General features: G+C 34.8%; 47 protein-coding genes and 3 pseudogenes. 22 read left to right on the top strand and 28 right to left on the bottom strand.

The annotated features are described in order from the left end of the window. Window positions 1-147: 147 nt before the first annotated feature. From H6F32_RS08130 to H6F32_RS08100, 7 genes are all read right to left on the bottom strand, one after another. Window positions 148-3,042, bottom strand: coding sequence for a glycerol-3-phosphate acyltransferase (locus tag H6F32_RS08130; protein ID WP_190368873.1), 2,895 nt, complete (start codon window positions 3,040-3,042; stop codon window positions 148-150). Between the two features lie 1,657 nt (window positions 3,043-4,699). Further along, complete coding sequence (locus H6F32_RS08125) at window positions 4,700-5,320, bottom strand: hypothetical protein (RefSeq protein WP_190368828.1); 621 nt, start codon at window positions 5,318-5,320, stop codon at window positions 4,700-4,702. A gap of 592 nt (window positions 5,321-5,912) precedes the next feature. Next, window positions 5,913-6,308 carry an aspartate 1-decarboxylase gene (gene panD, locus H6F32_RS08120; protein WP_190368827.1) on the bottom strand — a complete coding sequence of 132 codons (396 nt, stop codon included), beginning with the start codon at window positions 6,306-6,308 and terminating at the stop codon, window positions 5,913-5,915. Window positions 6,309-6,563: 255 nt separating this feature from the next. Continuing rightward, complete coding sequence (locus tag H6F32_RS08115; RefSeq protein WP_190368826.1) at window positions 6,564-7,082, bottom strand: inorganic diphosphatase; 519 nt, start codon at window positions 7,080-7,082, stop codon at window positions 6,564-6,566. 250 nt (window positions 7,083-7,332) lie between these two features. Then, the gene (locus tag H6F32_RS08110) at window positions 7,333-8,304 is read right to left on the bottom strand and encodes a DUF362 domain-containing protein (protein WP_190368825.1); all 972 of its coding nucleotides are present in this window, start codon (window positions 8,302-8,304) and stop codon (window positions 7,333-7,335) included. 109 nt (window positions 8,305-8,413) lie between these two features. Beyond that, window positions 8,414-9,160 carry a flagellar motor protein gene (locus H6F32_RS08105; RefSeq protein WP_190368824.1) on the bottom strand — a complete coding sequence of 249 codons (747 nt, stop codon included), beginning with the start codon at window positions 9,158-9,160 and terminating at the stop codon, window positions 8,414-8,416. Window positions 9,161-9,189: 29 nt separating this feature from the next. Beyond that, window positions 9,190-10,710, bottom strand: a complete 1,521-nt coding sequence (locus H6F32_RS08100; RefSeq protein ID WP_190368823.1) for a hypothetical protein — start codon at window positions 10,708-10,710, stop codon at window positions 9,190-9,192. Between the two features lie 196 nt (window positions 10,711-10,906). Between H6F32_RS08100 and H6F32_RS08095 the strand changes: the two genes are divergently transcribed. Continuing rightward, the gene (locus H6F32_RS08095) at window positions 10,907-11,905 is read left to right on the top strand and encodes a serine/threonine-protein kinase (protein WP_190368822.1); all 999 of its coding nucleotides are present in this window, start codon (window positions 10,907-10,909) and stop codon (window positions 11,903-11,905) included. A gap of 201 nt (window positions 11,906-12,106) precedes the next feature. Here the strand turns inward: H6F32_RS08095 and H6F32_RS08090 are convergent, their stop codons facing one another. Both H6F32_RS08090 and H6F32_RS08085 read right to left on the bottom strand, forming a co-directional pair. Next, window positions 12,107-13,648 carry a hydantoinase B/oxoprolinase family protein gene (locus H6F32_RS08090; protein ID WP_190368821.1) on the bottom strand — a complete coding sequence of 514 codons (1,542 nt, stop codon included), beginning with the start codon at window positions 13,646-13,648 and terminating at the stop codon, window positions 12,107-12,109. Between the two features lie 606 nt (window positions 13,649-14,254). Beyond that, a complete protein-coding gene (locus H6F32_RS08085; RefSeq protein WP_190368820.1) occupies window positions 14,255-15,043 on the bottom strand; it encodes a Nif3-like dinuclear metal center hexameric protein in 789 nt (262 codons plus the stop codon). 164 nt (window positions 15,044-15,207) lie between these two features. On the opposite strand from H6F32_RS08085, the gene rpsB reads away from it, so the two are divergent. From rpsB to H6F32_RS08055, 6 genes are all read left to right on the top strand, one after another. Further along, window positions 15,208-15,990: a 30S ribosomal protein S2 gene (gene rpsB, locus H6F32_RS08080; protein WP_190368819.1), complete on the top strand. Its 783-nt coding sequence runs from the start codon at window positions 15,208-15,210 to the stop codon at window positions 15,988-15,990. Window positions 15,991-16,144: 154 nt separating this feature from the next. Continuing rightward, on the top strand, window positions 16,145-17,074 hold the full coding sequence (gene tsf, locus H6F32_RS08075; RefSeq protein ID WP_190368818.1) for a translation elongation factor Ts: 930 nt from the start codon (window positions 16,145-16,147) through the stop codon (window positions 17,072-17,074). 357 nt (window positions 17,075-17,431) lie between these two features. Then, window positions 17,432-18,241 (top strand): hypothetical protein, encoded by an 810-nt coding sequence (locus H6F32_RS08070; protein WP_190368817.1) that lies wholly within the window; start codon window positions 17,432-17,434, stop codon window positions 18,239-18,241. Between the two features lie 65 nt (window positions 18,242-18,306). Then, window positions 18,307-20,772, top strand: a complete 2,466-nt coding sequence (gene recG, locus H6F32_RS08065) for an ATP-dependent DNA helicase RecG (RefSeq protein WP_190368816.1) — start codon at window positions 18,307-18,309, stop codon at window positions 20,770-20,772. A 224-nt stretch (window positions 20,773-20,996) separates the two neighbouring features. Next, window positions 20,997-22,235, top strand: coding sequence for a DNA cytosine methyltransferase (locus H6F32_RS08060; protein ID WP_190368815.1), 1,239 nt, complete (start codon window positions 20,997-20,999; stop codon window positions 22,233-22,235). Next, window positions 22,208-23,182: a Bpu10I family restriction endonuclease gene (locus H6F32_RS08055; protein WP_190368814.1), complete on the top strand. Its 975-nt coding sequence runs from the start codon at window positions 22,208-22,210 to the stop codon at window positions 23,180-23,182. Before H6F32_RS08060 ends, H6F32_RS08055 begins: the two co-directional genes overlap by 28 nt. 92 nt (window positions 23,183-23,274) lie before the next feature. On the opposite strand, the gene H6F32_RS08050 is transcribed toward H6F32_RS08055, so the two are convergent. Further along, window positions 23,275-24,174 carry a rhodanese-related sulfurtransferase gene (locus H6F32_RS08050; protein WP_190368813.1) on the bottom strand — a complete coding sequence of 300 codons (900 nt, stop codon included), beginning with the start codon at window positions 24,172-24,174 and terminating at the stop codon, window positions 23,275-23,277. A gap of 180 nt (window positions 24,175-24,354) precedes the next feature. Between H6F32_RS08050 and H6F32_RS08045 the strand changes: the two genes are divergently transcribed. Together H6F32_RS08045 and H6F32_RS08040 are read left to right on the top strand one after the other, a co-directional pair. After that, entirely contained in the window at window positions 24,355-25,236 is an 882-nt protein-coding gene (locus H6F32_RS08045; RefSeq protein WP_190368812.1) for an ROK family protein, read from the top strand. A 441-nt stretch (window positions 25,237-25,677) separates the two neighbouring features. Next, window positions 25,678-26,517: a ParA family protein gene (locus H6F32_RS08040; RefSeq protein ID WP_190368811.1), complete on the top strand. Its 840-nt coding sequence runs from the start codon at window positions 25,678-25,680 to the stop codon at window positions 26,515-26,517. 218 nt (window positions 26,518-26,735) lie between these two features. Here the strand turns inward: H6F32_RS08040 and rpmB are convergent, their stop codons facing one another. Then, window positions 26,736-26,972, bottom strand: a complete 237-nt coding sequence (gene rpmB, locus H6F32_RS08035) for a 50S ribosomal protein L28 (RefSeq protein ID WP_190368810.1) — start codon at window positions 26,970-26,972, stop codon at window positions 26,736-26,738. A 488-nt stretch (window positions 26,973-27,460) separates the two neighbouring features. Here rpmB and H6F32_RS08030 point away from each other — a divergent pair, with 488 nt between their 5' ends. Beyond that, a complete protein-coding gene (locus H6F32_RS08030; RefSeq protein ID WP_190368809.1) occupies window positions 27,461-28,846 on the top strand; it encodes an aldehyde dehydrogenase in 1,386 nt (461 codons plus the stop codon). Between the two features lie 132 nt (window positions 28,847-28,978). Here the strand turns inward: H6F32_RS08030 and rpmF are convergent, their stop codons facing one another. Then, the gene (gene rpmF, locus H6F32_RS08025) at window positions 28,979-29,155 is read right to left on the bottom strand and encodes a 50S ribosomal protein L32 (protein WP_190368808.1); all 177 of its coding nucleotides are present in this window, start codon (window positions 29,153-29,155) and stop codon (window positions 28,979-28,981) included. Window positions 29,156-29,696: 541 nt separating this feature from the next. Between rpmF and H6F32_RS08020 the strand changes: the two genes are divergently transcribed. After that, a complete protein-coding gene (locus H6F32_RS08020; protein ID WP_190368807.1) occupies window positions 29,697-29,954 on the top strand; it encodes a DUF3493 domain-containing protein in 258 nt (85 codons plus the stop codon). A 242-nt stretch (window positions 29,955-30,196) separates the two neighbouring features. Here H6F32_RS08020 and H6F32_RS08015 read toward each other — a convergent pair whose 3' ends face one another. Next, complete coding sequence (locus H6F32_RS08015; protein WP_190368806.1) at window positions 30,197-30,637, bottom strand: hypothetical protein; 441 nt, start codon at window positions 30,635-30,637, stop codon at window positions 30,197-30,199. Between the two features lie 198 nt (window positions 30,638-30,835). On the opposite strand from H6F32_RS08015, the gene H6F32_RS08010 reads away from it, so the two are divergent. Further along, a complete protein-coding gene (locus H6F32_RS08010; RefSeq protein ID WP_190368805.1) occupies window positions 30,836-31,018 on the top strand; it encodes a chlorophyll a/b-binding protein in 183 nt (60 codons plus the stop codon). A gap of 523 nt (window positions 31,019-31,541) precedes the next feature. Here the strand turns inward: H6F32_RS08010 and H6F32_RS08005 are convergent. After that, on the bottom strand, window positions 31,542-31,901 hold the full coding sequence (locus H6F32_RS08005) for a hypothetical protein (protein ID WP_199294516.1): 360 nt from the start codon (window positions 31,899-31,901) through the stop codon (window positions 31,542-31,544). 880 nt (window positions 31,902-32,781) lie between these two features. Here H6F32_RS08005 and H6F32_RS08000 point away from each other — a divergent pair. The 5 genes from H6F32_RS08000 to H6F32_RS07980 all read left to right on the top strand — a co-directional run bounded on the left by H6F32_RS08000 (window position 32,782) and on the right by H6F32_RS07980 (window position 37,092). Next, entirely contained in the window at window positions 32,782-32,979 is a 198-nt protein-coding gene (locus H6F32_RS08000; RefSeq protein ID WP_190368804.1) for a hypothetical protein, read from the top strand. 55 nt (window positions 32,980-33,034) lie between these two features. Beyond that, a complete protein-coding gene (locus H6F32_RS07995; RefSeq protein WP_190368803.1) occupies window positions 33,035-33,400 on the top strand; it encodes a DUF6709 family protein in 366 nt (121 codons plus the stop codon). Window positions 33,401-33,939: 539 nt separating this feature from the next. Then, window positions 33,940-34,317, top strand: a complete 378-nt coding sequence (locus H6F32_RS07990) for a GxxExxY protein (protein ID WP_190368802.1) — start codon at window positions 33,940-33,942, stop codon at window positions 34,315-34,317. Between the two features lie 243 nt (window positions 34,318-34,560). Next, window positions 34,561-35,808, top strand: a complete 1,248-nt coding sequence (locus H6F32_RS07985) for a VWA domain-containing protein (RefSeq protein WP_190368801.1) — start codon at window positions 34,561-34,563, stop codon at window positions 35,806-35,808. A 6-nt stretch (window positions 35,809-35,814) separates the two neighbouring features. Then, on the top strand, window positions 35,815-37,092 hold the full coding sequence (locus tag H6F32_RS07980; RefSeq protein ID WP_190368800.1) for a VWA domain-containing protein: 1,278 nt from the start codon (window positions 35,815-35,817) through the stop codon (window positions 37,090-37,092). A gap of 86 nt (window positions 37,093-37,178) precedes the next feature. Here the strand turns inward: H6F32_RS07980 and H6F32_RS07975 are convergent, their stop codons facing one another. From H6F32_RS07975 to H6F32_RS07940, 8 genes and pseudogenes are all read right to left on the bottom strand, one after another. After that, window positions 37,179-38,441: an aspartate aminotransferase family protein gene (locus tag H6F32_RS07975; RefSeq protein WP_190368799.1), complete on the bottom strand. Its 1,263-nt coding sequence runs from the start codon at window positions 38,439-38,441 to the stop codon at window positions 37,179-37,181. 137 nt (window positions 38,442-38,578) lie between these two features. Beyond that, window positions 38,579-39,305, bottom strand: a pseudogene (locus H6F32_RS07970) (Uma2 family endonuclease). Between the two features lie 362 nt (window positions 39,306-39,667). After that, window positions 39,668-40,990, bottom strand: coding sequence for a CO2 hydration protein (locus H6F32_RS07965; RefSeq protein WP_190368798.1), 1,323 nt, complete (start codon window positions 40,988-40,990; stop codon window positions 39,668-39,670). 177 nt (window positions 40,991-41,167) lie between these two features. After that, a complete protein-coding gene (locus H6F32_RS07960; RefSeq protein ID WP_190368797.1) occupies window positions 41,168-42,673 on the bottom strand; it encodes an NADH-quinone oxidoreductase subunit M in 1,506 nt (501 codons plus the stop codon). A gap of 121 nt (window positions 42,674-42,794) precedes the next feature. After that, window positions 42,795-43,505: a carbonic anhydrase gene (locus H6F32_RS07955; protein WP_190368796.1), complete on the bottom strand. Its 711-nt coding sequence runs from the start codon at window positions 43,503-43,505 to the stop codon at window positions 42,795-42,797. Window positions 43,506-43,588: 83 nt separating this feature from the next. After that, window positions 43,589-45,448 (bottom strand): NAD(P)H-quinone oxidoreductase subunit F, encoded by a 1,860-nt coding sequence (locus H6F32_RS07950; protein WP_190368795.1) that lies wholly within the window; start codon window positions 45,446-45,448, stop codon window positions 43,589-43,591. 421 nt (window positions 45,449-45,869) lie between these two features. Continuing rightward, window positions 45,870-46,049, bottom strand: a complete 180-nt coding sequence (locus H6F32_RS07945; protein ID WP_190368794.1) for a hypothetical protein — start codon at window positions 46,047-46,049, stop codon at window positions 45,870-45,872. A gap of 65 nt (window positions 46,050-46,114) precedes the next feature. After that, a pseudogene (locus H6F32_RS07940) lies at window positions 46,115-46,300 on the bottom strand (Txe/YoeB family addiction module toxin); the annotation flags it as partial. 156 nt (window positions 46,301-46,456) lie between these two features. Here H6F32_RS07940 and H6F32_RS07935 point away from each other — a divergent pair. The 3 genes from H6F32_RS07935 (at window position 46,457) to H6F32_RS07925 (ending at window position 49,346) form a co-directional block, all read left to right on the top strand. Continuing rightward, window positions 46,457-46,828: a Fur family transcriptional regulator gene (locus H6F32_RS07935; protein WP_190368793.1), complete on the top strand. Its 372-nt coding sequence runs from the start codon at window positions 46,457-46,459 to the stop codon at window positions 46,826-46,828. A gap of 284 nt (window positions 46,829-47,112) precedes the next feature. Next, window positions 47,113-49,059 (top strand): protein phosphatase 2C domain-containing protein, encoded by a 1,947-nt coding sequence (locus tag H6F32_RS07930; protein WP_190368792.1) that lies wholly within the window; start codon window positions 47,113-47,115, stop codon window positions 49,057-49,059. A 65-nt stretch (window positions 49,060-49,124) separates the two neighbouring features. Then, window positions 49,125-49,346: a ferredoxin-thioredoxin reductase variable chain gene (locus H6F32_RS07925; RefSeq protein WP_190368870.1), complete on the top strand. Its 222-nt coding sequence runs from the start codon at window positions 49,125-49,127 to the stop codon at window positions 49,344-49,346. Window positions 49,347-49,356: 10 nt separating this feature from the next. On the opposite strand, the gene H6F32_RS07920 is transcribed toward H6F32_RS07925, so the two are convergent. Continuing rightward, complete coding sequence (locus H6F32_RS07920; RefSeq protein WP_190368791.1) at window positions 49,357-49,572, bottom strand: hypothetical protein; 216 nt, start codon at window positions 49,570-49,572, stop codon at window positions 49,357-49,359. 628 nt (window positions 49,573-50,200) lie between these two features. Between H6F32_RS07920 and H6F32_RS07915 the strand changes: the two genes are divergently transcribed. Next, window positions 50,201-51,364 (top strand): 2-isopropylmalate synthase, encoded by a 1,164-nt coding sequence (locus H6F32_RS07915; protein WP_190368790.1) that lies wholly within the window; start codon window positions 50,201-50,203, stop codon window positions 51,362-51,364. A gap of 142 nt (window positions 51,365-51,506) precedes the next feature. On the opposite strand, the gene H6F32_RS07910 is transcribed toward H6F32_RS07915, so the two are convergent. The 4 genes from H6F32_RS07910 to H6F32_RS07895 form a co-directional block, all read right to left on the bottom strand. After that, entirely contained in the window at window positions 51,507-52,310 is an 804-nt protein-coding gene (locus tag H6F32_RS07910; protein ID WP_190368789.1) for a DNA adenine methylase, read from the bottom strand. A gap of 316 nt (window positions 52,311-52,626) precedes the next feature. Next, complete coding sequence (gene grxD, locus H6F32_RS07905) at window positions 52,627-52,950, bottom strand: Grx4 family monothiol glutaredoxin (RefSeq protein WP_190368788.1); 324 nt, start codon at window positions 52,948-52,950, stop codon at window positions 52,627-52,629. A 41-nt stretch (window positions 52,951-52,991) separates the two neighbouring features. Further along, window positions 52,992-53,243, bottom strand: a complete 252-nt coding sequence (locus H6F32_RS07900; protein ID WP_190368869.1) for a BolA family protein — start codon at window positions 53,241-53,243, stop codon at window positions 52,992-52,994. Between the two features lie 87 nt (window positions 53,244-53,330). Further along, complete coding sequence (locus tag H6F32_RS07895; RefSeq protein ID WP_190368787.1) at window positions 53,331-53,885, bottom strand: hypothetical protein; 555 nt, start codon at window positions 53,883-53,885, stop codon at window positions 53,331-53,333. 280 nt (window positions 53,886-54,165) lie between these two features. Between H6F32_RS07895 and H6F32_RS07890 the strand changes: the two genes are divergently transcribed. Next, window positions 54,166-56,265, top strand: a complete 2,100-nt coding sequence (locus H6F32_RS07890; RefSeq protein ID WP_395939585.1) for a S8 family serine peptidase — start codon at window positions 54,166-54,168, stop codon at window positions 56,263-56,265. 41 nt (window positions 56,266-56,306) lie between these two features. Here H6F32_RS07890 and H6F32_RS07885 read toward each other — a convergent pair. Beyond that, window positions 56,307-57,671: pseudogene (locus H6F32_RS07885) on the bottom strand (hypothetical protein); the annotation flags it as partial.

Below are 57,671 nucleotides of genomic sequence, written 5' to 3'. Positions count from 1 at the left end.
TAGTAGGAGTCAGCTATCAGCTAAAACTATTGGCTATTCAATACTGTTTGCTTAAGGATTTTAGTAGTAGGTTGGCTTGAAGAAAGTGAAACCCAACACTTAACAAACTGTTGTAAGTGTTGGGTTTTGTTCCTTAACCCAACCTTACTAATTAAGTTTAGCCAGTTCTACAATACCTAAAGAACCATCAATAGTAACCTGCTGTCCATCTTCCAGGATATAGGTAGCATCCTTAATATCCATAACGGCAGGAATACCATATTCCCTAGCGATAATTGCTCCATGAGAAAGTTTACCACCAGATTCGGCAATTATTCCTCCGGCTTGTACTAGCATTGGTGCCCAACCAGAATCGGTGTAGGGAACCACTAAAATGGTATTTTTATCTATATTCGTGGCTGCTTGCAGATTTCGCAAGATTTTTACTCTTCCTTGTATTTTACCTTGACTGGCAGGAATACCCCTTAAAACACTTTCAGAAGGGTTAATGGTGGGGATAACAGGCGATGGAGGGTTATTACCATACACAATGGTAGGAATAACTTTAATTTGACTATCTTGGAGATATTGCGATCGCCGATGTTCAATTTTATCTAAAATATTATCTAATAACTGTTCTCGACTGGCAAAATCTAAGCGATGTTCCTGAACCACAAGATCACGAATTTCTTCTATTTCTAAAAAGAAGATATCATTAGTTTGGGTGAAAATACCCGACTTTAACCAGATATTTTCTAAAGCTAAAAATGTCCATCTCAACTCTGCTAATAACCGCGAATACACCTCCGTTACTCTCCCTTTAAGATCCACTCTGCGTTGGATCATACTACGTTTTTCGCCTACATCATTCAGACTCTTAATTTCATTATTTTGAATAATTTGTATAAACAATTGTTGGACCATTTCCGGTTTTTCTTTCCAAGTTGGTACTGCAATATCTGTACCTACCTGACTTAAATAACCATAGTCTTCAATTAATTCATTAAATTCAGTAATAATTTTTCTCCCTTCAGGAATTTCTGCTAAATGAGAAAAGATATTTTCTGGTTCAATTTCGTAATTATGAGTATTTAATATTTCTTTAGTTTCCAATGCTAAAATTTGCAATGAACGCAAAGAAGCCATTTCTGGGGTAACACTATGATCTATAGCTTCCTGTGAAATACCTAAAATCATTTGTCGAATAGCAGCACTTAAGGGGGCAAGTATGCTATAGTAAGTTCCTTTTTTGAGTAATTCCAGAATAATATCAACTCTAGTTAATAACTGTTCTGCCGATAATTCTTCTATGACAATGTTAGATAATTTCGTCAGTTCTGGAATGAAAACTTGACGATAATCCCATTTAAAATCCTTTTCTAGATCTAGTTCTCGTTTGAGTAATTTTGTCAAGCCTGGTAAATTAGATAAGGTAGAATTTAGAGGAGGTTTACTAATACTTCCACCTCTTGTTAAAAATTCTAAACTTTCCGGAGGTAGCCCCATTGCTAAAAATATTTCTCCCAATAAGGTAGCATTAAAATAGGCTTGGGAATAATGCAAAGTTGCCATATTCCCAAAATTTAAACTACTGGTTTTTTCTCCCAAGACTAAACTAAAAAATTCCGCCCATACTCCACAGGTCAGTGGACAATTGATAGACCAGGTAAGAGGATGTATAATTCCAGGAATGACTTCGGCTGCGATTTTTCTTGTCCAAATTGGTAATAAAGTAGTAATTGGTCTAGTTTGTAATACCCAGAAAACTTGGCCATCATAACTCCATTCTACATCTTGGGGAATCCCACGATAACGTTTTTCTAAACCGCGAGCAATGTAAGCCACTTGTTTAATTAATGCTGGTGGAATTTTACCGTTACCTGTAAATTCACTACAAGATAGTTTTTTATCCCCCACTACCACCACACGATATTCTTCAGGAGTCATTTTACCAGATACTACTTGTGTAGCACTGCCATTCATCGCTTCTATAATTGTTGCTTCTCCCTGTTGAGAAATGGGATCTCGACTAAACGCTACACCAGAATATATGCTTTGAACTTGTTGTTGAATAAGTACAGACATAGATGCTTCTTTTACATGGCGATCATTACGGTATTTCACAGCTACTGGATGATGGTATGACTCTCTTACTTGAGCGATCGCTTCTCTTAATTCTTCTGCATTGGTAACATTGAGAATACTTTGATATTGTCCAGCGGCAGAGGCTGTCTCTGTATCTTCACCAATAGCAGAGGATCTTACCACTAACGGCGATAATGGTGATGGTTGTAAATATTCTATTAAAGCTCTAGGATCTTCATGGGGAGGTAATACCCATCCTTTAGGTACAGAATAACCCCAACGTTTAATTTGTGATAAATTAGCTGCTTTTGTACCTACTATTTCTGGATCTAATTCATCATTTAAGCTCATTATCACACTTTCACCTGCTAAATACTCCATCACAGGTTGAGTTCCTGATGCTGCTGTTTGTACTGGGAGGTTCAAGTCATCGGGAATCTGTTGATAAATCCAGGCGATTAATCCTGATAAAATGGTAGCAGCGATAATTCTGGCTGGTTCTTGAGAATAGAGAATAGATACCACTACGGGAAAAACTGCTAGTACGGCCAGTTTAATAGTTTCCTTAGAACGAGTGATAATTAGTCCTAACACTGCAAACAAAGTTACTAACGCACCTACTAAGGGATCATAGGCCAAAATACCCCACACTACATTGGTTATACCTGCGCCTTTAGTGGTAATATATCTTCCTAATACTAAACAAATGAGTGCCACAATTTGCAAGGCCGGCTGTGAGGGAATTAAATACTGTGATAAACTAACCGCAGCAATACCTTTTAATGCTTCTGAAATTACAGATAATGTTCCTATGAGTTGTCCACCATGATAAAATGCCGCAGAAACGCTGATATTTCCTGTACCAACATCCTTGAGATTTTTACCACTGAGGATATAAGTGATCCAGCTAATTAGCGGTAATGCACCCAAAAGTGGACAAACAATTACAATAACCAAGATACCCCAAATATTTTCCATAATACTTTGCATTATTTATTTGTTTCTTGATGTAAGTTTTAAATTTTCAATTTAATATAACAGTAGTCAGTAGTCAGTAGTCAGCTATCAGTTTTTAGTAAAAGGTTAAAAACACAGATAAGCTGTTGTGCTTTTAATTTGGATAATACAAGTATGTTCCTTGCTCTAATTTTAGGTTTTTTGGTGATATACTTTAGTTGCACATCAGCTTGTGTGTAAATTTATCCTCTGTTTAAGTCTAATCTGTCATTAATTGGCCATGATAGAATTTAACAAAATTATGACTTGATGAAAATTTCACCTACCCACAGATGAAAGCTAATTACTGATGGTTAAATGCTGGTAACACAGCACATTCCATCTACATAAGGTACACCATGAACACAGCAAGATGCCTGTGTTACAAGGGTTTTATCATTAACATCTGTACCTCATAATAACGGAAACTGCTGTAATTTTTATGACACCAACTACCTATCAGTGATTACCTATCACCAATAACCCATCACCAGATAAACTTAGATTGTACATCTTCAGATTATCTGGTGATGATTTGTTAATATTGTTATCCTAGTGCGTAGGCAGAACTGAGCGCCCACAAAATCAGTATAGTTATTGATCCTAAGACTAATATAGTGGATATGGTAACTAGTTTAGGTGAATCGGCACCAGCAAATTTCATAATGCCACGATTTAAGTCGGACATAGTTTTCTAAGCCTCCTTTATTACATACAAATATTTCAATTACAAATCTGTCCGTCTTGATTTTAGTCCTTATGTTGGCTAATAATGTGAAATTACTATTATGATTTTAAGAGTCATTGGTCAGGAGTCAGGAGTCAAGAGTCAGTAAGGGTTTAGCACCGATCATAAGTGTCAACTTAACGTAAAACATTAAGGATGTTCCATGAAACGTCTGTACTGTGAATAAGAACGCGGTTTTGCGTAAAATTTATCAAAACTATCATACCACAATCCATATAAAAATGATTAGTAATACCTAGGGTTTGATAGGGAATTGGTATTGGTTGATTTAGGTTTACGATCGCTCTTTAGTTTTGGTAATCCTCTCATTTACAGCACATTCTATTTACATGAGGTACATTATGAACACAGCAAGATGCTTGTGTTACAAGGGTTTTATCATTAACATCTGTACCTCATAATCACGGAAACTGCGGTATGTTAAAGATGATCACATTGGTTATTTATTAGCCCCAAACCAAAATACCCGCAATTTTGGTGATGGCATTGTCATTAATCAATATTCTATGGGCAGTGATACCATTGAAAAACAGCGCAATGTTTATACAGGGAGAATCTTAGAGAATGTTGTAAAAGTATAGGGTGAATATAATTGGCTATTAAGCTAATGTGCAGCACTCACTGTATAATTAAAAAACCTGAAGTTACAGTAGCACAAGCATCTTGCTTGTATTAATTATTCAAGTTAAAGGCACAAGAGCTTATACAGACAAAGTCCACACTTCGACAGGCTCAGTGACCACCTGCGTGGACTAAGGAAAAACCAAGGATTTTTAACCTGCTTAGGCAGGTTTTGCCTGTGTAGACGCGATTTCTAATGGCCGATTTTTGTGTTAATTTAGACTTTCCAAGCATCCTCTTAATCCAAAACTTTTAAAACAACCTCTAATTTTAACTTTTTTCCCTTATCCATAAAGCTAAACCTCCACCTTTACCTCTAGCAGCAATCATATTTTCTGTAACTAAGAAAAAGCTAAAAAAAGGTAATTTACCAATAGGATTTTCATGGAAATCTTGATTTTCCCCAGTGGAACTAATGGACTTAGTAAAAATAGTTTTAGTAAATAAACTTAACTGCATTTGCAAAAAATCAAAAGCCAGAATATTCTTTTTATCTAAATATTTAGTTAAACCACTTAATTGTAGTAACATTGAGCCTAACTGCACTTGATTAGTAATTGTGCCTTTTAACATTGTATCGTTTTCTAAACTAGAAGAAAAAGTAATATGAATAGGGACAAATTTAGGCACATATCGTCCTTGTCCTAAAATTATGCCTCCTTTTGCCCTAGCTTTTTTAGTACCAGTAGCAAAACATAAACGCCATTTACCATTTAATAAGGAAAAATTGTATTTAACTTTTTGTTTTTTAGCATAATTTTCTGCTTGCAATAAAGCATCAACTATAATTACTGCTGGAGGAAGTGGTTGATTTTCTCGATAACAGATAGCAGTTTGAGTTAAAGGGATCAGAAAATCAGGTTGGGAGGTAGATGATAAATTAGTTGTCATAGAACCACAATTAATTAGCTATGGAATTAGTTATGGTTAATTCTATCAGATTACCCACTGCTGATTTTCACATTGTGCATCAATATAAGAGATATGATATAAAATAAGTAATATGCCCGCAAGTGCGGACATAAATAAGGGCTTCTGTCACTTTTTTGGCTACAATCATGTATGGAACATGATGCTTTTATTGTTAATGATAACTATAGAAAAATCAAGGATTTTGCATAGACAAAATAGACATAATTCCAGGAATTATATCTTTCAATTTCTGCCACTGGTTGATCATCTTGTGTAAGCATGATCTTCCCCCTTACGCGATCGCTCTCCCCATATCCACCAAAACCTGTTTTTTCTTAGTTCTTTACTAAATCTTTACAAATTTCATGGAAGTCATGATTGAAAGATTTAGCGTGTTCTTCTGTGATTGTATAACCCACATTCTGCACTTCATTGTGTAGTATGAATACAAGTGTAATAAGTAGTAGATCGAAAGTTTTGAGGGATAGAGTACCAAAACAAAGGATTTTCAGTTTAAGAAATTAAAATTTTCAAATACAAAAACTCCTTTAACTCCTGTACAGGGGAATGTCTAGGTTTTATACAGCAGCTTAGTAAGCATATCATTATAATTTCGGACTTCTAGTAACTGATTTTGTTCATTCACAATTACAACAGTGGGAGAGTAATATTTTAACTCATCCATGGTAAATTGCCCGTAAGTCATGATAATCAAGCGATCGCCAATTATACCTAAACGAGCCGCCGCACCATTCAACTCAATTTTCCCTGAGTTAGCTGGAGCAGCGATCGCATAAGTAATAAAACGCTCACCATTGGCAATGTTCACCACTTGTACTTGCTCATAAGGTAGTATACCAGCTTTTTCCAAAAGAATCTCATCAATACTGATACTACCCACATAGTTAATATTAGCGCCCGTGAGGGTACAATTATGAATTTTTGCTGATAAGAGAGTGCGCTCCATTGGGGTTTCACTTTTTTTTTGCAACCAGGGAAAGTTTTGAGTTTTATCAGCAAATTATAACTGAATTTTACTCAGTGTGTATAGGAGTTCAGGAAGAAGAAAAATTTTCCTTTTCTTGGTGCTTGCAGTGCATCAAACTAGCTAGTTGTAGGGTGCGTCAGACGGCATAAATTTGGCAAATAAACAAATTATTGATATCTGACGCACCCTACCGATGTGCCACTTGCGTCAATCCTGACACTTAATGATTGATAACTAACCTTTTTGAGCAGCAGCTTGGATACACTTAGCTACTAAAGGTGCTACAAATTCCACATCTTGCCAACCGAGGATTTCTGTTACTTTTTTCTCCAAATTTTTATAACTACGGAAAAATTCAGCAATTTCATCTAAACGGTGAGGAGCAATATCTTTCAGAGATTTTACATCAGCATAGCGGGGATCTTTAGCGGGAACACAAAGAATTTTTTCATCACGATCTCCACCATCAATCATTTCCAAGAACCCAATAGGTCTAGCGGCAATCACACAACCGGGGAAAGTTGGCTCATCCATTAATACCATACCATCTAAAGGATCGCCATCATCTGCCAGGGTATTGGGGATAAAACCGTAGTCATAAGGGTATTTAACAGAAGAATATAATACACGATCTAACGCAAAAGCCTGTAAATCCTTATCATACTCATATTTATTTTTGCTGCCACCAGCAATTTCAATTAGTACATTAACTACACCCTGTTTAGGTTGGGCTGCAATTAGAGATAGATCCACAACAAAACTCCTATTTTAATTATTAAACTTTGTAGCCTATATTTCAGCTACCCTGTAGAATTTTAGGACAATTGTGGATTTATGGCTATAGTAGTTAGGTGACAAGTCACAGGAGAGAGGAGACAGGTTAAAATTTATCAATTATAAAAAAACGCCCTCTAACGAGAGCGATGTGGTTAAATAATCGGAGCGTATTTACAAACTACTTTTTTCTTCGCAAAATTACTGTAACAACAGTTGCAACAGCTAATTAACTCTGACCATAAACACCTTTCTTTTCCTTAATCAACCTGATGTAAAGATCCCTAAAAGTAGATTTAATAACACGAGGTAAAGCAAAATCTATAGGCATTAACTGATCAGGTAGTTTCCAATCCGCTATTTGTAATAACTCTGGTGTTAAACTAGGAAATTCTATTTCATCTAAATCTGGACAAATTCCCAATCTTTGAGAAGCGGTAATTGTGGGTACTTGTGAGGGAGCAACTTGGAGAATTTCTAACATAGCCCGATCTAAGGCAAACACATTACTAGAAGCCCCTAAAACTTGCAATAATCTTGGTTCTCCACCACTAGGACCATTACCTTCATGACCAATAATGCCATCAACAATGGTTAAACTAGGATTAATTGCTCTAGCAGTTTCTACCAACATTTCGCCAAATCTCTGGGCATCTTTCCCGGCTTCCAAATGCCACCAGGCTTTCATTTTTCCTGGAACACAACCAAATAAATTTTTCACACCTAAAGTGATAGTTAATTGGGCATGAGATTTAACTTTTGGTAAGTTAATAATCACATCTGCGGACATAGCTTCTTTTGATAAAAGTAGATGATTAAAATTATCACTAATAGTTTGATAACGTTTACCACTAAATTCCACAATGGGAATATTTAACTCTTGTAAAATTGGTAATAAACCATTAGCAATTGCCACACCTTTAGCACTCCCAAAAGCGGGACTATCTCCTAAAAATGGATTACCACCCACAGCAATTACCATTTCTGCCACAGCGCGAACTAATTCGGGGCGTGTGGTACATTCTTTTGTAGGCCGTGAACCAGTGAGTAAATTAGGTTTAAGAAGGACTCGGTTTCCTGGTTTCACGAAAGCACCCATTCCTCCTAAAGGTTCTAATAGTGTTTCTAAGGATTCTTTTAAAGCGTCTTGGGCGTAGGATTTAGCTCGGATTAAACTAACAGATGGTTTTTGAGTCTGCATAATAAATATGATAATGGCGTTATTATAGAATAATATAAACGAGATTTAGGGAAAATCAAAGTGGTCAAGAACAAGATCCCCGACTTCTTGAAGAAGTCGGGGATCTCAATCAAGGATTATTGTCAGGGGTTACATAATCTCCAACTTGTGCAAAACGTATTTCTATTCGTCTCCGTTTCCAATTAGCATTTCTATCTATAGCGGCAAATCCTTGATCATCAGGTAATAGTAATTGTGCTGCTGAATAGGCTCTAAATTGTAGTTGTTTAAAACGTCCTGATTGTTTATTTTTTTGAGCTTTCTGGAGTTCTTTAACTACTGCTAACGCTCTCATTAAACCTAAATCAGCGTTAGAACTAGGACATAAAATAGATACTTGCTTATTTCCTGTAGATACATTTTCTAATTCTTTATCTAAATTACTACTATTGCGATTGTTACATTTTAGAGAACCTACTGCTTGGCCATCAGTATGTCCAATTATTTCAATAACATCCACTTGTTTATCATTTTTTTCCAGTTCAGCAATATTTTTTTGAATCAATTGCAAAATTATCCCATCTTGACCATTTTTACTGATATCATCTTGTAAATTATCTGGTAAAACAGCACTACCAGAGGGAAAGCTATATTTATTCGATGGTAGAGAAATAATTGTGGGTTTACTATTATTATTGTTGTTGTTTTTCTCCGGTTTTGATAGGTGTTTATCCTGGGGAGATGCTGATGATCTCGCAATCACAAATAACAGTAATAAGGTAATAATCATGAACGCATTAGACATCAAATCTGTAAAAGATGTCCAAATTGTAAATGTTTCTACAGAATTGCTATTATTTCTATTTCTTCTAGTCATAACTATAACTTCCTATTGATTATTGTTAATTAGTTGTTTTCTCTATCTTGTGATTTTTGCAAGTAAAGTAAAATTCTTTGCATTAATTGAGTATTTTGTTCAATTTTAGTAGCTACTTCTTGTAATTGCTGAATTTGATTATTTAACAAGTCCGAATTTTTATCTAAATTACCTGATACTCGACTAATATTAACATTAGAAGATTGTGCTGTATTTTGAATTACGCCACTGAGAGTTTGTAAGTTATTACTTTGTTGTTCTATTTGGGTAATGTACTGATTTAAAGATGTGCTAACTTGCGTTATATTTTGGTTTAATAATTGGGTAAATGTGGAAATTGTTTCTGAATTTTGCAGTAATTTACCAGAAACTCCATTGAGATTATTTTGATTATTTTGAATGAGATTTTGCACTTCTTTAGAGTTATTTTCGAGAGTTTCATTTACATTGTTCATGGTAGTTGTATATTTTTGTAAGGTTGATACTGTTTGTTCAAAAAATGATGCTGATTGCAGTAAAGATGTTGTAATATCTGCAAATTTATTGGTGAATTTTATGATATTTGAATTGGTATTATTTAAAGCATCAGCACCAATTTTTAATGAAGATGTAGCTTGATCAAATGATTCTGATGATTGGACTAAGGATGATATTAAATCAGAAAATTTAGTTGTTAATCCTGCTACATTATTAGTAGCATTTGTTAAAACATTAGCTCCTGTTTGCATTGATTGAGATGATTGATTAACCACTGTTTGAAAATTATTGGCTGATATATTCAGTGTATTGGCAGCAAAAGTCATGGCATTTTGGAATTTTTGGGTATTCTGATCTAAACTAGATACGAAATTGCTGAGTTTCGCAGAATAATCATTGATGGAATCAATTAATTTATCAATTTTGCCTTTACTTTGATTAGTGGGAAGTAATAAATATTCATTATCAACATAATTTTCCAGAGAAATTAGTAAATTATTTTTTACTATTTCTAAGTCAGATGTAGCATGAAATTTTGTTAAATACATACTACAACCTAGTGCAGCTAAACTGCTAATAAAAGCTATGGCCATGGAACTAATAATTCCTGGCAATATTGTTTGTAATTCTACTGTACCACTAGTATTTAAACTGATTTGAAATAAATTGATGGTAATACCGGCAAAAGTACCTAATAATCCAATAGAAAGCAAAAAATTAGGCAGAGATTGATAATCACGTCTCCCTTTTTCCCATTTCTGAAAATCATCATTATTTACACATTTAGTATCAATTAAAGCGATTCTATTGATTTTTTCATGATTACTTTTATTTTGGGAATAAAAATTCCTAATTTCTGTTTTTATTGCTGTTTCTAGGTTAGTAATTGTATCTTTATGTATTAATTTCTCTTTCTTTTTCTGACCATCTAATGTTAAGTAAAGAGTAAATCCTACAAATCCCACAACTACTAAATAGGAAAATAATGATTTACTCTCTGGCACAAAAACATATATCATTATTAGTGCCACACTAATAGTTAATATAGCATTACGAAGGGAAGGCTTATTCATAACTTTGTACATAATCTATGTCATTAGAGATTTGCAGTTTTTGTAACAATATGGTAATAATACTTAATAAACCGTCGAATCTGACGCTTGATAATTATTACACATTTAGTGTAGTATAGAATACGAAACAAGTCAAGCAATCTCATTTAGGTTCTAGTAGAAGGTTTTCGTTATCTGTGTGATGGTGGGTTAAGGTATGAATACAGGAATGTTACAGGCGATCGCTGGCGAGTTTACCACATATCAACTAATTAAGTCACTAGGACAAGGTGCTTTTGGTAGAACTTATTTAGCTGAAGATGAAAATGGCCATGAATATGCAGTTAAAAAGCTAACATTTTCTAGTAATAGTCAAAGTTATGCTAAAGCTAAAGAGTTATTTGAGAGAGAGGTAGAAAGTTTACAAAAATTAAATGGATATCCACATATTCCTAACTTTGTTGAATACATAGAAGAAAATCAACAATTCTACTTAGTGCAACAATATATTAATGGAAAAACATTAACTAAAGAACTGGAAAGTCGGGGAAAGTTCACAATTGAAGATGCAATTAAAATTTTACAATGTTTACTCAAGGTATTAATTGATATTCATGAAAACAATATTATCCATCGTGATATTAAACCAGATAATATTATGATAGATCATGAAAATAATCTGTTTTTAATAGATTTTGGTGCTGTAAAGGAAATTATCCCTAATCAAACTAAATTACAAACTCCAGGAACTCGAATTTTTACCCCTGGATATGCACCATTGGAACAACAATATGGCTATGCAGAGAAAAATAGTGATATTTACGCATTAGGTATTATCATAATTCAATTAATAACAGGATTAGAACCAGAAAATCAAAACTTTGATGATTGGCAAAATCAAATCATAATTAGTAATGACTTAAAATATATCCTATCTATTTTATCAAAAATGATTCATAAAGAACATAAATATAGATATCAGTCAGCACAGGAGATAATTGATGATTTACCAACACCTTCTTTACAAAAAAATCAGCCTATCATCGCCAATAATCATGTTAATTTGAGTCAAGAATCAGGGATGGATATAATTTTCTTTGCTATGCTGTTAATAATGATATCAATTGTGATTTTTAATGCGGCTTTTTTACCAGGAATTAAAAAGAAAGAAAATCAAAAACACCAAAGTTTTCTAATGCATAAAGTCTATTTATAGAAAATACATAGATAAAAATCCTTATAGTAGTGCAAGCATCTTGCTTGCATTCATTATCTCAATTAAAAGCACAACAGCTTATCTATTTTTGTATGAGATAATTGAGATAATTAAAATAGGGAAGAATTGAATTATCAGCTTTTAGCTATTTACCTGAAAGGTTATTGATAGTTGAATACTGAGGAAAAATGGCATCAAAAATCAACCAAAACCTCCACCTCCAGGAGTTTCAATCACAAAAACATCCCCAGGCTGCATTTCCACAGTTGCCGTACTGCCTAAATTTTCCTGAGTACCATTTTCCCGTTGTACCCAATTTTTTCCTACCTTTCCTGGTGAGCCATTATTTAAACCAAAAGGAGGAATTATCCGATGACTAGAAAGAATATTTGCAGTCATAGGTTCTAAAAATTTAATCCTACGAATTACACCATTTCCTCCCCTGAATTTACCTTTACCACCACTATCAGCACGTAAACTAAAACTTTCCACTTGTACAGGAAAACGAGTTTCCAAAACTTCAGGATCAGTTAAACGGGAATTAGTCATGTGTGTATGCACTCCATCAGTACCATGAAAATTTATTCCCGCACCAGAACCTCCACAAATTGTCTCATAATATTGATATTTTGCATTTCCAAAGGTGAAATTGTTCATCGTTCCTTGAGAGGCAGACATAATACCTAATGCACCATACAAAGCATCCACAATAGTTTGAGAAGTTTCCACATTTCCTGCTACTACTGCTGCTGGATAAACTGGGTTTAACATACAACCTTGAGGAATAATAATTTCTAACGGTTTGAGACAACCAGCATTGAGAGGAATATGATCATTAACTAATGTTCTAAAGACATATAAAACTGCTGCTTGAGTCACAGCTTTTGGTGCATTAAAATTATTATTCAGTTGTGGAGATGTTCCAGTAAAATCAATTTTTGCACTGCGATTTTTGCGATCAATTTTTACCTCAACTTTAATTTTTGCACCATGATCCATTTCATAAGTAAATGTACCATTCTGCAACACATCAATGGCTTTTCTTACAGATTCTTGGGCATTATCTTGGACAAATTGCATATAGGTTTGTACTGTTTGTAGTCCATATTGCTGCACCATATTTCTTAATTCTTTAACTCCCCGTTCATTAGCAGCAATTTGGGCTTTAAAATCAGCAATATTTTCCTGAGGATTTCTGCTAGGATAGGGATGATCTAATAAATGTTTTCTCACTGCTGTTTCTTGAAATTCTCCCTGGTTTACTAGGAGAAAATTATCAAAAATAATCCCTTCTTCGATGATTGTGGTACTATGAGGAGGCATAGAACCAGGGGTAATACCTCCTATATCTGCTTGGTGGCCACGAGATGCAACATAGAAGATAATTTGTTGGTTGTCTATATCAAAAATAGGAGTAATAGCTGTGACATCTGGTAAATGTGTTCCACCGTTATAGGGGTTGTTTGATAAATAGACATTTCCGGGTTTAATATTCTTACCTTGATCATTAATTAAACTGCGAACACTTTCGCTCATTGATCCTAAATGTACAGGAATATGGGGAGCATTAGCCACTAATAAACCAGAACTATCAAAAATAGCACAGGAAAAATCTAGTCTTTCTTTGATATTAACTGATGCTGCTGTATTTTGCAGAATAATTCCCATTTGTTCCGCGATGAACTGATAGAGGTTTTTGAATATTTCTAACCGAACTGGATCTGGTTTTGATGTGGTGTACATTTTTTGATCTACATTGTTTCAATTATGATATCAAGTAGCTATTTGTTGATTATAAAATTTTTGATGCAGAAATAAGCTGTTGTGCCTTTAACTTGAATAATTAATACAAGCAAGATGCTTGTGCTACTGTAACTTCAGGTTTTTTAATTATACAGTGAGTGCTGCACATTAGCTTAATATCCCTGACTTATTTAAGAAGTAGGGGATCTGAATCTTCCTCCACAGAACTTATGCAACTGGCACGTTGGTAGGGTATGTCAGACAGTATCAAACAGTATCAAACAGTATAAATTATGTAAATAACCAAATTGTTGATCTCTAACGCACTCTACAACAGATTTTTTACCGTGACGCTTGCATAAGTCCTACTCCACAAACTTTTTACTTACAGCACATTCCATCTACAGGAGGTACACTAAGCTGTTGTGCCTTTAACTTGAATAATTAATACAAGCAAGATGCTTGTGCTACTATAACTTTAGGTTTTTTAATTATACAGTGAGTGCTGCACATTAGCTTAGGAACATAGCAAGATGGCTGTGTTACAACGGTTTTATCATTAATATCTGTACCTCATAATAACTGAAACTGCTGTAATTGCCAAGACTAGATGAAAAACTGTCGAAAGTCTTCATCTGCTTTACTTAATTGTACCCAATCTAGGTTCAATTTCTGAAATTTTTGCACTAAGCGATCGCACGCAGGACGTTCAGTAGCATAATGTCCGGCATCAATTAATATTAATCCATTATCACGGCTTTCTTGAAATTGATGAAATTTACAGTCAGCAGTTAAATAGGCTTGCGCTTTACTTTTGACTACTGCGGAAATATATCCTGCACCGGATCCACCTAAGACTGCAACTCGTGAAATTTGTTCCTGTAGGTTAGCGCTGGGGGAAAAAATCAATTTTGGTGGATTTAATTGAGTTTGAATATTTTTCAGTAACTCTTTTAAAGTCATGGTATTAATCAAATTTCCTACACGCCCATAACCTAGTCCATTTTGAGTGGCTACGAGGGGAGATACTTCTTGTAATTGGAGGATTTGCGCTAATACATCTGCTGTTCCATCCGATGCTTGGTCAAAATTTGTGTGAGCGGTATATATACCAATATTATGAGAGAAAGCTAATCGGATAATCTCTGTTAATGTATCACCGTTGCGAAAGGACTTAGGTGGGTTAAAGATTAATGGATGATGAGCAAAGATTATATTAGCATGAAGAGCGATCGCCTCTTGCATTACCGCCAATGTGGGAGTTAAACAGACCAAAACTCGCGCTTCTAAATTTAAAACTCCTGGTTCAACCTGCCAACCACAATTATCCCACTTTTCACACCAATTTGGATCAGCCCATGCTTCAAACCAAGTGATTAAATTAGTAACTTTCATAGACAGTCCTGATTTTTCCAGATTAGTAGCTATTTTTGATCCCATTTACCATATTGTGTGTTAACCTAGCATAGTTGTCTAAATTCCGCACATCCGGGGATTCGGGTGTTTCTCTATGAGAAATGCTCCTGGATGGAGGTTTAACCCGAATAGGAGTAAAAAATATGCCAGTAGTTTCATTGGCGCAAATGATGGAGTCTGGAGTTCACTTTGGGCATCAAACCCGACGTTGGAACCCCAAAATGTCACCTTACATTTACACAGCGCGTAATGGTGTACATATTATTGACTTAGTGCAAACAGCACAGTTAATGGATGAGGCTTATGCCTATATGCGATCGCAAGCAGAACAAGGCAAAAAGTTTTTATTTGTAGGTACAAAACGTCAAGCGGCTGGTATTATTGCCCAAGAAGCAGCCCGTTGTGGTTCTCACTACATCAACCAACGTTGGTTAGGGGGAATGTTAACCAACTGGGCAACTATCAAAACCAGAGCAGAACGTCTTAAAGACTTAGAAAGACGCGAAGAAAGTGGAGCATTGGATCTATTACCTAAGAAGGAAGCATCCATGTTGCGTCGGGAAATGTCCAAGCTGCAAAAATACCTGGGCGGTATTAAAAATATGCGTCGTGTACCCGATGTAGTGATTATTGTAGATCAACGTCGTGAGTACAACGCTGTACAAGAATGCGAAAAATTGGGTATTCCCATTGTTTCCATGTTGGATACAAATTGTGATCCCGATGTGGTAGATATTCCCATTCCCGCCAACGATGACGCAATCAGATCCATTAAACTGATAGTTGGTAAATTAGCAGATGCTATTTATGAAGGCCGTCATGGTCAACTAGCAGAGGTTGAAGAAGATTACGAAGATTACGAAGGCGCTGAAGAAGAATACGAATACGACGAAAGCGAATTTGAACAAAGCGACGACGACGAATAATTTATAGGAGTCAGGAGTTCAAGAGTTCAAGAGTAAGTAGGGGTTTAGCAGTGCTAAACCTCTACAGGGAGCCAGAATGAAGAATTTTCTCCCTGCACCCAACACTTTATTTGATATCTTTTTTTGTATCTGTCAACGTAGGAATTAAGGCAACATGGCGGAAATATCTGCAAAACTCGTCCAGGAGCTACGCCAAAAAACCGGCGCTGGCATGATGGACTGTAAAAAAGCACTCAAGGAAACAGAAGGCAATATTGACGAGGCCATAGACTGGTTACGTAAAAAAGGTATTGCCTCAGCAGGGAAAAAGAGCGATCGCATTGCGGCTGAAGGTCTTGTAGAAACCTACATTCAGCCTGATAATAAGGTCGGTGTACTCATAGAAGTTAACTGTCAAACCGACTTTGTTGCCCGTAATGAGGCTTTCAAAGTTTTGGTAACAAATTTAGCCAAACAATCTGCTGGTGCTGATAGTGTTGAGGCCTTATTGGCTCAACCCTACATTGATAATAACAGTGTCACTGTAGAGGAATTTATTAAAGAAACTATCGCTACTTTGGGTGAAAACATTCAGGTGCGTCGTCTGGTTAAGTTCTGTCTTGGTGATCAAGCAGGTGTAGTAGATAGCTACATTCACACTGGTGGCCGTGTTGGTGTATTAGTACAAGTGGTAGCTACTTCTGTTAATGAGGATGTAAAAGGGTTGGCTAGAAATGCAGCAATGCAAATAGCAGCTTGTCCTAACGTGGAATATGTCACAGTTAATGATATTCCAGCCGAAGTAGTGGCCAAAGAAAAGTCCATTGAAATGGCTAAAGATGACTTAGGCAATAAACCAGAGAACATCAAAGAAAAAATTGTTCAAGGTAGAATTGAAAAGCGTCTCAAAGAAATGGCGTTATTAGATCAACCATATATCCGTGATCAAGGCATTTCTGTGGAAGACTTAGTTAAACAGGTGCAAGCTAAAGCTGGTGGAACAGTACAAGTTACTAGCTTTGTACGCTATGTGTTAGGTGAAGGTATTGAAAAGCAAGAAATTAGCTTTGCTGATGAAGTCGCTGCTCAAATGGGTATTAAATAGCTCAAACACGCAAAGTCAGGAATGGATAATTGTCAAATTTTAGGAAAAGTTTCCTAAAAACTTCTGAGGATTTTTATTTTCAATTCCCAGATAAAGATGTATAATACCCATAGACTTTTGACTAATAACTACTTTTGATTACAGGTTTAGCGATATTTGCTGGCCTGTATTTTTTTATAGGTGACAGTTGTAGGGTGTGTCAGATATCAACAATGTGGTTATTTACATAGGGTTTGCTGTCTGACGCACCCTAGCAAGATGCCAGTTGCGTAAGTCCTATAGATGATAGGTGACAGTGAAGAGGTGATGATAAAATAATTATGAGTTACCAATCAGGAATTTCCTATAATTAGAACTATGGTTAGAGCAATTGAACGAATAGAAAAAGATATTAATAGTTTAAAAGAAGAAGGGTTAGCGATCGCAGAAAAACTAACCACTGCTTATACTAGTTATCTGGGCAACTTAGGGCAAGTATTACAAAAACAATTAATTTTAGGAAGTTATTATATATGTACTCAAGGATATGCAGAAGAATTTCTAAACCTATCCTTAAACCAACGGGAAAACTTACAACAAAGTATTCGTAAATTAGGACAAAAAGCTAGTGAAAACCTAATGAAATATATAGAACCACCAGAAATAAAACAAACAGATATCATAGATGAAAAAACCGAAAAACCTGCTCATTTATTAGATTTTTCTAATCCTTTAAATATTATTAAAGGTGAAAGACAGGTAGAAAAAGGTATTCAAGAAACCCTAAAAAAACTTTCTCAAGAAACCAATATTTTGCTGCAAAAAAGTGGGGTTTTACCGAAAAAATTACCAGAACCAGTATTAGCAGCTGCTACATTAGCCGCATCAGAATCATCTAATGATATGATGCCAAGTCCCCCTAACATTGTCAACTTAGTGATACAAGTTAGTAATAAAGAAGATGAAGATGATCAAGAAGAAGAATCTAATCTTACACAAATTATTGCCATTCATTTAAGATTAGGAGAAATAGAATTTGCCGATAATATGCTGTCATCTCAAAGAAAAGAAATTCGTAATATTGTTTCACAATTACATCAATTAGGTAGAAGCTATCAAAAAATGCAACGAGAATTAAAAATTGCCATGGCGGAAGCCGCTTGGCGTTCTAGTTGGCATGAAGATTAATTAATAATTGATTTTTTGCCTATTTATTGCTATAACAAGAATTAATTAGTTATCAGTAATAACCAATGAACAATGATATTCCCGATTGGATGAGATTGCATAAAGCCTTAACAGTGGAAGCTGAAAGAGGCTTTGTAGATTTACAGGGTAATGAATACCGCTTTAGTGAATTTCTCTGTTTAACCTTTGGTAAATTTCCCTCCGGGTTAACAGCAAAAGAAAGATTAAAGTGGCATCAAATGGGCATGAAATTTGCTAATTATCCTAATTTAAAACCCCAAGCTAGAGAATATTTAATAGCAGAAACTAAAAACTATTTATTACAACTTCAACAAGAAATAGAAGGAGAAAAAGAACCCAAGAAATATGAAAATAAACCTAAAAATATACCCACTCCCATTGTTAGTGAAATTAGGCAAAAATTAGCTCCAAAAATAGACCAAAGACTCATTGAATTACCGGAAATTGGTATTAAAAGAGCAGAAAATTTAGGACGGTTAGGATTAATAACCGTCAGAGATTTATTATTTTATTATCCACGAGATCATATAGATTATGCTAGACAAGTAAATATTAAAGAATTAGAAGGTGGAGAAACCGTGACAATAATAGGAGAAGTGAAACGGTTTAACTTTTTCACAAGTCCGAGAAATAATAAACTATCAATATTAGAATTAGTATTAAAAGATCACACAGGACAAATTAAAATTAATCGTTTTTTTGCTGGTGCAAGATATAGTAGTAGAGGATGGCAAGAAGGTTTAAAAAAACGTTATCCAGTGGGTTGTACCATAGCTGCTTGTGGTTTAGTTAAAGGTAGTAAATATGGTTTAACATTAGATAATCCCGAATTAGAAGTATTAGCCGATCCTGGAGATCCTATAGATTCTTTTACTATTGGTAGAGTAGTTCCTATTTATGGTTTAACCGAAGGTGTGGTAGCAAATGCCGTCAGACAAGCAGTAGTTTCGGTATTACCTGCGGTGCATAATTTACCAGATCCTTTACCTAAAGGTTTAAGGGAAAAATATGAATTAATGGAATTAAAAGAAGCAATTCCTAACATTCATTTTCCTAAAGATAGCGACACTTTAAAAATTGCTAGGAGAAGATTAGTATTTGATGAATTTTTCTATTTACAAGTAGGTTTATTACAACGGCAAAAACAAGCTAAAGCTAATGCTAATAGTGCGGTACTTGTACCCCAGGGACAATTATTAGAAAAGTTTGATCACATCATTCCATTTCGCTTAACAAACGCCCAACAAAGGGTAGTAAATGAGATTTTTAATGATTTACAAAAATCTGCACCCATGAACCGTTTAGTGCAAGGAGATGTGGGTTCAGGGAAGACAATTGTAGCAGTAATGGCGATTTTAGCAGCCATTCAATCTGGTTATCAAGCAGCATTAATGGCACCTACGGAAGTATTAGCAGAACAACATTATCGTAAATTAGTAAGTTGGTTTAACCTGTTACATTTACCAGTGGAATTATTAACTGGTTCAACAAAAGTAGGGAAAAGACGAGAAATTCATAGTCAATTAGAAACGGGAGAATTACCTTTATTAGTGGGAACTCATGCCTTAATTCAAGATACGGTAAAATTTAGTAAATTAGGGTTAGTAGTAATAGATGAACAGCATCGTTTTGGAGTAGAACAAAGGGCTAAATTGCAACAAAAAGGGGAACAGCCGCACGTTTTAACCATGACAGCTACACCTATTCCCCGTACATTAGCGTTAACAGTACATGGAGATTTAGATGTAAGTCAAATTGATGAATTACCACCAGGAAGACAGAAAATACAAACCACATTATTAACAGGACAACAAAGACCCCAAGCATATAATTTAATAAGGAGAGAAATTGTCCAAGGTAGACAAGTATATGTAATTTTACCGTTAGTAGAAGAGTCGGAAAAATTAGATTTGCGTTCGGCGGTGGAAGAATATCAAAAATTACAAGAAACGGTATTTCCTGAATTTCAAATTGGGTTATTACATGGAAAAATGACTTCAGCAGAAAAAGAAACAGCAATTAATAAATTTAGGGATAATGAAACCCAGATATTAGTATCAACAACGGTGGTAGAAGTGGGGGTAGATGTTCCTAATGCGTCGGTGATGTTAATTGAACACGCGGAGAGATTTGGGTTATCACAATTGCATCAATTAAGGGGAAGAGTAGGAAGAGGTGCAGCGCAGTCTTATTGTTTATTAATGAGTAGTTCTAGGAGTCCAGAAGCACAGCAAAGATTGAGGGTTTTAGAACAGTCTCAAGATGGGTTTTTCATATCAGAAATGGACATGAGATTTAGGGGTCCTGGGGAAGTTTTAGGAACTAAACAGTCGGGGGTGGCTGATTTTACTTTAGCCAGTTTGGTAGATGATGAGGAGGTGTTATTATTGGCACGAACCGCAGCAGAAAAGGTGATAGAAATTGATATGAGTTTGGATCGCTGGCCGTTGATGAAGGATGAGTTAAAGTATCGTTATGATAAGTTAATGGGTGGGGCGATTTTGACTTAATTATAAACTGTAAAATAAATTATAATCCCAATTTTTACAAAGAAACTAGGTTTTAGAAATGCTAATTTATAAGATATTAAGCTGCATTTTATGTTATATGTTTGTTTGTGATTATGTTTATTATAGTTTACTGATCGCACTACATTCAGCGTTAACCAAAAAAGAGCGATCGCACTTTTTCCATAATTGCTATATAATTTCAATGTTAAATACATCAAACATTTATGAAACTAGACAAACCTATTGCTATTGATTTATTTGCTGGAGCTGGTGGCTTTAGTTTAGGTTTTGCAATGGCAGGTTTTAATATTTCTCTATCTGTGGAAATTGATCCTTGGGCTTGTGATACGCTGCGTTATAATCACCCTGAAATGACAGTAATTCAAAGTGATATTGGTAATTTCAATACTTTAAGCAGTATTCAAGAAATCTGTATCTCAAAACCGGATATTATTATTGGTGGACCTCCATGTCAAGGTTTTAGTGTTGCAGGTCCAGCACGAAAAGACCCAAATGATCCTAGAAATACTTTATTCATTAACTTTTCTCAGTGGATACGTTTTCTTCAACCTAAAGCATTTGTGATGGAGAACGTGAAAGGTTTACTCTCACGCAAAAATAGCGAAGGTTTAAAGGTCATAGATATTATTAAAAAAACTTTTGAAGAACTTGGATATTTTGTAGAAGTATGGTTACTTAATTCTGCTGAATATGGTGTACCACAGGTTAGAGAGCGTGTTTTTATTGTTGGAAACAAACTAGGTAAAAAATTAGGTATTCCTCAAAAAACTCATTCTCTAGACTTATTAAAAAACAATATATTGCAATTATCCCTTGAGCAAATAAATTTACTTCCTGCTATCAGCTTATGGGATGCAATATCAGACTTACCTCCACTTAATGCAAGAGAAGGTAAAGAAGAACAACTTTATATATCAGAATCTCAAAATCAATATCAGCATTGGATCAGACAAGGTAGTAAAATTCTTTATAATCATGTAGCAATGGAACATTCTCAGCGATTAGTAGAACGTTTTAAACAGATAAAATGGGGTGAATCCAGTTCAGATGTTGCTACAGAATATGGTGCTAAACGTCGTAGTGGAAATGGTGACTTATCTAATAAAACTTACGATCAAAATAATAGACGGTTACATCCATACAGGCCAGCACATACGATAGCAGCATCCTTTTATGCAAGTTTTATTCATCCTTTCCAGCATCGTAATTTAACCGCTCGTGAGGGTGCGCGTGTCCAATCTTTCCCTGATACTTATCGTTTTTTAGGAAAAAAAACAGTTGTATCTCACAAGTTATTACAAAGGGAAAATAGATTAAATGAAAAGTTTCTTTGCCAGTACAATCAGATAGGTAATGCTGTACCACCCATTCTAGCTAAAGCAATTGCAATTCATCTTCAAGAAAAATTAGAGCTATGTCCACAACTGATAGAAACCCTTTAGTTCATGGTTCAAATCTAGAACAAAAAGAAAATCACCGCAAAAAATATAGAGATGCTGAAAGCAGAAAATTTCTCCAACAAATTAGAATTGAATATGATAAATGGCATTCAGCTAATATTGAATTAGTGGGACCAACATCAACACCTAATGAAAATGATAATACAATTATTTCTCAAAGAGTACAACTTTTATCAGCATATAAGGATTTTTTAGATCAACAACATTATGCTGAAAAGTTCGACTCTCGCTCCAATCTTCACTCTACTGTATTGGAGGAATTTCTCTATTATTTATTTCGAGATTTAGCAAAAGATTTTGGAGAAAACGCGCTCATTGGAAAATCCCATACTTTTAAAGATATTTTCTTTGTTCCTCCCAAATATGCAGAAATGTTAAAACGTCCCTATGCACGTATTGAAAAGAAAGACCATGATTTTGTGATTGGTGCAACTATTGAAGCATCATTTGAAGCAGTTATACCACCAGAAGAAGAAAATTCAGGTGAAATGTTGACAATTATTAAAGAAGAACCAGATAACTATTCAGATGTTACAGTTACAGGTAACACAGAAACTCATATTTTTGATATTCCAGTTATTGTCATTGAATGTAAAACTTATCTTGATAAAACTATGTTGGAAGGTTCATCAAGAGCAGCAGAGGATTTAAAAGCCAGAAATCCAAATAGTTTATACATTGTATTAATGGAATGGATCAAGTTAACAAGTGATGTCAATCTTCGGAAGTACAAAGTTGATCAAATTTACGTATTACGTCAGCAGAAAAATACGGATCGAGAATTTAGGTATGAAGAAACTTATGTTAAAAATCCAATTAATCCAACTGTAGTACAACATTTATTTGATAAGGTACGGAAGCATTTAACAATGGACTGGACTGGTGGAATTGAGTATGGAATACAGCGTGGTTGGTTAATTGAAGAATGATTGTACTAGATTGATCCCAAAAGAGCTATAATTTTTAGTGACTATATTGTCACATTAATATAGCAGTGGAGATTAAAACCTTGATTGGTCACTCACAACGAATCGCACAGCAACTTATACTGCTTCCATTTTTCCTGCTGACGTAACCTTTTCTCCTCCGTCAAATTATCAAAACAGTGAGAACAACAAATACCTTCCTCATAACGAGGAGAACTTTTTTCCATATCATCAATAGGATGGCCACAACCAAAACATAACTCATAATGTCCCAATTCCAAACCATGAACCACCGCTACCCGTTCATCAAACACAAAACATTCCCCTTCCCATAAACTTTCTTCCGTAGGAATTTCCTCTAAATATTTGAGAATGCCCCCCTCAAGATGATACACTTCCTCAAAGCCCTGATTAATCATATAAGCAGAGGCTTTTTCACAACGAATACCCCCAGTACAAAACATGGCCACTTTCTTGTGTTTTTTGGGATCTAAGTTTTTCTGCACATATTCAGGAAAATCTCTAAATGATTGCGTTTTTGGGTTTTCTGCACCTTTAAAACTGCCAATATTTACTTCATAATCATTCCGTGTATCAATAACCGTCACATCAGGATCCGAAATTATCTCATTCCATTGTTTAGGTTTGACATAAATACCCACTTTCTCGTTAGGATTAATCTCTGGTATACCTAAAGTCACAATCTCTTTCTTTAATTTTACCTTCATTCTAGCAAAAGGTAATTTGTTTGTATAAGACTCTTTATGATCTAAACCTGTAAAACGTGAATCAAAACGTAAAAAATCTAAAACGGCATTTATAGATTCACAACTACCAGCAACAGTACCGTTAATACCTTCCTGTGCCAATAAAATCGTACCTTTAATCCCCCGTTCCTGACAAAAAGATAATAAAGGCGATCGCAATTCTCTAAAATCTGGTAAATTAACGAATTTATAGAGTGTAGCAACAACGACAAAATTTTCCGTGTACATATATGATACTTTTTTGCTAACTAGTGCTAAAAAATACATAAATTAAGATTTTCCCAATCATAGCATACCATGAAGAAGTTTTGTATTTCACTACAAATATTTGTTTTACAGATCAAACCTGAAAATTCCGCACGCCTAAGATATGATCTTCAATCATCTATTATTGAATAAGCTAAAATTGTGCAACAAGTCATCGGTATTGATTTAGGCGGAACATCTATCAAACTGGGAACATACACAGCAAATGGTACTTGTGTTAAATCTTTAACCATCCATACTCCTCAACCCGCAACTCCAGAAGCAGTATTATCTACTATGGTGGATGCGATTAATCAAATAGATCCAGAAAATGAAAGTATTGCCATTGGCATAGGTACACCTGGACCTGCTGATGCTACAGGAAAAATAGCTAAAGTTGCCATTAATCTTACAGGATGGCATAATGTACCCTTAGCCGCTTGGTTAGAAGCTAAAACGGGAAAACCTACTATCTTAGCTAATGATGCTAATTGTGCTGGTTTAGGAGAAGCATGGTTAGGTGCTGGACGTAACTTCCCCAATATGATATTACTAACTTTGGGAACTGGTGTAGGCGGTGCAATTATTCTCAATGGTAAATTATTTGTAGGACATAATTGTACTGCTGGTGAACTAGGTTTAATCACTTTACGTCCTGATGGTCCAGTTTGTAACAGTGGTAATCAAGGATCTTTAGAACAATATCTTTCTATATCTGCTATCCGTCGTCGCACAGGTAAAGAACCAATAGAATTAGGCACATTAGCTAAAAAAGGTGATGTTCAAGCCTTGAGATTTTGGCAAGAATATGGTACAGAATTAGGTATCGGTTTAACCAGTTTAATCTATGTTCTTACACCTCAAGCCATTATTATTGGTGGAGGTGTCAGTGCCAATTTTTCCTATTTTCTTCCATCTGTAAAAGCGGAAATCGAAAAAAGAGTATTACCAAGTTCACGGGAAGGTTTACAAATTTTACTGGCTGAATTGGGTAATAATGCTGGTATGGTAGGTGCTGCTAAGTTAGCTTGGCAAATTGTATAGCAGTGGTAAGTAGGGGTTTAGCAATGCTCATATCATGGGTGTTAAATCAAGATTACTGCTAAAGTTGTTGGCTAATTTGTTGTATATCTCGATGTTGTTTTCTTGTAGCTTTGACTAGACTAAATAATTCTGCTCATTCTACAAGATAACTAACCACATCAGGGTTACTACTCACTGCTTTAGCAAGAGCATATAAACTACTAAACACTATTTCCACTGGTATTTTCTCTTTTGACTGATTTAGGACTTACGCAAGTGTCACACCAAAAATCCCCTGTACGGTGTGGTTTGACAAGCTCACCAACCACGTCAGACGGCATAACTGCAAATAAACAGATTGTTGATATCTGATGCACCATACAAATGTGCCCGTTGCGTAAGTCCTGTGATTTAAGGGCAACGCTACTTCTGAAACTAGTTGGTTTAACAGAGCATAAAAATATGACAGCCAAAATCATTAGTATTTGTAATCTTAAAGGAGGTGTTGGCAAAACTACCCTCGTTATGGCTTTAGCGGAATATTTAGCAGGGGATACTATGTACAATAAACGAGTTTTGGCTATTGATTTAGATGCTCAAAGTAATTTAACAAATGCGATGATGTCTGATGAAGTATGGGAATGGGAATATAATAGTCGTGGATTAACTTTACCTTTTCTATTTCAAAATGCAGAATATGCATTAGATGATATCAACGTTAAAGATTTTATTGTTAAGGACAATGTTTCTAATGTCAGAAAAAATAATTCCTTCCTGTGTCTACATTTAATTCCTAATAGTCCTAAGTTTTTTACAATTCATGCAAACTTAACTGCTGGCGCAATTACCACATTATTTCAAGTTATTCAACCAGTATTACCAAATTATGATTATATTTTAATAGACTGTCCTCCTAGTATTAATAAGATTGTCAAAAGTGCATTTTACGCCAGTGATTACTGTTTAATTCCCTGTGTAGCTAGTCGAATGTCGGTTTATGGATTAGAACTATTATTAGAACAAATTGATATTTTTAACAGAGATTATCAACATAATTTAAAAGCAATTGGTACGGTAATTTGTCGTTATAACAATACAGTTTCCCAGGTAGAAAAGTTAGCTCTAATGATGATTAATCCCTTTATTCCCGCCATTTTTTATCATAAAATACTAGAAAGAGCAAAAATAGCAGAAAGTTTAAATTTTCAGCATAATTTAACCTACAAGCAAAAATATGGTGATGTTCATGATGTTATGGTAAAAATCACTAAGGAGTTTATTCAAAAAGTTGATCTTGAATAAATTGATAATTGACAATGGACAATAGACGTACGCAAGTATCACAGTAAAAAATCTGTTGAGTGGGTGCGTCAGATATCAACAATTTGGTTATTTACATGATTTATACTGTCTGACGTGGTTGGTGAGCTTGTTGAACCACACCCTACCAATGTGCCAGTTGCGTAAGTCCTGTTGATAATTTTTCGTTGTCAACTGTCAACTGTCAACTATCAACTTCTTTAGTAATTGTTAAGATTTATACCAGATTCCTTAGCCATAGCTTCAATACCTTTGTGATCTAAGGTTTTAATTGCTCTGGTGGAAAGTTTAAGTTTTACCCAACGGTTTCCACCTGGCCACCAAATGCGTTTTTCTTGTAGGTTAGCGTGTTGTAAGCGTTTGGTGCGGCGGTGAGAGTGGGATATGGAAAAGGCGTTATTGGCTTTTTTACCAGTTAAATCACAACGACGGGACATTTATTATATCTCCAGATGTTTATTTCAAGTCAACCTTTCTATTGTATCTCAATATGGCGAAAATAACGGGAATATCACTAATTTATTTTGTGATATTGTCCGTAAATCATTAGACATAGGAGTGAAAATTATCCTAAGGACAATTCATGAATTGTTCCTACAAGGGTTTAGTGGTTATGCACATTTAATTACCACAAGATGTCTAGTGATTAGGTCATCTTAGAAGTAGGGGAACCACGGTAATATAGTACAGCTTGGCGTACATAAACCAATTATTCTAAATCGTCCAAAAGCCTATACTGTCTTGGTTGTGAGTTTTGACTTTTGAATTTTGACCTCCGCCCTGCGGTACTAGGCTAGTATATCTTATTTAGGATCTCTATATGTTAAATTTACTAGTTAAATTAGACATAGTGCGTCAAATATGATAATCTTCTGTAGAGATGACTAATTTTCATGTTTGACACACCCTACAAGCTACTACAAAAATGAGCACTACTCTATCTACTAAAATTACTGACATTATTGATAGTCAGCGTGAATTTTTTAACAGTGGTAAAACTAAGGATCTTGATTTTCGTTTATCTCAATTACACAAGTTAAAACAGTTAATTATTAATCATAAAACTGAGATTATTGCAGCATTAAAAGCCGATTTACACAAGCCTGAATTTGAAAGTTACGCCAGCGAAATTGGTGCTATTAAAGAAGTTAATGAGGCTATAAAAAATCTCATAAAATGGGCAAAAACTAAAAAAGCTCCTGTTCCTTTAGAGTTTTTTTCATATTCGGCTAAAATTTCTCCAGAACCATTAGGAGTAGTATTAATTATTAGTCCTTGGAATTATCCTTTTCAATTAATTATATCTCCTTTAGTGGGAGCGATCGCTGCTGGTAATTGTACTATTATCAAACCTTCGGAATTTGCCCCTCACACTGCTAATTTAGTCACAGAACTAATTAGTAAATATTTTGATCCCGCATATATTTCTGTTATTACTGGAGGAGTGGAAACCAGTCAAGAATTACTAGCAGAAAAATTTGATCACATCTTATTTACCGGAGGTACTGCTATTGGTAAAATTGTCATGGCCGCAGCCGCTAAACATCTAACTCCTGTAACTTTAGAATTAGGAGGTAAAAGTCCCTGTATAGTAGATAAAGAGATTAATTTAGACCATACTGTTAAACGCATTCTTTGGGGTAAATTTCTCAATGCTGGACAAACTTGTATAGCTCCAGATTATCTTTTAGTGAATGAAAAAGTCAAGTCAGATTTAATTAGTGGTTTCAAAAAATGCTTGTTAGAATTTTATGGTGAAAATCCCGTTAACAGTCCAGATTATGCCAGAATAATTCATCAAAAACATTTTGATAGATTAACTAAATTTTTGCAAGATGGGGAAATTGTTATTGGTGGAGAAACCAACCGAGAACAATTATATATTGCTCCTACCATTATAGACAATGTTGCTTTAACTGATGCCATCATGGAGGAAGAAATATTTGGACCTATTTTACCAATTATTACTTATACAGATATTTCCCAGGCAATCACTTTAATTAATTCTCAACCTAAACCTTTAGCTTTATATCTTTTTTCTGATAATAAGAACCTGCAAAATCTTGTTTTACAATCTACTTCATCAGGTAGTGTTTGTATTAACGATACAGTGATGCAAGTTGCTATTTCATCTTTACCATTTGGAGGTGTGGGAGATAGTGGTATAGGTGCTTATCATGGTAAAGCCAGTTTTGACCTATTTTCCCATCATAAGAGTATTCTACAAAATACATTCCGCTTTGATGTTAGTTGGCGATATGCACCATATCAAGGTAAGTTATCTCTTTTGAGAAAGATAATAGGTATTTAGCTATCAGCTACCAGTAGTCAGCTTTCAGCTTATGGCTTACGGCAAGCTACGCAAACACCAGTTAGCATTTTACACTGGGAACGCAAGAGGTTTAGCAGTGCTAAACCCCTACTAGCTGCTGGGTATAGGTAATTAATCTTCTGTTTCTTCTTCTTCTTCAGCAGTAGGATACACGAAGTTAGAGCGTCCAGTCAAAATAGATTTACCAAGGGATAAAGCCTTTTGGGCTTGAATAGCAGCTTTATGTCTCCACGTAGCACGACGTTTATCTCGTTTAGATTTGGAGGTCTTCTTCTTTGGAACAGCCATGTTAGCAGATATCGCAATTGTTGACAACCTTTCCATTCTAAGTCATTTATTGACAATGACAACCTAATTTATCAATAAATTATAGAAAGGTTTACTAAGTCACCGAGTCATGGAGTCAGTAGGAGTAAAGCAAGAATTTCATTAATGTCAACTTAACATAGAACGCATATAGAATCGTTCTATACTGTTTGAATTGTTTATTAGTTTACTTTAGTAAAATGCAAGCTATTAGCTACCGAACTTAAGTTCCAAGCGGCTATGGAATCTAAATAAACCCGTACAATTAGTTAATAAATGGTACACAGACATAGAACTATTTTTCAGATTCTTCACCGTAGCTCACTAGACTAAGGAAGGGTATATCTTATTGTCACCTGTCACCTGTCACCTGTCACCTGTCACCTGTCCACTATCAACTCTCAACTGTCCACTATCAACTCTCAACTATCAACTGTCAACTCTCAATTATCAACTGTCAACTCTCAACTGTCACTAATATAGAATTTATTTTGCACCACTACTTAATATGGAATGATTGTTTATGGTAGAACCAAATTCTCCAAATAAGCTCAAATCTGGACAATATCAAAGATTAAGAGCAGAAGCAGCAGCACCTTATCGCGGTTTACGCAAGTTTGTGTATATTGGTATTGGTATATCTGGGTTTATAGGTGCATTTGTATTCTTTTTTCAAATCTTAGCAGGACGAAATATAGATCAAGCTGTACCTAATTTCGCTCTACAATTGGGAATAATTGCTGTGATGGTGTTTTTGTGGAAATGGGATAAAAGTCGCTAAAAAGGTATAAAAAGGTATTTATTCAGCTAAAATTACTGTAGTGCAAGCATCTTGCTTGCATCTATTATCCAAATAAACCCACAACAGCTTAACTACTAAAAGCTAAGTAGTGCAAGCATCTTGCTTGCATCTATTATCCAAATTAAACCCACAACAGCTTAACTACTAAAAGCTAAGTAGTGCAAGCATCTTGCTTGCATCTATTATCCAAATTAAACCCACAACAGCTTAACTACTAAAAGCTAAGAAAAGGACTTTAGCCAACCGTGTAAAATCGCCAAATTGAGAATAAACCCTGCAAAAGCGAACCATAATATACTTTCTCCAGCCATTATTAAGTAGGGTAAAATCACCTCACTATTATTCCAACCTAATTCTATTTGGGTTAATCCACGTATTAAACCAAAAGCCCAAACAGCGCCAGTTCTCAGATGAGGGTTAGTATCATTACGAATAATATAGCGGTAAGTTACACCAAACAAAAACCCTGAAAAACCAGCAATTACACCACTTAAAACTATTGGTAAATTCACAATAGTAGTAGATGGATAGGTAAGTATAGACCAATACTTGCTTAACAATAAAGAATTAACCAAGGTAGTGATAATAAAAATCACACCTAGAGATAAACTACTGATAGTTCCTGCTTTTAAAGATTCTAACCTTTCTGTAATTAATTCCATGCTTTTATATTGTTTTAATATCAAAAACCCAAAGATATCAACACCTTGTACTATTTTGTGAATAGTATCAATAATATATTGTTTGGTTAGTTACAAGTCATTAATTAACCCCTGGGCTAAGGTTTTTAACATTAAATAATGTTATATTAATTTACATAAAGTAAGAAAATTTAGTAAATCTATTTGGGAGTGCGAATCATGACCAATACAACACAAACTACTATTACAAACGTAGTGGAAGATCGTAACGCTTGGCGCTGGGGTTTTACACCTCAAGCTGAAATCTGGAATGGCCGTTTGGCTATGGTAGGTTTTTTAGCAGCCATTTTAATTGAGTTGTTTTCTAATCAAGGCTTCCTGCACTTTTGGGGCATTATGTAATTAGTTAAACAAAAGGTGGGTATTAATGCCCACCTCATAATCTGATAGTTTCTATTTTTTATTTGTTTTTATTTATTAGCTATTCAAGCAAGATGCTTACACCACTTTGAATTTATTAATTATGCATTTGTTATAAAATGTTATGCATTTAACTTGTATAACTGAACTTCCCTCCATTCATTTGTACTAAAAATGCTCAAAAATCTTGTGTAGCAAAGTTTTTGAGCATCAGAATAATGATTTTTGTGTCCATGTAATTGTAACGATTTTTTAGCATTAATTGAGTGCTGATTATGATATACAGCACATTCCATCTACATGAGGTACACTAGGAACAGGCAAGATGCCTGTGTTACAAGGGTTTTATGATTAACATACGTACCTCATAATAACGGAAACTGCTATATTTTTCCATCAAGCCTTAAATAACAAGCAATAACCAGTAGGGTGCGTTAGCTGTCCTCGTAACGCACCATTATGGAAAATATTACCAATTATTAATTACCAATGACCAATTAGCTAATTATTTCAGAAAATAATTAAATTGCCGAAAATAAACAAATTGTAAAATCTCTTTTCTCCAAATAATTGCAGCTAAATTAATCAATAAACAACTAATGGCTAAAGATAGTAAAATATAAGTTGGTATCATAATTACCCCAATCATCAACCAACTATAAACATGAAGTAACATTAATGTAGCAAACATACCAGTAAACATTACAGATAACCATACTTGATATAGCGGACGGTTAACAACAGTTAAGGTAATAGTTGCTAAAGTAGCCACTATATTTGCTGGAACAAGAAACGCGCAAATTCCCACACAATTCATCCGGGAAAATTCAGCTAAGGAATGACAATGAAAAATTGAATCAAACATAATATCAAACATTAATTTGTACTGATAATGTGGGTGATTGAGATGTAAATTTTGAGATGTTTTTGATATGTATTATCTAAAATTTACCCTCAGTCCAGCCATTACTCAATTAATCTTAACTGCAATCTGAGCAGCTACACCATTTATGTAACATAAATTTAATCGTTAATTACTCCTTGGCAAATTTCTGAGTTTGTACTACAATTAGGTTACGCGTGGTAAGGTTTAGCCCCATATATATTTAGATGTATATTTAAATGTATATTTAGATGTTATAATCAAGATATTTAAAACTAATCCGTTTGCAACGGTGGTAAAGTTTTGGTAAGATTTTAAGCAATTGGAACAGGAGTGTGTTATAGTATATTTAACTACAGGTGAGATCCCCAAATTCTTAGAGAATTTGGGGATCTTTAATTTATTTCAATTACAGCAGTTTCCGTTATTTTGAGGTACAGATGTTAATGATAGAACTTTTGTAGTGCGAGCATCTAAATGGAATGTGCTGTATAACTGAACAATTAATATTTTGGTTTATATTTTTGTCTATTTTACCGATCTTGATTGTAGATTATAGATTTGTAACAAATTTTGATGTAAGTGGTGGTTTTTATTACCTATATGATAGGATGATCTCGTGATGTTTATGGATTAGATAGCTGTCAAAATCCAATTACGGTTAGAGTGTGTAATTCAGTCAAGTCTAAAAAATTTATTAAAATTAGCTGTTTTTATTAGCTATTTTTTCGGAATTTCTAAATTTGAGATAATTCTCTGGATTTGGCTGCGTATTAATTGTTGTTCCTAATGTTACAAGTTAATTTTTTAGTATTTTCTACCGGAAGTACAAACTAAACAATCAACAATTTTCTTTGTAATTATGAATAGTAATTTTGCTGAAAATAATCACTTTATTCAAGAACAAATGAAAAGATGCGATCGCAATATTTTCATTAGTAATATCGGTTTATTATTAGTTACTGTGGCTATATTTTTGTTTGGGGCAAGATATTGGTATAATTTCATTTTTGGACCGTTTCCGATTACAGCGATGGAATTAACAGAAATTCAAAGCTAATTTTGGTGATTTTGATGTTCTTGTTAATCAAATTAATTCCCAAGTAGCTAATGGTATGAATAATTTTAGATCAGGAGAAAATTTAATTATTACTGCTGGTTGGTTAATTCAGAAAAATATCTATAATGTGGAGTTATTTAAGTTACAAGAAATTGCTTGGGTTTATGCCAAAATTACTCAACATCGTACTAATGGTATTCCCACTGGTAAAACTTATGCTGCTGTGGTAATGGATAAAGGTGGGAAAACTTTAGAAGTGTCAGCGAAGGAGGAGGAAGTTCAGACAATTCTTGTGGAAATTATTGAGCGTGTTCCTTGGGTAATAGCTGGTTATAGTGAGGAGTTGAAAAGTATGTGGCGAAAAGATCAAACATTATTTTTATCTATTCTTCAACAGCGTAGAGTGCAAATGGGAATGTAATGAGAATTTATCTGTGTAATTTTTAAAGCTGGTTAGTTACACACTTGCTAGACTTACTCTCTTTACAAGGAAAGACTAAATGATATAGCCTTTCTCAGTCTAGTGAGGTACAGTAACAACAATGGGTAAACCAATTATAAATATCCTCTAATGAGATTTGAGTAAAAGCACTAACAGATAAATAAAATCCTGAACACGGATTAGACGGATTAAACAGATTGCGCGGATTAGGTTATCTGTTACACTAACAGATAAATAAAATCCTGAACGCGGATTAAGCCGATTACACCGATTGCACGGATTAAGTGATCTGTTATAGTATAAGTGATCTTTTATCGTAACAGACAATTAAAATCCGTGAAATCCTTTAATCTGTATAATCCGTGATCCGGATTAAGTGATCTGTTATCGTAACAGACAATTAAAATCCGTGAAATCCTTTAATCCGTATAATCCGTGATCCGGATTAAGTGATCTGTTATAGTAACAGATAAATAAAATCCGTGAAATCCTTTAATCCATATAATCCGTGATCCTCTATGAGTTTAAAATACGAACACATTACCAAAAAAATAATCGGTGCATCCTTTGAAGTCCATAAATTTCTAGGTAACGGCTTTCAAGAAGTAATTTATCAACGCGCCCTAGCCTACGAACTTCATCAAGCAGGCCTAAATTTTGCTAGAGAAATTGAACAACAAATCTATTACAAAAACTTATCCGAACCTATTGGAACACGCCGCGCTGATTTTGTAGTAGAAGAAAAAATATTAGTCGAATTAAAAGCCACCAAACAACTAGAAGATGTCCACTTTGCCCAAGCATTAAATTATCTCAAAGTATATAAATTAGAAGTTGGATTATTGATTAATTTTGGAGGTAAAAGCCTAGAATTTAAAAGACTAATACAAACATAAACATCTGAACGCGGATTAAACGGATTACACAGATTGCACGGATTAAGTGATCTATTACTATAACAGATCACTTAATCCGTGAAATCCTTTAATCCGTATCATCCGTGATTCTGACTGTTTATTAAATATACTTAAACACGCTAAAATTACACTTTGCAACTATTAAACCAATTTCCGAAGTGCAGAAGATACAATTTGAAGTTATTTGTACAATAACTATGTCAAGATTTGGATAGGACAATTATGAAGATTAATTTACAAATGGCTCTGAGTGACGCTCATATTGATGCAAGTCAAACTAGCACTCAACGCCAATTACAGCTTTCTGTGTCTGCTGCTGGTGAAATTATTGATCGCTCAATTCCTCTCAATTTATGCTTAATCTTAGATCATAGCGGTTCTATGAATGGACGATCGCTGGAAACTGTGAAAACTGCCGCTTGTTTACTTATAGACCGTTTAAATCCCCAAGATAGAATTAGTATAGTCGTCTTTGATCACCGTGCTAAAGTCTTAGTCCCTAACCAATTAATCGCAGATCAAGATCGCTTTGGTATTAAACAGCAAATAAACACATTAACTGCTGATGGTGGTACTTCCATTGATGATGGTTTACGTTTAGGTATTGAAGAGTTAGCCAAGGGTAAAAATGATACTATTTCTCAAGCATTTTTATTGACAGATGGCGAAAATGAACATGGGGATAATGAACGATGTTTGAAATTTGCCCGTTTAGCAGCTAGTTATAATCTTACCTTAAATACTTTAGGATTTGGTGATAACTGGAATCAAGATGTTTTAGAAAAGATTGCTGATGCTGGGTTGGGTACTTTATCTTACATCCAAAAACCAGATCAAGCCGTCGCTGAATTTAGTAGGTTGTTCAATAGAATGCAAACTGTCGGTTTAAATAATGCTTATCTGTTATTATCCCTCATGCCTAATGTGAGTTTAGCAAAACTTAAACCCATTGCCCAAGTTTCTCCAGATACCATTGAATTACCTTTTCAATTAGAACCTGATGGACGGTTAGGAGTAAGATTAGGTGATTTAATGAAAGATGCAGAACGGGTAATTTTAGTTAATATTTATTTAGGACAGTTGCCAGAAGGCAAACAAGCGATCGCTAATGTTCAAATTCGCTATGATGATCCATCCCAAAATAAAACTGGGTTATATTCTACTCCTAGTCCAGTTTATATTGAAGCTACATCTACCTATACACCATTACTAAGTCCCCACGTACAACAGTCTGTATTAGCTTTAGCTAAATATCGCCAAACTCAATTAGCAGAAACTAAATTACAACAGGGCGATCGCGCAGGTGCGGCCACAATGTTACAAACTGCGGCGAAAACAGCTTTACAAATGGGAGATAAGAGTGCGGCCACAGTTCTACAAACTTCGGCTACACAACTGCAAGCTGGAGAAGAATTATCAGAAAGCGATCGCAAGAAAACCAGAATTGTCTCCAAAACTGTGTTACAATGATCCTTCATGAAAGTTCACACCAAATCATCATTCAATGATATTAATGTTGATGCTGCCCAAACAATTAATCAGCGTCAACTTTCTCTTTCTATTTCCGCTATTCCAACTAATTCAGAAGCATCACTACCATTAAATATCGCTTTAATACTTGATAAAAGCGGTTCTATGGAAGGTGAACCCCTGAATAAAGTTATCCAAGCAGTAGAACAATTATTGGATTATCTAAAACCAGGCGATCGCCTCTCAATTATTGCTTTTGCGAACCTTCCTGAAGTCATTATCCCTAATCAAATCGTTACAGATACCAAAACCATCAAAACTACTCTCAGGCAGAAAATTAAGGCTTCTGGAGGCACTGTAATCGCAGAAGGTCTATCATTAGGGATTACAGAACTTCTCAAAGGAACAAAGGGAGCAGTGTCTCAAGTCTTTTTACTCACTGATGGCCACGGAGATCAGGGTTTAAAATTATGGAAATGGCAAATAGGACCAAACGACAATAAACGCTGTGTAGTACTGGCTAAAAAAGCTGCTAAACTGAATCTGACCATCAACACTTTAGGCTTTGGTAATAACTGGAATCAAAACCTGTTAGAAAAAATTGCCGATATTGCTGGAGGAACATTAACCTATATTGAATATCCAGAACAGATAATTAGCCAATTTTCACGGTTATTTCGCCGTATTCAGTCTGTAGGTTTGACTAATGCCTATTTACTATTATCTTTCATTCCCTCAGTACGTTTAGCGGAACTTAAACCTATCGCTCAAGTTTTACCGGATACTGTAGAAATTCCTGTAGAAACGGAAGCTAATGGTAGTTTAGTTATTCGTTTAGGTGACTTAATGCAAGATATAGAAAAGGTAGTATTAGCAAATATTTATATTGGTAAATTACCAGAAGGTAATCAAGTTATTGGACATATTCAAATTCGCTACGACGATCCAGGGACAAATCAAGAAAGATTATTTTCTCCTTTGATACCCATATCAGTCAATGTTATGAGTAATTATTCTCCAGCAGTCAATGAGGAGGTATTAAAGTATGTATTGTTACTGGCAAAATACCGACAAACCCAAATAGCAGAGGCAAAACTAGAAATAGGCGATCGCCTCGGTGCTGGTACAATGTTACAAACAGCAGCCGATACAGCCTTACAAATTGGTGATACTAAAGCAGCTACCATCTTGCAATTATCCGCAACGCAGTTACAAGCAGGAAAAGACTTGACCGAAAGTGAATTGAAGAAAACCAGAATTGCATCTAAAACAGTATTGCAGTAATAGGTGATAGATACAAGGTTGGGTTAAACTTTGTTTAACCCAACAAACCACTGCAAATGTTAGGTTTCGTTCCTCAACCCAACAAATTAGGCAGTAAGTTTAGCCAATACCCGTTCTACAGATTGTAATGCTTGATTAATATCTGTTTCTGTGACAATCAAAGGAGGAACAAATCTCACAACTTTCGCACCAGCAGGAACAAGTAATAAACCTTCTGCCATAGCTGCTTGGACAACTTCAGCCGCAGTGAGAGGAATATCGGCCTGAAGTTCCATACCATTGATTAAACCCCAACCGCGTACTTGACCAATATGTTGAGGATATTTACGAGCGATCGCTTTTAAACCTTCTCTTAGATGAGATCCTTGTTCCTGTACATTTTGAAGAATATTGTATTTTTCTAACGCTTCACAAACACTTAAAGCTACACCACACACAAAAGGATTACCACCAAAGGTACTAGCGTGTTCTCCAGGGGCAAAAACATCACAGAATTTTTTACTAATCATCGCACCAATGGGGATGCCACCTCCTAAACCTTTAGCACTGGTGAAAATATCTGGTTCTACGCCCAAATTTTCATAACCCCATAATTTACCTGTACGCCCCATTCCCACTTGCACTTCATCAAAGATTAATAAAATGCCGGTTTCGTTACAAATCTCTCGTAACCGTTTAAAATAGGCTAATTCCCCTGGTTTAACTCCACCTTCCCCTTGCAATGTTTCAATTAAAATAGCAGCAACGCGATAATTACCTTCATCTAATTCAGTTACAGCAGCTTCCACCGCTCTTATATCATTATAAGGTACATAATGAAATCCAGGAACTAGGGGATCAAAGTGTTTTTGATATTTAGGTTGTCCTGTGGCCGTCACCGTAGCTAAGGTGCGTCCATGAAAGCTAGAATGGGCTGTTAATATAATGGGGTTAGCAATTTCTAAAACCGTATGGCCATATTTACGGGCAAGTTTAATAGCAGCTTCATTAGCTTCTGCACCTGAATTACAAAAGAATACGCGATCGCCACAGGAATGATCAACAATCCATTTTGCTAATTCACCCTGTTCGGGAATATAGTACAAATTAGATACATGATGAAGTTTCTGAATTTGTCTAGTTACAGCCTCTACCATCACTGGATGGGCGTGTCCTAAAGTACAAGTAGCAATTCCGGCCACAAAGTCCAGATATTCCTTACCTTGGGTATCCCAAACACGACAGCCTAAACCCCGTTCTAAAGCTATGGGAAAGCGTCCATAAGTGGACATGACAACCTGATTAAAGTTCTCTGCATCAAAGGGGATGTTTGAGGCCATTGTCGGCTGTTCAACTGGACTTTGGATCATCACTACCGCACCTCCTGAAATTTTGATTTTATCTTGAGTTAGTCTATCATTGAACAAGACTCTACACAAGAATTAAAGTTCTCGGAACTATCTTGTATAGTTTCTAATTAATTCCATAATTAAAACTATAGCATAGTCTACGTCTTCTTCAGATTCCCGACTTCTTTAACTTTAAGAAGTCGGGGATCTAAGTTTTGCACACTATTTATATCAATTGCTTTAGCTTCTAATTTTGCTAATAAGTCTTGATAATTTTGACGTTCTTTTTGCAATTGTTGATTTAACTCAATTCAATAGATGTGAGAAATTTACTACCATCAGGGTAATAGATTTTTAATTCATCTTCTAAATTATCTGATGTTAATTCAAACCGTATTCCTCACCGTGGACTTACCCAATTATTGATTTCTTCAATTGCTTCAAACCAATTTTCCACCAACATAAATCCCCTTAATTCTATAGTATCAGGATTGTAAATATAATATTCCTCTACTCCATATCTTTGATAGAATAGTATTTTTTTAGCCATTTCTTTAGTGCGGTTTCCTGGAGATAGAATTTCAAAAACTACCTGGGGTGCAATATTATTTTCTTGCCATTGTTTATAAGAACCTCTATCACCTTTTTCTCTACTAAACACAACCATACATCTGGCACTTGACAAATTTGTACACTTCCCTCCACAGGATACCACAGTAAATCACCAGCAATAAATACATTATTGTCTGATGCGAAGAGTATTTATAAATTTTCTTTAATTTTGACTATCCATTGATATTGTTTGGTATTATCTGCCATTGGTTTTCCGTCACTATTAGGGTAGATGATTTCTGATTTTGTGTGTGGTGTAAGTTGTTGTACCATATTTGTATCTGCAATATTTGCAAGTGCCACTGATGAATCTATTAATCATTATACAGCACATTCCATCTACATGAGGTACACTATGAACACAGCAAGATGCCTGTGTTACAAGGGTTTTATCATTAACATCTGTACCTCATCATAACCGAAACTGCTGTATGTGATTTGCTAAATTTGCTAAGTATATATTAATTTATACTATTTTATTAGGACTTACGCAAGTGTCACACTAAAAAATCTGTTGTCGGGTGCGTCAAATATGAACAATTTGGTTATTTACATGATTTATACTGTTAACACAGCAATCACAAAGGGTTTAGCAATACTAAACCCCTATAATAAGATGTTAATAGTGATTTAAACTATCTATAATCTTGTTGTTGAATTGCTCTTAATCTTGCTGCATCTCGCATACCATAGTCAGCACGAGTAAAGCGACTTAATTGCATTTCAAAAAAGTCTCTATTGGCCTGTAAATGTCTAGGGTTGGGATCATCTAAAGGATATAACAAAGCAGTTCTTAAAGCCTGAATAACAGCAGAAGTTACATTATACATTGAGCGTTGAAAAGTGACACCCAATTGAATCAACATATCTTCTTCTCCCCGACAATGTTGTTTATAATAGTCCACTAAATATTGGGGGAGAAAATGTAACATATCCTGCATTAATAATGTGGGAGGAATACCCGCAGTACCAACGGGAAATACATCCGCATACAGAATACCATAATGGAAGTCTTTTTGATCTTCAGGTACTTGTCCAGCTTGGGCATTATAAGACTTAGTACCTCTAAATGGTGCAGTGCGATAAAAAACAGCTTCCACATAGGGTAAAGCAGCTTCATATAACCAAGTAAAACCTTTTGACTTGGGAATTATTTCATAACATTTACCATCAATATAAACATGATGATAAATGGGGCGGCCAGCAATGGCAAAAATACCATTAATTAAGAAATTCATGGCATCAGGAACACCTTTAAAACCGCCTTCATCGTAAATATCAGACATTTCAAAAAATACAGGTGCCATTACTTCCCAGAAAAGCCCTAGGTTGGAATAATAGGACATCATGCGGCACTGTTCTAAAAACATATCTGGAAATAGTTTATAAAGTCCTAACATCAAGGGATTTTTTTGGAAGTAGGCTTTAATGGCTATATCAGCATTATTTCTATATTCTTCTGAGTCTAAATAGGCATCAAATTGATTTACTGGGGCGTACATTTTGCGATGCCATAACATTGCTTGCATACAAGCCTCGGCAAATTCCATGTTAATTCTGTCATGGAATAAATGATGCCAAATTTTTGGCATTTTGGTGGTTTCACCTTTTTCCATAAATGCCAGAAGTTCAGGATGGGCGGTAGCTTCACCGCGCCAAATTCTTAAATCTGCATCATCTCCTGCATAATGATTATGTAAGTCTAAATATTCTTGAGGTAGGAAGTATTTAAAAGCAGGTAATGGGTTTAAAAATACTCTTTCTGCTATGTAAAGTAAGTCACGCCAATAAAAATCCATCGGTACAGCGTAGGCTTTATAAATACCGATAATTTGCATCAGGTTTTCTGGTGTATCTGGTAGCATTGAACCACCGGCTTCTAAGCGATAAATTACTTCTGCAAATTCGTGGTTTGATGGAGGTATTTTTGTGGTTGGTTTATCGGTTGTTTGTACCATTTGATTTTCCTATAGTGTTGAATATTTTTGGGAATTTTTAGGGTATGAAAAATATTTAAAAGATCATTTTCAAACATTGTTTTGCGGGCTTTTTAGTAGGGTGCATCAGACAGCATAAATTGTCTCAATAAACAGATTCTTGATATCTGACGCACCCTACAACTTTTCGCTGATAGCTTACTTCAAAGCTATTTGTTGTTGTTGTTCTGTTTTTTCAGGTGTAGGAATGGCTGCTACCATTGCTGTGGTTGTGGTTTCACTCCAACGCACTAACCAAGTAGGTTGTACTCCTAAAAAGATGATTAAAGATGCTAAGATTAATGCTGGAATTTTTTCAGCCCATATCACTTTAGGGTAATAGGCTAAATCGTTATTTAACCTACCGAAACAAGTGCGATTTAACAGAATGACGAAGTAAACCGCTGTTAAACCGGATGAAGCTACACATAATAATGTGGGAAGGGGAAAAGTGCTAAAACTACCTTGAAAAACGATAAATTCAGCAATAAAACCAGTTAACCCAGGAATACCTGCGCTGGCCATCCCCCCTAGAACTAATAAGGCACTAATGAGAGGTAAACCGCGTATGGGACTCATTAAACCGTTGAGTTGATCTAGTTCTCTTGTACCTACTTTGGCTTCCACAACTCCCACTAAGTGGAATAATATCGCTAATATAATACCGTGACTGAACATTTGCGCTACTGCACCCACTAGGGAGAGGTTGGTACTAGATGCTGCCGCTAGTAAGATATAACCCATGTGTCCAATAGAACTATATGCTACCATGCGTTTAATATCTTTTTGAGCGATCGCTATTACTGCTCCATAGATGGCTGTAATAGCTCCCCAGATTGCTAATGTCGGTGCAAATAAGTTCCATGCTTGGGGAAATAAACCTAAACCAAATCGTAAGAGTCCATAAGTTCCTAATTTTGCTAAAACACCACCTAATAAAATAGCGATGGGTGCAGATGCTTCTACATAAGCATCAGGTAGCCAAGTGTGGAAGGGAATTAAAGGAATTTTGATACCAAAACCTAAAATTATGCCCACTAATAATAATATTTGCATTCCTGTAGAAAGGCTTTGTGTGGAAATATTATCAAAGGCAAAACTGTGAGAACCGCTTAACCAAACTATGCCTAAAAATGTTGCCAGAATAAACGCGCCAGAAACTGCTGTATAAATCAGAAATTTCATTCCCGCGTAGGCACGTTTTGCTCCTCCCCAAATAGAAATTAATAAATAAAAGGGTATTAATTCCAATTCATAGAATAGGAAGAACAGCAGTAAATTCTCTGCTAAGAAAGCACCAGCAACTCCACCGCTAACTAATAAGATCATGGAGTAAAATAAACGTGGCCTTTCAGTATTTTCATTACTACTGTAAATTGCTATCCAAGTTAACAAGCTATTCAATACTAATAATAATATTGATAGTCCATCCACTCCTATTTGATAATTTAAACCCAAGGTTTCATTCCAAGATAAATATTCTGAAAACTGCATCCCTGGAGTATGAATATTGAATTTTAACAGGATGAAAACATTCCACAGCAGTACAAAAAAAGCAATTGTTAAAGATACTAGTCTAATTCTATTTTTAGGAATGACTGTATCTGGTAACAGTCCGATAATAGCAGCACCAATAATTGGCACCCATATTAAAACACTTAGCATAATTGGTGATTGTTAATTGGTGATTGTTAATTGGTAATTTTGATATAATTACCAACTAGTTTATTTTCATATTTATTGCTGATGACTAATAACTAACATTTTAACACTTACAGCTTACAAATTAACTAACTAAACTGACTTTTCCGGTATCTAAGTCATAATATCCGCCAACTATTTTCAGTTTATTGGCATTAATTAGTTCAGCTAAAACAGCTGATGTTTTTAGTTTTTCCACTTGTTCTAAAATGTTAGCTTTAGCAGCATTTTCTAATCGATCTCCTGGTTTTCCTTTAGCTTTATCAGTACCTGGTTTAATGGCTGCTAATAAACTACCAATTTGTCCAGGTACTTGTGCACCTTTAATTGTTGCATCTACCGCACCACATCTTTCATGACCTAGTACGATAATCAATTTTGAACCTAATACTAGACTACCAAATTCTAGGCTACCAATTTCTTCAGGAGTGGCCACATTACCGGCAACACGACACACAAATAAATCGCCTAAACCTTGATCAAAAACTATTTCTCCGGGTACTCTGGAGTCAGCACATCCGAGAATAGAAGCAAAGGGTTTTTGACCTTTAGCCACTTCTTTTAATCTGGCGTAACCTTGATTTTTATAGCCGCGTTTTTGCTGGGTAAATCTCTGATTACCTTCCATTAATGCTTTGAGTGCATCATCTGGTGTAACGACATTTTTAGCTGTGGCTGTTTCTGGTGTTAATAAGTTTGAACCTAGTCCTACCGCTACTCCAGCACTAACCACTCCTGTACCTATTTGTAGTAAATTTCTGCGAGAAAGATGGTTTTTTGGGTGTTGATTGTTCATTAGATTTTTTTCAATACAATGAATAAGTTAATTATCATCGTATCAAACAATGGTTATCACAATCATAGATATTTTAAAAAACTTTAAAAAACTAAATCTAAAAATTGTACTCCCCAAAATGGCCATGTTACCCATACTCCTAATAAACTGACTGTGACTAACAAAGTTAAGGCATAAAATTGGGTTTGTCCGTTGGTACTGTATTTTAAACCTTCACCTCCTAATAAGGAGAATAACCCGACAAAGTTAACTATCCCATCAACTACAAATCTGTCAACCATGTCAGCTAATTTTGCTAATTGGGCTACACCAAAGATGATGGTAATTTTGTACAGTTTAGGGGTGTAAAAATCGTAGGCAAGTAAGTTTTGTAAACCTTGCCAGGGTAAACGTATTGGTTTGGGAATATTGCCTAAATAAATCACAGCACTAGTACCACAACCGAAAATACTTGACCAAATTAATAGCAAGGCTACGTCTTTATTTAATGTTGCCCAGTTTGGCAATAATGATAAACTTTGTAATATTAAAGGTAGATGTAACACAAAGCCAAATAATATCATCATTGGTAAGACCATTAACCAAATAGCTTCGGGAGAACGTTCCGTCATTTGTTTAGGCCTACCACCAAAAATTAAGCCAAATTCTCTGGTTAAACTAAAGGCTGTTAAAGCATTAACGGCAATAATTATTCCCACTAACCAAGGATGTTTTCCCCATAACCCATCTGCTAGTTCCATCAAAGCCCAAAAACTGCCTAAAGGTGGAAAACCTATGAGTCCTAAGGTTCCTACAATGAAGGCTAAACCAGACATGGGACGACGTGACCATAAACCGCCCATTTGTCTAACATCTTGGGTAACGCTGTTCCACACTATACCTCCTGTACTCATGACTAATAGTGCAGAAGCTAATGCATGGGTTAACACTAGTAATAATGCTGCTTCATCTTGTTGTGTGCCTACTGCAATAAATATTAGTCCCATGTATACACTAACTGAGTAGGATAGACAGCGTTTAATATCAATTTGAGCGATCGCTATTAATGAACCTCCGATCGCTGTAACCGCACCTATACCTACCATTGCGGAGGATGCTATGGGGGATAAACTAAATACAGGTTGTAATTTAATTAATACCCATGCCCCACTGGCCACTACCACAGAATTACGCAAAATGGTACTTGGAACTGGTCCTTCCATTGCTTCATCTAACCAAAGATGCAAAGGAAATTGAGCGCATTTACCCATTGGTCCAGCTATCAACGCCAAACAAACTAATGTAATTACTGTGGGATCTACTTTTGCAGTTTGCGCCCATATTGCTAAGTCTTTATAATCCCAAGTTCCAGCTAAAGTCCATAGTCCTAAAACTCCCATTAGTAAAAATAAGTCACCAACACGCTTTGTTAAAAACGCATCTCGTGCACCAGTAACTACCAGAGGTTGACTAAACCATAAACCCACTAATAAATAAGTTCCTAAAGTCAGGACTTCCAGAACTACATAACTGAAAAATAGGTTATTACACAAAGCTAAAGCACATAAACCAGCTTCAAATAAACCTAATAATGAGTAAAACCTTCCCCAACCCCAGTCCATTTCCATGTAACCCACAGCATAAATTTGAGCAAGTAAATTTATGCCAGTAATCACGATTAATGCTCCCACACTAATAGAGGATATCTCTAAATTAATGGTGAGATTTAGACCTGCGGTAGATAACCAAGGAATTAAAACTTCTTTAGCTGGATGATTCCAAGTTCCAGGAAATGCTAAAGTGGAATGCAAGAATGCCAAAGAAGTCATAATTAAGTTAACATAGCCTGCTGGCCTTGGTCCTGTTCTGCGAATAATACCCGGAGACCAAGGTAGGGCTAAAATTCCCCCCAATAAAGCATATACAGGGACTAACCAAACATTGTCTAGGAAAGATTGAAACATCAATGTACCTCTATATTGTCAGTAAGAATCATTTATAGAACATTTAGAAAATCAAGTTTCTTTGATCCCTGTAGGTTTTCGCTATGATTTAGCGGTGAAAATAAGGCATTTATTTTCCCTTAATATTATTATTTACAGATTACCTTTAGATGTCACAAAAGGGAATTATTTAGTTAGATCAATATGCGATATCTGATGTAATTTATTCTTATAGTTCTATGGATTGAATTATCTAACTAAGATGATTGATTTTAATCTATGATATTGATTATTTATCAGTTATTAGACTGATAGCTGCTGGGATTAAATCAAAGACAAGTCAAATATAGGTCAAATGTATATTTATCTAATTAAAAAAAGTAGTGCAGGCATACTGCCTGCTAACTCTAAATTAGGTACACTAATAGCTAAATAATCAAGATTATGCGGAAAAAATTTTATAGCTGACTGCTGAAAGCTGATTACTAAAAACTGACTGTTGACTAACAGGTGCTGGCTGCATATCCCGATAGTCTAAGACTTGTACAAGAATTAAATACAAAATGGCGAGGATGATAGAAACTGCACCTGTAATAATTGCGACTAGTTTGGGACGTTCCATAACAGTTATTGAGAAGTTATTGCGAGTAAGGTTAATTGATATTGTAAAATGTTTTTGTGGTAAATTTAATAATGATATCGGCAAGAAATAATAGTTCTATAAACATCATCAACTGCATAAACTAAACAATTTGTATAATCAATTCGTCGTGACCAAAATCCAGCTAAATTTTCCTGAAGAGGTTCTGGTTTACCAATACCCTCAAGGGTTTCTTCAATAAGTTTATTGATTCTTTTTAGAGTATTTTTATCTTACCGGACTTTGGAACTCAGAATATAGTACAAGATAACTGGTTTTTAGCAATGAGAATTGCTGCAAAATTCCAGAAATGGTAAAATGATTCACAAAAGTGTAAAATTAAAGCTTATGCTATGTGGATTCAAGAGACATTCATATTTTAAAATGCTATGAGACGCACCCGCAGTAAAGAACAAATTTTTAATTTGCTAAAAACTATGTCTAAAAGCATTTCTGCTCAAGATATTTACATAGAATTACGCAACCGCAATCAAAATATAAGTTTAGCTACAGTTTATCGTTCTTTAGAAGCATTAAAGCTAGAAGGATTGGTACAGGTGCGAATTTTAGCAAATAGTGAAGCAGTTTATAATTTAGTACAAGAAGATAAACACCATTTAACCTGTTTGCAATGTGGTATATCTATTCCTATTGAAGAATGTCCGGTACATGAATTAGAGAAACAATTACAAAGTACCCATAAATTTAAGGTATTTTATCATACTTTGGAATTTTTTGGACTTTGTGATCAGTGTGTATAGAGTGCACTGCGTGAAGTCAAAAGTCAAAAGTCAAAAGTCAAAAGTCAAAACTTGATCTTCTGACTCCTGAATTTCTGTAGGAGTTTAGCAGTAGTCATGAGTATCAATTTAAGGCACAAATGGCTTATTTGTTTGGCTTATAAACCTGCTGTGGAAATAATAGCGCAGCGTGGCATAAGACATATTTCCATAGGTAATAGCCTTGCATTTTACATCTTAACTTCTTCACGTACTTCTCATTCTTTGATATCCTGACTTCTGACTCCTGAATATTCTCTTTTATTATGCCTTACAATCAACTTATCATTAATTGTCCTAATCCAGAATGTGAGCAGCCTATTAACATTGTGGGAGAGACAAATTGTCATTATTGCCAAACACCTTTAATATATCGTTATCTTTGGGCTATAGGTAAAGATACTGAACAAATACCTGTACAAACGAAAGTAGCAGATAGATATGAAGTAATCAAACCACAAATTTGGTTAGATAGTAAACCATCATTATCACCGGATGCTCCTTCAGAATTACCAGAGATTGTTATTCCTTATTCGCGTTTATATTCCCAGAATTTACACATACCACAAGCGTACGGTTTTACTAATTTTGCAAACACAAATTCACCAGATATATCAGAGATATTACTATTAGAAAATGTTCCTATAGATGAAACTGGAAATATTTACCCATCTATTCATGAATTATGGAGTCAAACCTCCAGAGTTAGAAAAATTTATTGGTTATGGCAAATTCTCAATTTATGGCAACCATTATCAGAATTAGGAGTTAGTCAAAGTTTATTAATTCCTGAAAATCTCCGAGTTCAAGGTTGGTGTGTACGTTTATTACAATTATACCAAAATCCAGAAAATCTTAGGTTACAACATTTAGGAGAATTTTGGCAAGATTGGCTAGGAAATCAAACTACAGATAAGAAAATATTAGAAATAATTGATTTAATTTGTCAGCCAGAAATTGAATTTTCTACTATTAGCAATGAATTAAACTCCCTATTACTGATGTCAGCAGCCAGACTACCATTATATTTAAGTGTAGCTGGAGGAACTGATACAGGTCCTGTTATTAAACATAATGAAGATGCTTGTTATCCTAATAATGTCAATCTTTATGATCATGATTACCAAGAAGTATTACAATCAAAATTATCCATTGTTTGTGATGGTATTGGTGGCCACGCTGGAGGAGAAGTTGCTAGTCAATTAGCATTAAAGTCTTTAAAATTGCAAGTTCAAGCATTTTTGGTAGAAGTTGAAGAACAAAAAGAAATTATGACTCCAAAACTAATTAAAAAACAATTGGAGTCTTGTTTACGAGTAGTTAATAATGTGGTTTGGTATCGCAATGATGAACAACACTGTCAAGGAAAAGAACGCATGGCTACAACATTAGTTATGGCTGTACAAATACCGCAAAAAGTTTTTATATCAGATGAATATTTAGGTAATTCCCATGAACTTTATTTAGCCCATATAGGAGATAGTCGCGCTTATTGGATAACTAATAATTCTTGTCAATTATTAACTGTAGATGATGATCTCATTAAACGAGAAGTTAGTACAGGTAGAAGTTTATATTGGCAGGCATTACAAAAACCAGATGCCCATGCTTTAACTCAAGCATTAGGTACAAAAGAAAGTGAATTTATTAACTTTACTATTCAAAGATTTATCATTGAAGAAGATGGTATTTTATTACTTTGTTCCGATGGTTTAAGTGATCACAATTTATTATCGCAATATTGGCAAGATTATGCTATTCCTGTATTAACTGGGGACTTAAAAATTGAAGATGCTACTCAAGAATTAATTAAATTAGCTAATGAAAAAAATGCCCAAGATAATATATCTGTGGTGTTAACTCTTTACCGCGTTTCTCAACCATCAAATACTGCTATTGTACCTGCACCTCCGGCAGAAATTCTTGCCCCTCAACCTTTAACTATTCCTGACTCAGAAGCATTAGTTGTACCAACACCCATAAAAGAGGAATTGGCTCCTAGCTCTCAGGCTTTGTTAGATTTAACCATGATACAAGAACGTTCACCACGAAAGTCAAGAAAAGTCAAGGGTTTAATAGGGCTATTTTTGTTACTTTTAGGTAGTGGAGGTTTAAGTTTATTTACGTTGTGGCAAATATCACCTCAATCATTTTCCCAGATGTGTAGGCAATTACCCCAAAAAGTGCGAGAATTTTGTCCTAGTAATCGTTAGTAGTGGTTGCAAGTTACTGTAGAATGAGATTTGGCATTCAAACAAATATTAGATCAGATAATGTGATGAAAGTAGGCGATCGCGTTCGTGTTAAAGAGTCAGTCATAGTCTATCATAATCCTGAACATCGTGGTCAAGCCTTTGACCTCCAGGGTGCAGAAGGTGAAGTTTCTGCTATTGTTACCCAATGGCATGATAGACCCGTTAGTGCTAACTTTCCTCTGTTAGTACAGTTTAGTAAGAAATTTAAGGCACATTTACGCGAGAATGAACTAGAAATCATCTAAAATTAGCGATTTAGCGGCGAAACCAGGACAAAATATTGGGTTCGCCGCGCATTTTCGCCAGTTCTCTCCTATTTTCTGCCGCAGTTTGATAATACCACTGACAATAACGGTTAAATTCACTGCGGGTTTTCACTTCATAGTAAAATTCATAGGTGGTTTGATGAACCGCAAAGGCTTCTTGTATTTCCGCTTGGGATGAAGGCACAATATATGGTAGTTCTTTCATAGCTTTTGAGGAATTAGTAGTGAGTATTCAGTGATCAGTAAGCTGATAGCTGACGGCTAATGACTGATAGCTTACAATATTAATAAAACCCTTGTAATTTTGTTGTTGTGAACATAATTTTACAAGCTATTGTAGAGATTTGCCTATCATTGTGCTAAAATAAACATAACTTTTAACCTTTTTTTGGCCATCTTTAACCAATGGTTTGGCAAAATGGTAAGTATATTTATTATAGAGTCTAATTCTGGGACAAGGCGGTTTTGGGATTACTTATAAAATTTTGTATGAATATTTACAGGCTTATGTAGTGGTAAAAACCGTAAATGATGATTTACGAGATGATCCAGATTATCATAGGATTTACGCAAGTGTCACACTAAAAAATCTGTTGTCGGGTGCGTCAGATATGAACAATTTGGTTATTTACATGATTTATACTGTCTGACGTAGTTGGTGAGCTTGTCGAACCACACCCTACCAATGTGCCAGTTGCGTAAGTACTGTATCATAAATTTGAGATTTCTGACATCAAAAATATTGATTCTCCAAAAGAATCAATAAAAAAAATAAATTGTTTATATTCGGAAATGCTATATTATCTGAACTGCTGATACCCTAATTAATCAATATGATTAAAATTCTTGATTCTACTTTAAGAGAGGGAGAACAAACTCCAGGAGTATATTTTTCTCCAGATAAAAAAATGCGAATTGCAGAATTTTTAGATCAGATAGGAGTGGATATTATTGAAGCTGGTAATCCCGCAGTGGATAGTGAAATTGCTTTAGCTATTACTAAAATTGTCCAAGGGGGATTTAAGTCCAAAATTGGGGCTCATTCATTATGTAATATAGATAATGTCCAAAAAGTTTTAGATTGTGGTGTTGATTTTTTAGGTGTGTTTTTTAGTGTGTCTCAAAAAAGATTAGATGAAGATTATCATATTAATCTAGAAACAGCGATTGAAAAAATTATTAAAGTTGTTAGTTTTGCTAGGGAAAAAAATCCTAATTTATTAATTAGATATACACCAGAAGATGCGGTGCGATCGCCGATGAAAAATATTATTGCTGCTGCTAGTGCTGCGGTACAAGCAGGAGTAAATATTATTAGTATTGCAGATACTACAGGATATAGTAACCCTTTTGATCCGCAAAGAAGTATGTATTTTTATGTGAAAACTTTAAAGGAGGAATTAAAAAAACAAAATTTACATCCACAAATAGAAGTTCACTGTCATAATGATAAGGGATTAGCTTTAGCAAATGCTTTAGATGCTTATCGAGGAGGAGCAGATATTATAGATGTTACTACTATGGGTTTAGGAGAAAGAGCAGGTATTGTAGATTTAGCCCAATTACTGATAAATTTAATAGATATGGGAGAAGATGAAAAATCATGGCAATTGGAATATTTACAAGATTTATATAAATTTGTCAGTGAAAATTGTTATATTCCTCTTCCTCCCCATCAACCAATTATGGGAAGTCATGCCTTTACTCATTATGCCGGAGTTCATGTAAAAGCGATCGCCAAAAATCAAATGTTATATCAAAGTATTCATCCAGAAATTTTAGGCATCAAAAGTAAATTCTCCTTGGGAATACAATCAGGATATGCGGCTATAGAAATGTCTTTAAAACAAATCGGTAGAGAAGATTTATTAAACAATCAGGATTTGGTGATCAAGATTATCACAGAAGTTAAACTCATGGCTAAACAAGGAAATTCTATAGATATTGAAACAGAATTACCTTTAATTATTGAAAAGTCATTGAAACATTACAGTTAGGATAGGTTTGAAGACTGTAATAATCAAAATAATGAAATTGCCTGATAATATCGTCCTTGGATAATTGATGATATAAGAACTATTGTTTTTTAAAGTTTTTAAAAACTATTTATAGTATCTATTAACACTATTTAAACATCAATTAATTACTAATAAATAATTCTTGTCCTTTGGCGGCTGTTTTTTGTTTATAATTGTTCATACCATATTGTAGTTCCCAAGGAGTAATTTTAGCCCAAGAAAAGTTTTGATGTACTTCCTGGGAATTATCATAGGTAACTAACCATTGGTAAGGACATTTTTTTAAATCATCGGCAAATTTTTGATGATTAAATTTAATATGTAAATCTCCATCTTTACCATACAATTTAGAATTTTTATTGCTCACATAAGGAGGATCAAGAAATATAAATACATCTTTACCTTCTCTTTGTAATATTTCACCATAATCTAAATTGGTAATTTTAATATCTGGTGTGACAATATCAGCTAATTTTTCTAGTCTTGCTATGGATGAATCGGTAAAGCGTTTATGAAATGCTTCTAAGGAAAAACCTCCTGATTCTATTGTACCAGAAAAGGTAATTCTGTTAAGGACAAAAAAACGTACTGCTCTTTCTAAATCAGTTAATTTGTTAATATCTTCTATATTAGTTAATTCTAAAAATATCTTTTTTCCATCTTTTTGAGTTTCTTTAATATGCTGAACTTCTGCAACTAACTGAGGTAAATTTGTTTGGGTAATATGCCAAAATAAATATAGTTCTGGGTTTAAATCATTAATCCAAACTTTTAAATCAGGGTAGGTTTGTTTAAGATAAATAAATACAGAACCACCGCCTACTAATGGTTCTCTAAATTCTGTAAAGTTTGTGGGTAAATGTGCGGTTATTTGTTTAATTGCTCTTGATTTCCCACCGGGATAACGAAGAGGACTTTTAATCATAAGCAAGTTATTAAGTTATATTGAGGAATTAGCAGATATTTGTATTTTTATTCTAGCATTATTTGTTGATTCTATCACTAGTTTTTTAATAATTTCTTTTTGCTTGCTTTTAAAGTTATTCTTATTATCCGCTAAGAACCTTTCTAAATCTTCCATTGTCGCATCTGGTAAAATAATATCACCAACTATATTTTTACCAGTCAGTTTTAATCTAGTTATTAAGTTTAATTGAAGATTAAAATTTAAGTAATAAATAAAGTTAACAGGTGAAAGTTACCTGTTACCTATTACCTATTACCTCTTACCTCTTAATATTTTAAGAAGCCAGTGCTACTTCCACAGTTTGTTGTAGTTCACCGTTATTATACATTTCAATCATCACATCAGAACCGCCAATAAACTCTCCATTAATGTAAACTTGAGGAATTGTCGGCCAGTTAGAATATTCTTTGATACCTTGACGAATTTCATAATCCGAGAGTACGTCTAATGTTTCAAAGGGAACTCCCAAAGTATTGAGAATTTGCACAACATTATTAGAGAAACCGCATTGAGGCATCAATTTAGTTCCCTTCATAAATACCATAATCTTGTTGTCTTGGATCAATTTATCAATTTTTGCTTTTACTTCTGGAGTCATGATTTAGTTATTTCCGTGTTTTTCAGTTATCAATGTTTCAATTATATTGCTGTTTGCCAAGTTTCAGGAGTATAGGTTTTAATAGCTAAAGCATGAATAGCTTCTGTAGCCATAGCACTTTGCAAAGCACCATAGACTAGTTGGTGTTGTTGTACTAGTCTTTTACCTGCAAATTGTGATGAAATGACTGTTACCTGATAGTGATCACCACCACCTGTCAAATCTTGTACTTGCACTTGAGCATCCGTTAGTTGTGCCTTGATCATCGCTTCAACTTGCTGTGGAGTAATCATCGCCATTCCCGAAAAGGTTAACTGATGGTATTATGGGGTATTTTAACATTGATGTGGTAAAATTAGCATTCTGAGAATTTATCCATATTATTTTGTAGATCCTGAGTTAGTTGTGCGGGGAAACTGTGTATCTACAAAACCTAACTCAAATAATTGTTGATACGCTTTTGTTCCTAGTTCTCTAGTAGGGTTTTGACTTTTAATTATTTCCACTAATAATGGTACTGCTAGTTCTGGCTTATTTTGCGCTCGATTCACCAAAGCTAGTTGATAGGTTGCTTCATCTCTCTTTTGTGCTGTTTGTAGTGCTTTTTGTCGGAGTGAGTCCGCTATACGAAGATCAATACCCGCAAAACTAGTATTTAAGTCTTGATAAAGTTTAGATAGTTGGTTATATGTTTGTCGAGCGTCTTGAAGTTTTTTAGCAGCCAGAGGATAATTTTGACTGGATATTGCTTGTGCTGCTTCTTTTATTAAGCGATCGCCGGCACTGATACTTAATTCACTAGTACTAGAATTAACAGGACTTAGTGTATCTAATTCTTTTTTCTCAGGAGATTTTTGAGCATATACAGGAGATAATACTCCCATTAATGTTATTATGGAAAATGCTGAAGAAAGGAGAATTTGAGCAGTTTTCATGGGTTTTGACTACAGGTTTACAAAAAAATGTCAGGAAACTTTGTCATCTTAACTCTATTTGTTACAAAAATACATAAAAATTAGGCCAATTAGCTGCAAAAAAATCAGATACCTAAATTTGCTGATTGGAGTATAATAGAAACGGTAAATTTGTCACGCCTGACATAGCTAAATAGCGGAAATATCTGGGTAGAACTAGGTTAATTGACAGTAAGTGGCTTTTACTAAGTTCCCCAACTTGATCATACATTTTTGATAAGTTATGAGTAATATTATGGATATGACAAATTTTAATAGAGCAGATGTACCAGAAAAAAAAGAACAAAGTAATGAACAAATTATATTACAAAGAGGTGGAGAAGAACTAATTTTAGAAAAAGCATTATATCGGTTTACTATTAGGCCAAAAAATACCTTTGCTGTGGAGAAAATATCCCAAGTTTCTTGGGGTGTGTGGAGAAGTAGTATTAAACAAGCTAAACTTGAATTATATACTGTAAATCCTGATCAATTAGAAACAGCAATGTCTCAAGCTAGGGCTGATGAAAATGTAGATTTTGTCAGTCATGTATATGTGATGAAAAATAACCCAGGGACATTTGTATATTTGAGTGATCAAATAAGTATTCAATTTGCTAGTTGGGTAGATAATAATAAGATTAAGGCGATCGCTAATAACTTCAAATTAAGTCAGGATAAACCCATTATGGGTATAGCAAATGCCTTTGTATTTTTGGTTAGTAAAAATGCCTCAGAAAACCCCGTAAAAATTGCTAATAGACTACAAAACTTATCAGAAGTATTAGCTAGTGAACCTAATATTATTATTCAACAAGAACCTCATTACAGACCCAAAGATTCATTATATTCTCAACAATGGTATCTCAATAATAATGGTGGAAATCAAATCATAGCAGGTTCACATATTGCGGTAGAACAAGCATGGGATATTACTCGCGGTGTGCGTTCTGTGATAGTAGCTATAGCAGATGATTCATTTGATTTAAGACATCCAGATTTTCAAGGCACTGGTAAAATTGTAGCACCTAGAGATTTAAAAGAAAATGATTTTTTACCATTACCTGGAGAAAAAGAAACCAGTCATGGTACAGCTTGCGCTGGGTTAGCAGTAGCAGAAGAAACAGGAACAGGAATTGTGGGAGTTGCTCCTGGTTGTGCGATGATGCCTATTAGAACTACAGGATATTTAGATGATGAAACTATTGAAAATATCTTCACTTGGGCTGTAGAAAAAGGGGCAAGTGTGATATCTTGTAGTTGGGGAGCATCTGCTGTTTATTTCCCCCTTTCGTTACGTCAAAAAGCTGCTATTAGTTATGCAGCTACTAATGGAAGAAATGGTAAAGGATGTGTGATAGTTTTTGCCGCTGGTAATTCTAATCGTCCCATTAACGGGGTAATTAATGAACAAAATTGGCCGGAAAATATTGTCAGAGGAAATACAACTTGGTTAAATGGTTTTGCTATTCATCCTGATGTAATTACTGTGTCAGCATCCACTAGTTTAAATCAAAAAGCTGCTTATAGTAATTGGGGAGATAATATTTGTGTGTGCGCTCCTAGTAATAATGCACCTCCAGGAATGTGGTTTCAAGAAACAGGTTTTGTCTATACTCAACCTACCATAGCTGCTTCCCTTTATGGAGTGGGGATGTTAACTACAGATCAAATTGGTGCTTCTGGTTATGATGCTGGGAATTTTACTAGTAATTTTGGGGGAACTTCTAGCGCCACTCCTATAGTAGCTGGAGTAGCTGCTTTAATATTATCAGCTAATCCTAATTTAACAGCACAACAAGTTAAAAATATTCTCCAAAATACGGCGGATAAAATAATAGATAATAATCCTGATCCGCAATTAAAATTACGTGGTGGAACTTATAATAGTAATGGTTATAGTTCTTGGTTTGGTTATGGTAAAGTAAATGCAGCTAAAGCTGTACGCGCAGCTAAAAGTTTACAAGGAACAGGTAGAAATGTTAATAAACAAATTTATGGGAAAAACACAGAGGTTTTACGAATACCTGATAATGATAATAAAGGGGTAAAAAGTGCGATCGCTATTAAAGAAAGTGGTATTATTAATGATATTCAAGTTAAAGTAAATATTACCCATGAATATTTAGGAGATTTAGAAATTTATCTAACTTCTCCTAATAATAAACGGGTATTATTACAAAGTCGTACTTTAGGCAGAAAAACTCAATTACAAAATAATTATACCATGCGATCGCACCCCATCCTCAAACAATTCATTTCCCTACCTACTCAGGGAAATTGGCAATTGCAAGTAATTGATTTAGCACCCCAAGATATAGGTAGAATTAATAATTGGGAATTGATTATTAGCTATGCTTAATGTAAAGATCCCGGACTTCTTCAAGAAGTCCGGGATCTGAACTATTGTGAAAAAACCTCACAACCAGGATTATTTAAACTAGAATTTTGCACTGTTGCTTGTGGTGTTTCGGCGGTTAAAATCACCTTACCATCATTAGTAAATACCCATCCTTGTGCTTGCTGAATAACTCGATTTTTCAGATTCACTTTTTGATTATTTTGATCAATAACCACAGGTTTAATCGTCTCTTGACTAGTTTTTGTGGTTTGAATATCTACCAAATTTACTAATGGTGTTGTACCAGTAAATAAATCACCAGGATGAGATGGTAAACCTCCTTTACCAATAATATTAAATCTATTTTCTTGACGTGCTAATCTTCCCTTTCTGCAACCTTGACCAAGTTGACTAGAAGCATCAAGTAGATTAACAGGTAAAGATACTAAACCTCTAGCGGGATCAACATCTAAACGATTAATAGTAACCTGTCCACTTAATCCAAATTGAGAAGATGCGGTAATATCACTAAAATTTGTTTGTTCAGGTTTAAATTTTAACCCAAAGATTGTGTTAGTTGTAATATTTATCTGTCCGCCATTTCCTTCAAAAGCATTGGCTGTAATATCATTATTTTCACTAGCAAAACTGATCATAAATGGCACATTAATATTAATATTACCACCATTTCCTCCTGCTCCTGATGTGCCTGCGGTAGCTGTAAGACTACTACCACGACGCATCCATAATAAATCATTAATATTTAGGGTAATTTCTCCCCCTTCATTATTAATAGTTTCTGCTGTCATGAAGGCTTTATTATCTAATGTTAATGTCCCTGCTTGAATAGAAATATTACCTCCTTTTCCACTTCCTTGGCTATTTACTCCAATTCCTGCACCATTTCTAATAACGAATATTTCTGGGTCAATATTAATACTACCACTATCTCCTGTTGAACCTATTTGAGTATTGGCAAATAGTCCCGTAGTTTTGCCATCTAAGGTAATATTATCCTTGATGTTTAGGTTGATATTTCCAGCTTTAGCACTACCTGATGTTCTCGTCACAATGTTCGCACCATTATTAGCTGTAAGTTTATTAGCGGTAATATTAATATTTCCTCCTAAACCATTAACATTTGATGCTGATATGACTGCACTATTAGCAATATTTAATTCTGGAGTATTAATAGTAATACTTCCTGCATCTCCTTTACCAAATGTACTAGCATCAATAAAAGAACTATTCAGCAATTCTAAGGAATTAGTAGAAATATCTACACCTCCAGCATTTCCTACCCCTGATGCTCCTACCTGACTATTAACTTTACTTTTACCATTGAGCTTGACAGAATCAGTAGCGGTAATCTTGACTGTCCCTGCATTTCCCTGTCCAAAGGTATTAGCTCTCAAGTCAGAAGCGCC

Origin of the sequence: Anabaena sp. FACHB-1237, assembly GCF_014696225.1 — a bacterium.
Lineage (GTDB): Bacteria > Cyanobacteriota > Cyanobacteriia > Cyanobacteriales > Nostocaceae > FACHB-1237.
Note: the sequence above shows the minus strand (reverse complement) of the source record. Positions and strands in the feature narration are given on the sequence as shown.

What these genes read in the sequence shown, in the direction of transcription:
- H6F32_RS07985 (WP_190368801.1), top strand. Translation starts at nt 34,561, where the DNA reads ATGAAGATTAATTTACAAATGGCTCTGAGTGACGCTCATATTGATGCA.
- H6F32_RS07960 (WP_190368797.1), bottom strand. Translation starts at nt 42,673, where the DNA reads ATGCTAAGTGTTTTAATATGGGTGCCAATTATTGGTGCTGCTATTATC.
- H6F32_RS08070 (WP_190368817.1), top strand. Translation starts at nt 17,432, where the DNA reads ATGGTTAGAGCAATTGAACGAATAGAAAAAGATATTAATAGTTTAAAA.
- rpmB (WP_190368810.1), bottom strand. Translation starts at nt 26,972, where the DNA reads ATGTCCCGTCGTTGTGATTTAACTGGTAAAAAAGCCAATAACGCCTTT.
- H6F32_RS08130 (WP_190368873.1), bottom strand. Translation starts at nt 3,042, where the DNA reads ATGGAAAATATTTGGGGTATCTTGGTTATTGTAATTGTTTGTCCACTT.
- recG (WP_190368816.1), top strand. Translation starts at nt 18,307, where the DNA reads ATGAACAATGATATTCCCGATTGGATGAGATTGCATAAAGCCTTAACA.
- H6F32_RS08125 (WP_190368828.1), bottom strand. Translation starts at nt 5,320, where the DNA reads ATGACAACTAATTTATCATCTACCTCCCAACCTGATTTTCTGATCCCT.
- H6F32_RS08050 (WP_190368813.1), bottom strand. Translation starts at nt 24,174, where the DNA reads ATGTACACGGAAAATTTTGTCGTTGTTGCTACACTCTATAAATTCGTT.
- H6F32_RS07935 (WP_190368793.1), top strand. Translation starts at nt 46,457, where the DNA reads ATGAGACGCACCCGCAGTAAAGAACAAATTTTTAATTTGCTAAAAACT.
- H6F32_RS07925 (WP_190368870.1), top strand. Translation starts at nt 49,125, where the DNA reads ATGAAAGTAGGCGATCGCGTTCGTGTTAAAGAGTCAGTCATAGTCTAT.
- H6F32_RS07915 (WP_190368790.1), top strand. Translation starts at nt 50,201, where the DNA reads ATGATTAAAATTCTTGATTCTACTTTAAGAGAGGGAGAACAAACTCCA.
- H6F32_RS07930 (WP_190368792.1), top strand. Translation starts at nt 47,113, where the DNA reads ATGCCTTACAATCAACTTATCATTAATTGTCCTAATCCAGAATGTGAG.
- H6F32_RS07910 (WP_190368789.1), bottom strand. Translation starts at nt 52,310, where the DNA reads ATGATTAAAAGTCCTCTTCGTTATCCCGGTGGGAAATCAAGAGCAATT.
- H6F32_RS07890 (WP_395939585.1), top strand. Translation starts at nt 54,166, where the DNA reads ATGACAAATTTTAATAGAGCAGATGTACCAGAAAAAAAAGAACAAAGT.
- rpsB (WP_190368819.1), top strand. Translation starts at nt 15,208, where the DNA reads ATGCCAGTAGTTTCATTGGCGCAAATGATGGAGTCTGGAGTTCACTTT.
- H6F32_RS07980 (WP_190368800.1), top strand. Translation starts at nt 35,815, where the DNA reads ATGAAAGTTCACACCAAATCATCATTCAATGATATTAATGTTGATGCT.
- H6F32_RS08105 (WP_190368824.1), bottom strand. Translation starts at nt 9,160, where the DNA reads ATGACTAGAAGAAATAGAAATAATAGCAATTCTGTAGAAACATTTACA.
- H6F32_RS08110 (WP_190368825.1), bottom strand. Translation starts at nt 8,304, where the DNA reads ATGCAGACTCAAAAACCATCTGTTAGTTTAATCCGAGCTAAATCCTAC.
- H6F32_RS08030 (WP_190368809.1), top strand. Translation starts at nt 27,461, where the DNA reads ATGAGCACTACTCTATCTACTAAAATTACTGACATTATTGATAGTCAG.
- H6F32_RS07900 (WP_190368869.1), bottom strand. Translation starts at nt 53,243, where the DNA reads ATGATTACTCCACAGCAAGTTGAAGCGATGATCAAGGCACAACTAACG.
- tsf (WP_190368818.1), top strand. Translation starts at nt 16,145, where the DNA reads ATGGCGGAAATATCTGCAAAACTCGTCCAGGAGCTACGCCAAAAAACC.
- H6F32_RS07945 (WP_190368794.1), bottom strand. Translation starts at nt 46,049, where the DNA reads ATGGAACGTCCCAAACTAGTCGCAATTATTACAGGTGCAGTTTCTATC.
- H6F32_RS07950 (WP_190368795.1), bottom strand. Translation starts at nt 45,448, where the DNA reads ATGTTTCAATCTTTCCTAGACAATGTTTGGTTAGTCCCTGTATATGCT.
- H6F32_RS07995 (WP_190368803.1), top strand. Translation starts at nt 33,035, where the DNA reads ATGAATAATTTTAGATCAGGAGAAAATTTAATTATTACTGCTGGTTGG.
- H6F32_RS07975 (WP_190368799.1), bottom strand. Translation starts at nt 38,441, where the DNA reads ATGATCCAAAGTCCAGTTGAACAGCCGACAATGGCCTCAAACATCCCC.
- H6F32_RS08010 (WP_190368805.1), top strand. Translation starts at nt 30,836, where the DNA reads ATGACCAATACAACACAAACTACTATTACAAACGTAGTGGAAGATCGT.
- H6F32_RS07895 (WP_190368787.1), bottom strand. Translation starts at nt 53,885, where the DNA reads ATGAAAACTGCTCAAATTCTCCTTTCTTCAGCATTTTCCATAATAACA.
- H6F32_RS08095 (WP_190368822.1), top strand. Translation starts at nt 10,907, where the DNA reads ATGAATACAGGAATGTTACAGGCGATCGCTGGCGAGTTTACCACATAT.
- H6F32_RS08000 (WP_190368804.1), top strand. Translation starts at nt 32,782, where the DNA reads ATGAATAGTAATTTTGCTGAAAATAATCACTTTATTCAAGAACAAATG.
- H6F32_RS07990 (WP_190368802.1), top strand. Translation starts at nt 33,940, where the DNA reads ATGAGTTTAAAATACGAACACATTACCAAAAAAATAATCGGTGCATCC.
- rpmF (WP_190368808.1), bottom strand. Translation starts at nt 29,155, where the DNA reads ATGGCTGTTCCAAAGAAGAAGACCTCCAAATCTAAACGAGATAAACGT.
- H6F32_RS08040 (WP_190368811.1), top strand. Translation starts at nt 25,678, where the DNA reads ATGACAGCCAAAATCATTAGTATTTGTAATCTTAAAGGAGGTGTTGGC.
- H6F32_RS08015 (WP_190368806.1), bottom strand. Translation starts at nt 30,637, where the DNA reads ATGGAATTAATTACAGAAAGGTTAGAATCTTTAAAAGCAGGAACTATC.
- H6F32_RS08005 (WP_199294516.1), bottom strand. Translation starts at nt 31,901, where the DNA reads ATGTTTGATTCAATTTTTCATTGTCATTCCTTAGCTGAATTTTCCCGG.
- H6F32_RS07965 (WP_190368798.1), bottom strand. Translation starts at nt 40,990, where the DNA reads ATGGTACAAACAACCGATAAACCAACCACAAAAATACCTCCATCAAAC.
- panD (WP_190368827.1), bottom strand. Translation starts at nt 6,308, where the DNA reads ATGGAGCGCACTCTCTTATCAGCAAAAATTCATAATTGTACCCTCACG.
- H6F32_RS07920 (WP_190368791.1), bottom strand. Translation starts at nt 49,572, where the DNA reads ATGAAAGAACTACCATATATTGTGCCTTCATCCCAAGCGGAAATACAA.
- H6F32_RS08020 (WP_190368807.1), top strand. Translation starts at nt 29,697, where the DNA reads ATGGTAGAACCAAATTCTCCAAATAAGCTCAAATCTGGACAATATCAA.
- H6F32_RS08060 (WP_190368815.1), top strand. Translation starts at nt 20,997, where the DNA reads ATGAAACTAGACAAACCTATTGCTATTGATTTATTTGCTGGAGCTGGT.
- H6F32_RS08085 (WP_190368820.1), bottom strand. Translation starts at nt 15,043, where the DNA reads ATGAAAGTTACTAATTTAATCACTTGGTTTGAAGCATGGGCTGATCCA.
- grxD (WP_190368788.1), bottom strand. Translation starts at nt 52,950, where the DNA reads ATGACTCCAGAAGTAAAAGCAAAAATTGATAAATTGATCCAAGACAAC.
- H6F32_RS08090 (WP_190368821.1), bottom strand. Translation starts at nt 13,648, where the DNA reads ATGTACACCACATCAAAACCAGATCCAGTTCGGTTAGAAATATTCAAA.
- H6F32_RS08100 (WP_190368823.1), bottom strand. Translation starts at nt 10,710, where the DNA reads ATGAATAAGCCTTCCCTTCGTAATGCTATATTAACTATTAGTGTGGCA.
- H6F32_RS08055 (WP_190368814.1), top strand. Translation starts at nt 22,208, where the DNA reads ATGTCCACAACTGATAGAAACCCTTTAGTTCATGGTTCAAATCTAGAA.
- H6F32_RS07955 (WP_190368796.1), bottom strand. Translation starts at nt 43,505, where the DNA reads ATGAACAATCAACACCCAAAAAACCATCTTTCTCGCAGAAATTTACTA.